Genomic DNA, 50,250 nt, shown 5'->3' on the forward strand with positions numbered 1-50,250 from the left:
AACATTAAGTGGCTTAAAAATTGTTGTCGATTGTGCTCATGGCGCAACGTACCACATTGCCCCTAGTGTATTTAAAGAGCTCGGTGCTGAAGTAGTCGCTATTGGTGACAAGCCAAATGGTTTGAACATTAATGATAACGTGGGGGCAACCTCAACGGCTAAAATTTGCGAAACTGTGTTGGCAGAAAATGCCGACCTCGGTATTGCACTCGATGGTGACGGCGACCGGATCATGATGGTTAACCGCCATGGACGAGTGATTGATGGCGATGAAATTCTCTACATCTTGGCTTGTGATGCGCAAAAGCGTGGTGTACTGCGGGGTGGCGTTGTCGGAACATTGATGTCTAACTTAGGCTTAGATCTTGCTCTTCAAGCGCTCGATATTCCGTTTGTTCGTTCAAAAGTGGGCGACCGCTACGTAATGGAACTGCTCAAAGAGCATGATTGGCGTATCGGTGGTGAAAATTCTGGCCATATTTTGAACTTGGATCATGGCACAACAGGTGATGGTATTGTCGCGGGGATTTTGGTCCTTGCAGCTATGCGTCGTCAAAATGCTAACCTAGAGGACTTAACCGTCGGTATTACCATGCTGCCTCAAGTGTTGGTCAATGTGCGCTTTGAGGGTGCTGATGACCCATTAACCTCCGCTGAAGTGTTAGCCGCTAAAGTTGAAGTTGAACAAAAGCTTGGCGCTAGAGGTCGAGTATTATTGCGTAAATCAGGCACTGAACCTTTACTTCGAGTGATGGTTGAAGGTGATGATGAAAATGATGTGACCCAATTTGCTAATGATATTGCTGATGCAGTGCGCAACTTAGTATAAATGTTCAACTGAGTTTGAGCGCATAAACGTTGATAAAGCTGTTTAAAGGAGTTGCATTGTGAATATAACTCCTTGGTCGCATAAAAAGTATGCGTTCTCGCCTAGTTTATTAAAAATTACGCCTTTAGCTATTGTAACTTAACAAGCGGTTCGATATTATTCACGCCGCTTTCAGAGGAGACCGTGATGGCACTTAGACGTCCGATGGTTGCTGGTAATTGGAAAATGAATGGCAGTGCATCACTTGCACAAGAGCTATTCAAAAAATTCGCTACCAAGCTCCAAAATGATTCAGCTGAAGTGGTATTGTGTCCGCCTTCTATTTACTTAGAAAGTGTTCGACAGCTGCTAGATGAAAACAAAGAAGCCTTAAACGGTTGTCTTGTCAGAATGGGTTCGCAGAATGTCAGTCAACATGACTTCGGAGCTTATACTGGTGAAATATCTGGGCAGATGTTAAAAGATTCAGGATGTCGATATGTTATTATCGGACATTCAGAACGTCGCCGTATGTACGGAGAGACGAGTGACATCGTAGCAGAGAAATTTGCTGCCGCTCAAAAACATGGTTTGACGCCAATATTATGTGTTGGTGAGTCAGGTCCAGCTCGTGAAGCAAGAAGAACTTTTGAAGTGATTGCCGAAGAGTTAGATATTGTCATTGAAAAAAATGGCACCATGGCTTTTGACAACGCTATTATCGCCTATGAGCCGCTTTGGGCTGTAGGAACAGGTAAGAGTGCTACACCAGAGCAGGCACAAGAAGTTCATGCGTTTATTCGCAAACGCCTGTCTGAAGTTTCTCCCTTTATCGGAGAAAATATCAGGATTTTGTACGGTGGTAGCGTAACACCGAGTAATGCTGCGGATTTATTTGCGCAGCCTGATGTAGACGGTGGCTTGATTGGTGGTGTAAGCCTCAATGCTACTGAATTTCTCAGTCTATGTACGATAGCGATGAGCGCATAAATATGTATGAAGTTCTAATGGTTATATACTTGTTGGTTGCTTTAGGTCTAATCGGACTTATCTTAATCCAGCAAGGTAAAGGTGCTGATATGGGTGCCTCTTTTGGTGCTGGAGCATCAAATACTCTGTTTGGTTCATCAGGTTCTGGTAACTTCTTGACTCGTTCAACAGCTGTTTTAGCAATTGGTTTTTTTGCGCTAAGTTTAACCATTGGTAACTTAAGTGCAAATCACACTCAAGCTGAAGACGCTTGGAACGATTTAGGTAGCGATGCAGCACAAGCTGTTGAGCAAGTTCAGCAAGAAGCTGAAAAGTCAGAAGATAAAATCCCTGACTAACCCATAGATTTTTATGGGAACTATTAATCGGTTGATTAATAGAGATTGTTTAAATGACTATTAACCTCTCAACGTAGTCATTAGTAAAAACAATCGATGTATAAATTATGCGGATGTGGTGGAATTGGTAGACACGCCAGCTTGAGGGGCTGGTGAGCGCAAGCTCGTGGGGGTTCAAGTCCCCCCATCCGCACCAAATCTTTGATTTTGTTTAATGACCAAGTCAAAGATAATAAAGTGGTATATAAAGCGCTTTATTATTGCAAGTCGAGGTAATTCTCAATATACTTGCACAAGTTGTCGCGGGGTGGAGCAGTATGGTAGCTCGTCGGGCTCATAACCCGAAGGTCGTCGGTTCAAATCCGGCCCCCGCAACCAGCTTCCCAGTAAAGGATTTAGATCCTATACTGTTACAGGTTTCTGGATATATCAACCTCGTCATTACGGGGTTTTTTGTTATCTGGGAGTTACAAAACGGTCATGAAAGTGACTTTTTACTGGGGCTAATTAGGCCCTTTTTTGTTTTTCTGAGGGGTAACCTTGGCTACATTAGAACGCAAACTGGTAGAGATGCTCAAAGCGCCAGTTGAAGCATTAGGTCACGAGCTCTGGGGCTTGGAATATATTCAAGCAGGTAAGCACTCTATCTTGCGTCTATATATAGACAATGAAAAAGGTATTTTTGTTGATGACTGTGCCGATACCAGTCGTCAAGTTAGTGCTGTTATGGATGTTGAAGATCCAATTTCAACTGAGTACACGCTAGAAGTTTCTTCACCTGGTGTGGATAGACCATTGTTCACTGCTGAACAATATCTGCTCTATACCGGTGAAACTGTAAAAGTACAATTAACGATGCCTGTCGCAGGCGGTCGTAATTTGAAAGGTACCGTTATTGGCGTCGAGGGGCAAATGCTCACTCTGTCAGTAGAGGGTAATGAACTGATAGTTGCTTTGGATAACATCCGTAAAGGCAATTTAATCGCTAAGTTTTGATGAATTCAAGGTGAACGAGGCAAGAGAATGAATAAAGAGATCCTGCTAGTCGCTGAGGCTGTTTCGAATGAAAAAGGTGTACCACGCGAAAAGATTTTTGAAGCGTTGGAAGTTGCACTAGCCACAGCAACCAAGAAAAAATATGAAGGTGACATCGAAGTTCGTGTTGCTATTGATCGCAAAACTGGTGCCTATGAAACATTCCGTCGTTGGATGGTTGTTGAAGACACTGGCGAGCCATTAGAAAACCCTTTCCGTGAAATTACTCTCGAAGCGGCAGTATATGATGAACCTGAAATTGAGCTTGGCGGCTTTATTGAAGATGAAATCGATTCAGTTGCATTCGACCGCGTTACGACGCAAACGGCAAAGCAAGTTATCGTACAAAAAGTACGTGAAGCTGAACGTGCTCAGATTGTTGACCAATTTCGCGATCGCGAAGGTGAGTTAATTGTCGGTGTGGTTAAGAAAAGTAACCGCGAAAGTGTTGTTGTTGATTTGGGCGGTAATGCCGATGGCGTATTGTTCAAAGAAGACTTGCTGACTCGTGAATCTTTCCGACCAGGTGATCGTGTACGTGCATTGCTTTACTCTGTACGTCCAGAAGCGCGTGGCGCTCAGTTATTTCTAACTCGCACTAAGTCTGAAATGCTGATTGAGCTTTTCCGTGTTGAAGTACCTGAAATTGCCGATGAGATGATCGAAATCATGGGCGCAGCTCGTGATCCAGGTTCGCGTGCAAAGATTGCAGTAAAATCTAACGACCGTCGTATCGATCCTATCGGTGCGTGTGTTGGTATGCGTGGCGCACGTGTTCAAGCCGTTTCAAACGAGCTTGGCGGTGAACGTGTTGATATCGTTCTTTGGGACGATAACCCAGCGCAGTATGTTATTAACTGTATGGCACCTGCTGACGTGGCGTCAATCATCGTAGATGAAGACAACCACTCAATGGATATCGCTGTAGAGGCTGATAGCCTAGCGCAAGCAATTGGTCGTAATGGTCAGAATATTCGTCTAGCGACTCAACTGTCTGGTTGGGAACTAAACGTCATGACGGTTAATGACATGAAAGTTAAGCACCAAGCGGAAAGCGCTAAAGTGGTTAATTTACTGATTCAGGCGCTAGACGTTGATGAACAGTTTGCTCAAGTTCTGGCTGACGAAGGCTTTACCTCTTTAGAAGAGATTGCTTACGTACCAACATCAGAACTATTAGAAATAGATGGATTTGACGAAGATACCGTCGAGTCTTTAAGAGAACGTGCAAAAGCGGCGATCTCGACTCGCGCACTTGCGACTGAGGAAGCACTTGACGGTGTTTCACCAAGTGATGACCTTCTAGCGTTAGAAGGTTTGGATAAACACTCGGCATTCGTAATGGCAAGCAAAGGCGTAATCACGCTAGAAGATTTAGCCGAACAAGGCATTGATGATTTGATCGAAATTGTAGAATTAACAGAAGCAAAAGCAGGTGAGCTCATTATGGCTGCCCGTAATATCTGTTGGTTTGGCGAAGAAGCATAAGTCGATCAACAGAGGGGAATTTATACATGGCAGATACTACAGTAGACAAACTAGCCGCAGAAGTTGGGAAAAGCGCTGATCGACTCGTCGAACAGTTTTCTCAGGCTGGCATTAAGAAATCGACAAATGATACGGTTTCTGAATCTGAAAAACAGCAGTTGCTTGATTTTCTTAAGAAGCAACACGGTGGCGAAGCTGCACCAACTAAAATGACACTTCAACGTAAGTCAGTATCGACTTTGAGCGTTGCAGGCAGTGGCGGTCAATCAAAAGACGTTAAAGTAGAAGTGCGTAAAAAGCGTACTTTTGTTAAGCGTGATGAAGCGCAAGAAGCTGAGCTTGCTGCAGCAGCAAAAGCTGAAGAAGACGCTAAAGCTGCGACAGCAAAAGCTGAAACTGAAGCGAAGAACAAAGCTGACGAAGAAGCAAAAGCTGCGAAAGCGACTGCTAAAGTAGCAAAGAAAGAAGCTGCTCCAGCGCAAACTGCAGATGAAAAAGCCGCTACAGATGAAGCTGATAAGCTTCAAGCTGTTAAAGATGAAGTTGCTATCGCTAAGGCTGATGTTGAATCAGTTGCCGCGACAGAAGAAGCGCGTCGTCTTGCTGAAGAAAACGCTAAGCGTTGGGCTGATGAAGAAAAAGCACGTAAAGAAGCTGAAAAGACAGGTGATCACCATGTGACTACCTCGACTGAAGCACGTGCCGCTGAAGATACTGCCGATGCAAAAGCAGAAAAGAGTGGACGTCGTCCACGTAAACCTTCTGCAAATGCTGGTAACAATGCAGCTCCTAACGCTAACGCTAATGCTAATGCCGGTTCTGGTCGCCCAGGTGGTAAAGGTAAGCGCGGTAAAGATAACCGTCGCGATAGCCGTAATTCACGTAATTCACGTAATACGCGTAGCGTAGCACCTGAATCAATGGATCACGCGTTCAACAAGTCAGCTGTTGTTGTAAAGGCAGAAGTTAGCATCGGTGAAACAGTTTCAGTTTCTGAACTAGCTTCAAAGATGTCAATTAAAGCGACTGAAATCATTAAGCAGATGATGAAGATGGGCTCTATGGTTACTATTAACCAAGTCCTCGATCAAGAAACTGCCCAGCTTGTTGCCGAAGAGATGGGACATAAAGTTATCCTTACTCGCGAAAACGAGCTTGAGCATCAAGTACTTGCTGACCGTAATGGCGAAGTTAAACTTGAATCACGTGCTCCAGTGGTTACTATCATGGGTCACGTCGACCATGGTAAGACATCACTACTTGATTACATTCGTCGTGCAAAAGTAGCCTCTGGCGAAGCCGGTGGTATTACTCAGCATATTGGTGCTTACCACGTTGAAACTGACAACGGTATGATCACTTTCCTAGATACACCTGGTCACGCTGCGTTTACCGCAATGCGTGCACGTGGTGCTAAAGCGACTGATATCGTTATTCTAGTTGTTGCTGCAGATGATGGCGTTATGCCACAAACAATCGAAGCTATCCAGCATGCTAAAGCAGGTGGTGTACCACTGATTGTTGCCGTTAACAAAATGGATAAGCCAGAAGCTGATCCAGAGCGCGTTAAGTCTGAACTGTCTCAACATGGCGTAATGTCAGAAGATTGGGGCGGAAACAACATGTTTGTTCACGTTTCAGCTAAGAGCGGTGAAGGTATTGATGATCTTCTTGAAGGTATCCTTCTAGAATCTGAAGTACTAGAACTTAAAGCGGTTCGTGAAGGTATGGCTGCAGGTGTTGTTGTTGAATCTAAGCTTGATAAAGGCCGTGGTCCAGTTGCAACAGTACTTGTACAAGAAGGTACCTTGAAGCAGGGCGATATCGTTCTTTGTGGCCTTGAGTACGGTAAAGTCCGTGCTATGCGCGACGAAAACGGTAAAACAATCACTGAAGCGGGTCCGTCGATTCCGGTTGAGATCTTAGGTCTTTCGGGTGTGCCATCTGCTGGTGATGAAGCGACTGTTGTACGTGATGAGCGTAAAGCGCGTGAAGTTGCATTGTACCGTCAAGGTAAGTTCCGTGATATTAAGTTGGCTCGCCAGCAGAAGTCTAAGCTTGAAAACATGTTCGCCAATATGGTTGAAGGTGAAGTTGAAGAGTTGAACCTAGTGCTAAAAGCTGATGTTCAAGGTTCTCTTGAAGCGATTGCTGATTCACTGAACAAGCTTTCTACTGATGAAGTTAAAGTTAACATCATCGCTCGTGGCGTAGGTGGACTCACTGAAACAGATGCTACTCTAGCGGCAGCATCTAACGCTATTATGATCGGCTTTAACGTTCGTGCAGATGCACAAGCGCGTAAAGTGGTTGACAGCGAAAGTGTAGATCTTCGTTACTACAGCATCATCTATCAGTTGATTGATGAAGTTAGAGACGCGATGAGCGGCATGCTAGCGCCAGAATTTAGACAAGAAATTATTGGTCTTGCTCAAGTTCGTGACGTATTTAAGTCTCCTAAGATTGGCTCAATTGCGGGTTGTATGGTGACCGAAGGTACTATCAAGCGTAGCGCTCCAATCCGCGTTCTACGTGAGAACATTGTTATCTACGAAGGTGAGCTTGAATCTCTTCGTCGCTTTAAAGACGATGTTGCTGACGTTCGTAACGGCATGGAATGTGGTATCGGTGTGAAGAACTATAATGACGTCAGAGTTGGCGATCAGATTGAAGTCTTCGAAACCGTTGAGATAGCGCGTACTCTGTAACGCATCTTGTAACTTACTTATAGGGGCGGCGTTAGCCGCCCTTACTATTTAGGGCAAATATATCATGGCAAAAGAATTTAGTCGTACACGCCGCATAGCACAACAGCTACAACAAGAGTTGGCGCAGGTGCTACAGCGTGACATGAAAGACCCTCGTATCGGTTTTGTCACCGTTAATGATGTCGATGTTTCACGTGACTTAAGCTATGCAAAAGTTTACGTGACTTTCTTTGAAGAAGACGAAAGTCTTGTGAAACAGAAGGTGCAGGCATTAGATGATGCTGCGGGTTATATCCGCTCGCTTGTCGCTGGCCGCATGAAATTGCGTGTGATGCCTGAACTGCGTTTTATCTATGACAGTTCACTGGTTGAAGGTATGCGTATGTCAAACCTTGTTAGCCGCGTGATCAGTAATGATGCAGCTAAGCAGCAAGAGCACGGCACTGAAGAAGATATTGAGCAAGACAGCAACAAGGCTGAGGACGACAAGTAATGGGTCGTCGTTCTCGTGGCCGTCACGTTGATGGCGTGTTACTGCTAGACAAAGATACTGGCATGAGCTCAAATTTTGCTTTGCAAAGAGTAAAGCGCTTTTTTGATGCAAACAAGGCTGGCCATACTGGGGCGCTTGATCCATTAGCGACTGGCATGCTGCCTATCTGTTTAGGTGAAGCGACTAAGTTTTCCCAGCACCTACTCGATGCTGATAAACGTTACTTAGTCACGGCTAAGCTTGGAGAGCGCACTGATACTAGCGATTCCGACGGTGAAGTGGTTCAGACCCGAGAAATGGATTTTACTCAAGCGCAGTTAGATACTGCTCTTGAATATTTTCGCGGCAAAACCATGCAAGTTCCTTCAATGTTCTCAGCGCTTAAATATAAAGGGCAACCTTTGTATAAGTATGCCCGTGAAGGCATTGAGGTTCCGCGTGAAGCGCGTCAGATCAATGTGTTTGAGCTTAACTTTATTAGCCTAGAAGGCAATGAGTTAACCCTGGATATACATTGTTCTAAAGGGACTTACATCCGTACGATTACCGATGATTTAGGTGAAATGCTGGGTTGTGGTGCACATGTCATTATGCTGCGTCGTACTCAAGTTGCGGGTTACCCATACGATAATATGGTGTCACTAGCACAGCTCGAAGCGCTTGTTACTCAGGTTGAAGAGGAGTCTCTAACCTTAGCAGAGGTATTGGATCCTCTTCTATTGCCGATGGATACAGCTGTGAGTGGCTTTAAAGAGATTAACGTCTCTGATGACATGGCACCATTCTTAATGAATGGTAACCCAATACAGATTGCTAATTTGCCCGTTGATGAGCTTGTGCGGATCACTTTAGGTGATGAACGTAAGTTTGTGGGTGTAGGTCAAATGAATGATGATGGCCTGCTTGCGCCTAAGCGCCTTATCGTTTTGAGAACTGAATCTGACGAATAGCCTTGTTTTATCGTGCGGTAGGGGAATCTAGTTGCTACTCCTTCGCTTAATAGGTAGAATACGCGCTCACTTTAGCTGAGTTAGTGATCGGCTAAAGATTTATTAACGCATTATTTGGAGAGACAACATGTCACTAAATGCTGAACAAACTGCTACTATTCTGGCTGAATTCGGTCGTTGTGAAAACGATACAGGTTCTTCTGAAGTTCAGGTAGCTCTGCTAACTGCACAGATTAACCACCTTCAAGGTCACTTTAAAGAGCACATCCACGATCACCATTCACGTCGTGGTCTACTACGTATGGTTAACACACGTCGTAAACTTCTTGCATATCTTAAGCGTACTGAAAACGTTCGCTACCAAGAGCTAATCAAGAAGTTAGGTCTACGTCGTTAATCTTTTATTAGATTACGTTTGACCTATTAAAAGGAGGCTTAGCCTCCTTTTTTTGTGCCTGTAATAAGCTGGATAATCTTCACTATTAGTGGCGTCATTGATATAAGTGAAGGGGATTAAATTGGGTTGCGGTTCGAGTTAACCTAGAGGTTTAGTTGCTTGATGATAGAGTTTAATGTATTTGTCTTCGAACGCTTCTAATGCCAAAGGCTTGCTAAAGAAATAGCCTTGGCCTATTGAGCAATCACGCTCTTGCAGCCATTTAAGCTGTGCTTCGTTTTCAATCCCTTCTGCAACAATCTTTAAATTTAATTGTTTTCCTAGCATTAAAATTGTTGAAGCAATGGCACTCTCTTGTGGTAAATCACTGACAAAACATCGGTCAATTTTCATGGTTGTGATTGGCAATTGACGCAGGTATGACAGCGAAGAGTAACCAGTACCGAAATCATCAATGGCAATGCCAAACCCTGCAGCGCGTAGTTGTTCAAGTTTTTTAATCGCGAGTTGCACGTCATCAATGAGTGACGTTTCAGTGATCTCAATCTCTAATAGTTCAGCTGCTATCTGATAGCGCCATACTGCTTGTTTGATGTCAGGTACGAGACTCGTATGTTCAAACTGTTGTGAGGCGACGTTGACAGCAATAGGCAGCGAGACATTGTATTGTTGTTGCCATTTCTGAATGGTGCGACAACTCTCCTCTATCACCCAGCGTCCGAGCGGAATGATTATTCCTGTCTCTTCGGCGACGGGTATAAACGACATTGGACTAATAAGCCGACCATCTTTTTTCCATCGGATCAAGGCTTCGCAACCGACGAGTTCACCAGTTTGTATATCAAGCTTAGGTTGGAAGTGCAGGACGAACTCTTCATTTATCAGTGCATCATGCAAGGATGCTTCGGTTCTTAGCCGCACGGCTGCTCGCTCTGTCATCTGCTGTTTGAAGAATGCCCATTGATTAGAACCAGCGGCTTTTGCACTGTACATTGCAATATCAGCGTGGCGAATAAGATCTTCAGCGGCTAAACCGTCGTCAGGGTAGATGGATATCCCAACGGATGCGGCAGGATGAATCGCATACTCATTGAGATGCATTGGTGTATTAAGCTGCAGCAGAAGTTTCTCGACGAACTCGGCAGCGAGGGTCGGCGAGGTTAATCCATCGGCCAAAATGACAAATTCATCTCCGCCTAAACGAGCAACAGTCCCTCGATCTCCGACAGCACTCTCGAGGATCCGTGCTATCCGCACTAGAAACTGATCACCCAATGCATGGCCGAGCGAGTCGTTAATGTTTTTAAACCTATCTAAGTCAATGAATAGCAGCACAAACTGAGCTTTATTTACTCTGGCTCGTTGAATAGTCACCGCGATGGTCTCAAGTAACAGAGCCCGATTAGGCAAGCCAGTTAATGAATCTCTGGTGGCCATTTTACGCAGTTTATTCTGTGTTTTGGCAAATTGAACCAGGATTTGATTGAACTTACTGGTGACAAGTCCAAGCTCATCATCCATGTGCGGCCGAGAATTTGGCAGTAGATTATCACCCGGCGATTCAGGATCTATTCTATCAATGGCTTCGCTTATTCTAGCGATGGGTTGAGTTAAGAAACGGTGAAAGACAATTGACAGTACTAATGTGAGTAAGAACGCGCGAGCTAGGGTGGCCCAGAGGCTATAACGTAACGTTGAGAATAGCGAACTGGTCAACTCTTGAACATCATAGTTGAGGGTGAGTTTACCAATGATCTCTTTCTTATAACGACTACTCGTGAAAAAAGGGCGGTAAAGTTCGCGAGATATTTGATTGAGATCACCAAACAGTTCATCGCTGACACTTTGGAACAACGTCGATGCTTTCGCTGACGGAGTGCTGTTGACGGCAACAAAGCGGCTGCCATCATCTAACTCAATGGTCGCTGAATCAATATTATCGACCTTCAACAAACCTTGTATCGTTTGAGCGGCTAAAGTTTCGTCCATTGCCCAGACCGCATTAGCCGCAGGTTGCTCTACTGAATCGAGTAATTCTTGCTGTGTTGCAATAAGTTGCTGGCGTGCGTTGACAAAAGCTAACGATATTTCAACAAGAAAAATAGCAACAGCAAAAAATAACGTTGAAGAAACAACAAGTATTGTTTGCTTCCAAGTCAGTGATTTAAAATTTCCCTTTGTCAACTATTTTCCTTTATTTCAATGCTTTATGCTTGCTTAGGTCGGCGAGTGGTTGTATTGCAGGAAACATACTTTTAGTAATCTGCTCACTTTAGAGAAAAGAATCGGCTTTGTCATTAATCATTCCCTTTATCTATTGAATAAACTTGAAGTATACTTACGCGCGTAATTAAGGTAATTAAATTTAAGGAATGGTTCACGTGAATCCAATCGTAAAGAGTTTTGAATATGGTCAGCACACCGTTACATTAGAAACGGGTGTTATCGCACGTCAAGCAGACGCCGCTGTTTTAGCAAGTATGGGTGATACAACAGTGTTAGTGACTGTTGTAGGAAAGAAAGCTGAAGAGCCAGGCCGTGACTTTTTCCCGCTTACAGTTAATTACCAGGAAAGAACATACGCAGCGGGTAAAATCCCAGGCGGATTTTTCAAGCGTGAAGGTCGTCCATCTGAAAGCGAAACACTGATTGCACGTCTAATTGACCGTCCAATCCGTCCACTATTCCCAAATGGCTTCAAGAATGAAGTTCAGGTAATTATCACAGTAGTTTCTGTCGATCCTGAAATCAATCCTGATGTTATTTCGATGATTGGTACTTCGGCTGCATTGGCTATCTCTGGTCTGCCGTTCAATGGTCCACTAGGTGTGGCACGTGTTGGTTATATCGGTGGCGAATATGTGCTTAACCCAAATGTAAGTCAACTTGTTGAGAGTGATCTTGATTTAGTTGTTGCGGGTACTGATGCTGCTGTTCTAATGGTTGAATCAGAAGCTGCTTCTCTACCTGAAGAAGTTATGTTGGGTGGTGTGGTTTATGGCCATGACCAGCAGCAAGTAGTGATTAACGCTATTAGCGAGCTTAAAGCTGAAGCTGGCAAGCCTGCATGGGACTGGACAGCTCCAGTTCAAGACGCAGACCTTGTTGCTAAGATTAAAGATTTGGCTGAGGCCGACATGGCCGCTGCTTACCAAATCGAAGTTAAGCAAGATCGTTACACTCAAGTTGGCGTTGTAAAATCTGCTGCTAAAGAAGCATTATTAGCTGAAAACCCAGAAGCTAACTTGCGCGAAATCGACGGCCTTCTTGGTAGCTTAGAGAAGAAAGTCGTTCGTAGCCGTATTATTGCCGGCAACCCACGTATCGATGGTCGTGAGCCAGATATGGTTCGTGCACTTAACGTTATGGCTGGCGTTCTTCCACGTACTCACGGTAGTTCACTGTTTACTCGTGGCGAAACTCAAGCACTTGTGACTTGTACACTGGGTACTGAGCGTGACGCTCAGAAAGTTGACAGCATAATGGGCGAATACACAAATCGCTTTATGCTGCATTATAACTTCCCTCCATACTCTGTTGGTGAAACAGGTTTTGTTGGTTCGCCTAAGCGTCGCGAAATCGGCCACGGCAAGCTAGCATGGCGCGGTATGCAAGCGGTTATGCCTTCGCCTGAAGATTTCCCGTACAGCATTCGTGTTGTATCAGAGATCACTGAATCTAACGGTTCAAGCTCAATGGCTTCTGTATGTGGTACGTCTCTTGCGCTTATGGATGCAGGTGTTCCAATTAAGACTTCTGTTGCAGGTATTGCAATGGGTCTAGTTAAAGAAGGCGACGATTTCGTTGTTCTTTCTGACATCCTAGGCGATGAAGATCATCTTGGTGACATGGACTTTAAAGTTGCTGGTACTCGTGACGGTATTACTGCTCTGCAGATGGATATCAAGATTGAAGGTATCACTAAAGACATCATGGAAATTGCACTGCAACAAGCTTACGGTGCACGTGTTCATATCCTAAACGTAATGGACCAAGCTATTGGTACACATCGTGACGATATCTCTGATCACGCTCCACGTATCACGACTCTTAAGATCAACCCTGAGAAAATTCGTGATGTTATCGGTAAAGGTGGTGCAACAATTCGTGCACTTACTGAAGAAACTGGTACTACAATCGAGCTTGAAGATGATGGAACAGTGAAGATTGCTTCTTCAAACGGCGAAGCAACTAAAGAAGCTATCCGTCGTATCGAAGAGATCACTGCTGAAGTTGAAGTCGGTACTGTCTACAACGGTAAAGTTGTTCGTATTGTTGACTTCGGTGCCTTCGTAACGATTCTTCCTGGTAAAGATGGTCTAGTTCATATTTCTCAAATCGCTGAAGAGCGCGTTGCGAATGTGTCTGACTACTTAGAAGTTGGCCAAGAAGTTAAAGTTAAAGTAATGGAAGTTGACCGCCAAGGTCGTGTGCGTCTTTCTATGAAAGAAGCAGCGCCTAAAGTTGAAGCTCCTGCTGCAGAATAAACCATAACGGTTTATTCAAAAGGAGGCCATACGGCCTCCTTTTTTGTGCCTGAGATTTATTTTAACCATTTTTGTGATCAGTAAAATGACCTCTGATGGGCAGAAAAGAGGCTATCCTCGGGTAATAATTAGCGTAAATGAGATTATTTTTCAATTCCTTGATAGCAGTAGTAACAGGGGATTGCTATTATTGGGGCTATTGCTGAACTCAAAAGGTTAAATGGATGAATCAAAAGATGCGTACCAGCGTGGTTGTGGTGATTGCCGGGATCAGTATGTTGCTGACCGGGTGTGTCTCAACTCAATCAGGTAGCAACCAACAAGCCTCCATCAAAGTCGCGCCAGTTTCCCCAGACTATAAATTAGAGATAACCTTAGCTAAGCTCAATGAAATATTGTCGAGTATGGAGTTAACGCAAGAGCAGCGTGCGCGTTTTCACTATGATCGTGGCGTGATCTATGATCGAGTCGGTTTACGTATTCTTAGCCGTATTGATTTTCATCAAGCCCTTAAATTACAACCTAATCTAGCTGATGCTTATAACTTCCTTGGCATTTATTACACTCAAGAAAATGAGTTCGAAAGTGCCTATGAAGCGTTTGATGCTGTGTTAGAGCTGTCTCCAGAATATGATTACGCTTATCTTAATCGCGGCATTTCATTGTATTATGGTGAGCGTTCAGAACTTGCAGTCTCAGATATGGATGCATTTTATAGCAAGGACACCTCGGACGGTTACCGCGTGCTATGGCTATATATAGCAGAAAGAGAAGTCGACGCACAAAGCGCAACCGCGAGAATGACTGCTAACCGCGCGAAATTGAATCCAGATGCTTGGTCAACGGCTTTAGTGGATTACTATCTCGGCACTAAAGATAAAGAAGCTGTTTTCGCTTTAGCAAAAGAGGGCTTAAAGCATCCAAATGAGTATGCTGAACGTTTATGTGAAGCTTATTTCTATATGGCTAAGATAGCCCAGCAACGCGGTGATAATGCCGAAGCAGCTAATTATTTTAGACTTGCGCTAGCGACCAATATTTATGATTTTGTAGAGCATAGATATGCACGTTTAGAGCTTGCTCGAGTGAATGCAGCAATGGCTACTGTCGTCAATTAAGCTTGGCTACGAATTATTTTTGAAGTAAGCCTCCTTTTTGGAGGCTTTTTTATTGGCCGATTAAGATCAACACCTTTATTTAAGCGACTGCACTGGTAGCCAAAATATAGGTGAGCAGCTATAATTGCCGCCTTTGTGCACTCCCAGAATTACAGGTAAACATGTCAGGCAATAAAGTTGAGGTCGACAAGCGTCGTACTTTTGCCATCATCTCTCACCCAGATGCGGGTAAAACCACCATTACTGAAAAAGTTCTTTTGTTCGGAAACGCTTTGCAAAAAGCGGGAACAGTAAAAGGCAAAAAATCAGGTCAGCATGCTAAATCTGACTGGATGGAGATGGAAAAAGATCGTGGAATTTCAATTACGACTTCTGTGATGCAATTTCCGTACAGTGATACCTTAATTAACTTGCTTGATACGCCTGGTCATGAAGACTTCTCTGAAGATACTTATCGTACCTTAACGGCTGTCGACTCATGTTTGATGGTTATCGATTCCGCTAAAGGTGTTGAGCAACGTACTATTAAGTTGATGGAAGTGACACGTTTACGTGATACGCCAATCGTTACCTTCATGAACAAACTCGATCGTGATATTCGCGACCCCGTCGAACTGATGGATGAAGTGGAAGAGGTGCTTAATATTAAATGTGCACCTATCACTTGGCCAATTGGTGCAGGTAAAGAGTTTAAAGGTGTATATCACCTGCTGCGTGATGAGGTTATCCTTTATCAAGGTGGTATGGGGCACACAATACAAGATTCAAAAATCATTAAGGGTTTAGATAACCCTGAACTTGACGACGCTATCGGCACCTATGCTGACGAAGTGCGTGAAGAGATGGAGCTTGTTGTTGGGGCTTCACATGAATTTGATCATGAGCTGTTCTTAAAAGGCGAACTGACACCCGTTTACTTTGGTACCGCGTTGGGTAACTTTGGTGTTGATCATATTCTTGATGGTATTGTTGAGTGGGCGCCTACTCCGCAGACCCGTGAAACCGAAACACGTGTTATCGAGCCTAGTGAATCTAAGTTCAGTGGCTTTATATTTAAGATCCAAGCAAATATGGATCCTAAACATCGTGACCGCGTTGCCTTTATGCGTGTCTGTTCTGGTCGTTATGAGCAGGGCATGAAGATGCATCATGTGCGTCTAGGTAAAGATGTCAACGTGAGCGATGCTCTGACCTTTATGGCTGGTGATCGTAACCGTGCCGAGGCTGCTTATCCTGGCGATATTATTGGTTTGCATAACCACGGTACCATTCGTATTGGCGATACCTTTACTCAAGGTGAAAAGCTGCGTTTTACTGGTATTCCTAACTTTGCACCAGAAATGTTCCGTCGTATTCGTCTAAGAGACCCGCTAAAGCAAAAGCAATTGCTTAAAGGGTTAGTACAGCTATCTGAAGAGGGTGCGGTACAGGTATTTAGACCCATCGATAGCAATGATCTCATTGTTGGTGCGGTCGGCGTGCTGCAGTTTGAAGTGGTTGTTGGTCGACTAAAGACTGAATATAAAGTTGAAGCTATTTATGAAGCAATCAGTGTTGCGACTGCACGTTGGGTTTATTGTGACGATCACAAAAAACTTGATGAGTTTAGACGTAAGTGCAGCATGAACTTAGCACTTGATGGCGGTGATAATCTGACTTACATCGCTCCAACGATGATTAACTTAAACTTGTCGATGGAACGTTATCCAGATATTGAATTTGCTAAGACGCGTGAGAACTAATTTCCGCTGATAATGTTCAATAATGAAACCCAAGCACATGCTTGGGTTTTTTATTGGGCTAAATTTACAACGAGCTTCATTTCATCAGTGTTAGTGACTAATACCAATTGCATTGAGTATTTGACCAATTCAGAGCGCCTCAGATTTTTCAATTCAAGGCGCATTGGTGAAGAAATGGTTATTCCCTTTTAAGCCAATGCAAAGCAGAAGTGGAAAGTCTGAGTTGCTCACGTAGTGCGGCCGACGTTTAAAGCAAATGGCAAAGCCCTTTAAGCTTCGTTGTGGGCTTTGGATATACGACTAAATGGTCTATTTTGTTCCATACAAAATAAGCCATTTCCACCCTCCTTGGCGGTCAGGTTTAGGAGGTACGAGACCATGGATGGTCGAAGGTAGAATAATGCAGGAGCAATTATCGAGAGCGAAGCACGACTAAATGGATTTAGGAGGTAGAGTCATGTATGGAGCAATTGCCGAGGATGCCTGAGCCGAGAATAACGATTAGCTTCAATCTCCCATCTTGCCTACAGAGCTTTGAATTCCCGCTGAATGGTCAAACTTTTAGTGCAACTGGTATAATTATATTCGAGTGACTATGCTGGGTTCTATATCTGAAGTGAGTAATGACTTACTTTAAAGATCAATAATGCAGTGTGGCCGTTAGCGAGATAAAGCTCATAAGTAACGGCGCTAATAAGCAACATAAATAGGGAACTTGAGCATAAATGGAGATAGTAGAGGCAAATTCCAGCCCCGAACAGCAGCCTAAAATGAGTCCGTTAATCGACAGCCATGCGCATTTAGACTTTGCTGAGTTTAATCATGATAGAGCAGAGCTGTTTGAAAAGATGAAGGCACAGGGGATCACTCAAGTCGTGATCCCGGGAGTTTCAGAAGACAAGTGGCTTAACCAACTTCACATTGCTAATACCTATAATTGCGCTTTTGCTTTAGGGGTACATCCGTGGTTTTGTGATTCAATGACAGAGGAAACGTTACCTAATCTTAGACAGTTACTGTTGAGCCTGCATCAGCAGAAAAAACTTGTTGCAATTGGCGAGTGTGGTTTAGATAAGTTACATAAAAGTAATTTCACTACGCAATTGTCAGTGTTCAGCGCGCACATTTTACTGGCTCAAGAATTCGATCTACCTCTCATTATTCACTGTGTTAAAAGCCATGAACAGATGCTAGGCCTACTGAAAAGCGCAAAAAATGCTAAAAAAGGGGTGATCCATGGCTTTTACGGCGGGCCAGAGCTTGCTTTGCGTTATGTTAATTTAGGTTACAAACTAGGGATAGGCGGTTTGCTATTAAATGATAGCGCCAAAAAACTCCAACAAACGGTAGCACAATTGCCCCTCAGTGCATTTGTATTAGAAACAGATTCTCCTGCAATGAGCCCTATAAGTAGCGAGAATGATCGAAATACTCCGTTGATTTTGCCTTTATTACTCACGAAAATAGCAAGTTTACAAAAGAAAACGAATGTTCTTATATCAGAACAGTTGTATTTTAATGCAACGCAACTCTTTGACCTTTAGTTTTTTTTGATTAAACAGATGTAACTCGCATCAGAATAACCAACAAAATCATTGAAATAAAACTTCAAAAATTTGATCAATACGACGCTTTTAGGCTTCCGCTCGGGTATAATCGACCGCGGAAAAAGGTTGGTTAACAACATAATTAAAAAGTATTAACATATAGGGTGATGGTTAATGGATATTTTAATGAGTTTAGTAGGGGTGGTCACCTTACTTGCGATCGCTTTCGGGCTTTCAAATAATAAAAAAGCAATTAACAAACGTACCGTTTTTGGTGCATTAGCAATTCAGGCCATTTTCGGTGGTTTCGTATTGTATGTACCAGTTGGGCAAGAAGTGCTTGGCGGTGTTTCAATGGGTGTTGCCAATGTTATTGGTTATTCTCAAGCTGGTATCGACTTCCTATTCGGTGGTCTAGGTACTGACGCTATGTTCGCAAACGGTGTTGGCTTCGTCTTCGCTATCCGCGTTCTACCCGTTATTATCTTCTTCTCTTCTTTGATTGCTGTACTTTATTACCTTGGCATCATGCAGATGGTTATTAAGTTCATCGGTGGTGGTCTACAGAAGGCATTAGGTACAAGCCGTACAGAATCTATGGCTGCTACTGCAAACATCTTCGTTGGTCAAACAGAAGCGCCGCTTGTTGTACGTCCTTTCATTGCGACTATGACGAACTCTGAGTTATTCGCAATCATGGTTGGTGGTTTAGCATCAATCGCGGGTGCAGTACTTGCTGGTTATGCAGGTATGGGCGTTAAAATTGAATACTTGGTTGCTGCCTCTTTCATGGCTGCTCCTGGTGGTCTATTGATGGCTAAGCTTATCCATCCTGAGACTGAAGAAACTAACAACGACATGGAAGATCTTCCTGAAGACACTGATAAGCCAGCTAACGTCATCGACGCTGCTGCTGCCGGTGCTGCTTCTGGTATGCATTTAGCACTAAACGTTGGTGCAATGCTTCTTGCTTTCGTTGGTCTTATCGCGATGCTTAACGGTTTGTTAGGTGGTCTTGGTGGATTAGTTGGTTTTGAGAACTTAACTCTAGAACTTATCTTAGGTTACTTGTTCATGCCTCTAGCATTCCTTATCGGTGTGCCTTGGAATGAAGCAATGGTTGCAGGTTCGTTCATTGGTCAGAAGATCATTGTTAACGAATTCGTAGCTTACTTAAACTTCGCTCCTTACCTTAAAGATATTGCTGATGGCGGTATGGTAGTTGCTGAAACAGGTCTTGCGATGACTGATAGAACTAAAGCTATCATCTCATTTGCACTCTGTGGATTTGCTAACTTATCTTCAATCGCAATCCTACTAGGTGGTCTAGGCTCTATGGCTCCAAGCCGTCGTCATGACCTTGCTAAGTTAGGTGTTCGTGCCGTTATAGCAGCGTCGCTAGCGAACCTAATGAGTGCCACAATTGCGGGTCTTTTCCTAGCAATGTAAGCACTTTGAGACTGGGTAGACAATCGTCGCCCAATCTAGGCTCTGCTCTTGTTGAGCAGAGCCACTATTAAGTCAATCGTTTTCCAATTAAGAATTTTTTACGAAATGATCAATAACTAAGGTTAGGGTTCCTTTCGGCATAAAAACGACAATAACAATGATATGGCAGCTTAATCTGTCGATAAATCATGACTTTGTTCGAATGTTAAAACTTAGTGTTCGCATTTTTACATAAATACTGTTGAAGTTTGGCATAAATTAAGTAGAATGCGACGCCATAAAAAAGAAACGCTGACTCTTCATAAAGTAGAGCGGTAAAACCATAAATAAATGGGGTTGATGATGAAAAACGTTAAAACTATAGCACTAGCTACAGCACTAGCAGCAACAGCAGCAATGTCTGCACCAACATTCGCAGCAGATCGCGGCGATGATATCCGTTCTGGCGATTACAGCTGGATGCAGTTCAACGCAATGTATGCGTTTAACGAGCTTCCACGTACTGACGCTGATGACGGCGGACACGATTATCTAGAAATGGAATTCGGCGGCCGCGCTGGCATCGTTGACCTTTATGGTTATGTCGATGTTTTCAACCTTGCAACTGGTGATTCTGGCGATAAAGCTACAGGCTCTGGCAAAAGCAAGATGTTCATGAAGTTCGCTCCTCGTTTCTCTATCGATGCGATGACTGGTTGGGATCTTTCAGCTGGTCCTATCCAAGAAGTTTACTTCTCAACTCTATTCAACTGGGGTGGCGGTGTTATCGGCGAAGACGTTAACGCATCTTTCTGGGGTATCGGTGCTGACGTAATGGTTCCATGGTTAGGTAAAACTGGCATGAACTTATACGCTCACTACGACATGAACGGTAAAGAGTGGAACGGTTACCAGTTCTCTATGAACTGGTTCAAGCCTGTTATGAACTTTGACAACGGTAGCTTTGTGTCTTTCCAGGGTTATATTGATTACCAGTTCGGTGCTGATGATGAATATGGCAATGAATATGTACCAATGTCTGCAAGTGGTGGCGCTGCATATTTCGGTCTACACTGGCATTCAGACAACTACGCATTGGGTTATGGTCTAAAAGCATACCAAGATGTTTACCTTCTTGAAGATGGTGCTGGTATCGTAGGTCTAGAAACTACTGGTTTCGCACATTACCTAACGGCTACTTACAAGTTCTAAGCAATCGCTTAAAACATAGTTAAGTATATGTCAGAGCCGCGTAGTTTCGCGGCTCTAACTAACGTCTACACACTGTAACGTTGACGATTGAATTTATAATACAACTTTTGCTGAATTGATAAGATAAACGTCTTAATGTTTACTTAAGCATGAACTATATTTAGATAGCTTGTTTAGGTAAGTATTAATTGAAAGTGATATAAAAATTTTTACGCGCTAAAACGGACTTTTCGCGGAAAGGCAGACATAAGCAGTACCAATCTCCCTTCCCGGTCTTCATGGATTCAAGTCGTGACACTAGTGTCAAGATTATTGCAGCTCCAGACGTTGCAATGTTGGATACCTGAATATTGACCTTAAGTTGAATATGGTTCACCACTATTCATCATTTAAGGTCTGGCAATGCTCGAAGGCCCGGCTCATAAAAATAATCAAAAAAAGCCACTTCTAAGCACAGCCTTACGACAAATTTCTATCAAAAATTTTACTATTTGAATATGTCTCGGAGAGCTATTATGAGCGACTTAAAAAAAGCAGCACAACAAGCCATTAGTTTAATGGATCTAACCACGCTTAATGACGATGATACCGATCAAAAGGTAATCGATTTATGTCATAAAGCTAAGACACCTGCTGGCGATACTGCTGCTATCTGTATTTTCCCTCGCTTCATTCCTATCGCGCGCAAAACTCTTAATGAGATTGGCGGCGATGATATCAAGATCGCAACAGTCACTAACTTCCCACACGGAAATGATGACATTGCTATCGCAGTGCTTGAAACTCGTGCGGCTGTTGCTTACGGTGCAGACGAAGTTGATGTTGTTTTCCCATACCGCGCATTAATGGCGGGTAATGAGACTATCGGTTTCGAACTTGTTAAAGCATGTAAAGAAGCTTGTGGCGACGATGCCATCTTGAAAGTCATCATCGAGTCTGGTGTTCTGCAAGATCCTGCACTAATCCGCAAGGCTTCTGAACTCTGTATTGATGCTGGTGCTGACTTCATTAAAACTTCTACGGGTAAAGTGGCTGTTAACGCAACACTTGAAGCCGCTGAAATCATGATGACAGTGATTAGCGAAAAGAACACTAAGGTTGGCTTTAAGCCTGCCGGTGGCGTAAAAGATGCTGCAGCTGCTGCAGAGTTTTTAGGTGTTGCTGCACGTCTTCTTGGTGATGACTGGGCCACTCCTGCGACATTCCGTTTTGGTGCTTCTAGCTTACTAACCAACCTACTGCATACGCTTGAGTTAGGTGATGAAGCAAAAGGACCACAAGGTTACTAATCTTTACTGATTAAGCTTGTTGTTAAGTGTGATCTAAATCTAATTAGGTGTATCAAAAGTTCGTTAGTATGTAACTATATTACAGCTTTTGATTTCACTTTAGCAGGTTGTTAACTAAAAACACCATTAGATGGGAATTTAGTTACACTCTTGGAGGTAGTACATGTTTTTAGCTCAAGAAATTATTCGTAAAAAACGTAATGCTGAAGTCCTTTCAACAGAAGAGATCCAATTTTTTGTTAAAGGCATTACCAATAATACCGTTTCAGAAGGTCAAATAGCGGCGCTTGGCATGGCTGTTTACTTTAACGACATGAATATGGATGAGCGTATCGCGCTGACCACTTCAATGCGTGACTCTGGTACGGTTCTCAATTGGAAATCTCTTGACCTTAACGGTCCCATTATCGATAAGCACTCAACTGGCGGTGTGGGGGATGTCATTAGTTTGATGTTAGGCCCAATGGCGGCAGCTTGTGGTGGTTATGTACCGATGATTTCAGGTCGTGGACTGGGTCATACGGGTGGCACACTCGATAAGTTTGACGCTATTCCTGGCTACAACACCGAACCTGATAGCGCGCTATTTCGTAAGGTTGTGAAAGAAGCTGGCGTTGCAATTATTGGCCAAACTGGCGATCTTGTTCCTGCCGATAAGCGCTTCTACTCTATTCGTGATAACACCGCTACCGTTGAATCTATCTCGCTTATTACCGCTTCTATTCTTTCCAAAAAGCTTGCAGCAGGTCTTGATGCTCTTGCGATGGACGTTAAAGTCGGTACTGGCGCCTTTATGCCAACTTATGAAGCTTCTGAAGAGCTAGCGCGCAGCATCACAGCGGTAGCAAACGGTGCAGGCACTAAGACGACAGCATTACTGACGGACATGAACCAAGTGTTGGCTTCTTGTGCGGGTAATGCGGTAGAAGTCAAAGAAGCCGTCGACTTTATGACAGGTGCATACCGTAATCCACGTCTTTACGAAGTGACTATGGGCCTTTGTGCCGAAATGCTGATCCTTGGTGGTATTGCAAGTAATGAAGCTGAAGCGCGCGCTAAATTAAACCAAGTACTGGATAACGGTAAAGCGGCTGAAATATTTGGCCGTATGGTATCAGGTCTTGGCGGCCCCGCAGATTTTGTAGAAAACTACGGTAAATACCTACCTGATTCAAAAATTATTCGTCCTATTTATGCTGACCAAGCGGGTTTTGCGACTGGCATGGATACGCGTGAATTAGGACTTGCGGTTGTCACTTTAGGGGGCGGACGTCGCAAACCTGGTGACACGCTTGATTACAGCGTAGGACTTACTAAAGTGTGCGCACTTGGCGATGAAATTAGCGCCGATAAGCCTATTGCATTTATACACGCTCAATCTGAAGACGCCTTTGCTGAAGCACAAGCTGCAGTGAAAAAAGCGATTCATATTGGCGATACCAAGCCAGAGACAACTCCTGAGATATATCGCTATATCCGTGAGTCAGATCTGTAACGGAGCACAGTTTATGAAACGTACTATAATCATGATGCTAGATTCATTTGGCGTCGGTGCAGCACAAGATGCTGAAGCATTTGGCGATGTCGGAGCTGATACTTTTGGGCATATTGCGCAAGCATGCGCGGAAGGTAAAGCAAATGAAGGCCGTGAAGGACCACTGAAATTACCTAACTTGGCTCGTTTGGGCTTAGGTCATGCCTCGAAAGAGAGCACGGGCGAATTTCCTGCTGGATTTGGTGATGACGTTGAGATCATAGGGGCTTATGGCCACGCAGATGAATTAAGTTCAGGCAAAGATACCCCAAGTGGACATTGGGAAATGGCGGGCGTACCTGTTTTGTATGAATGGGGATACTTTAGCGATTTAAGCAACTCTTTTCCGCAGGAGCTTACAGACAAAATTCTTGCGCGAGCTGGTTTGACTGAGTTTTTAGGTAACTGCCACTCTTCTGGAACTGTGATTCTAGAGCAGCTTGGCGAAGAGCATATGAGCACGGGTAAGCCAATTTTCTATACCTCTGCTGATTCGGTGTTCCAAATTGCTTGTCATGAAGAAAGTTTTGGTCTTGAGAAACTGTATGAGCTTTGTATTATTGCTCGTGAAGAACTCGCCGATTACAATATTGGCCGCGTTATTGCGCGTCCATTTGTAGGCACTGGCCCAAGTGATTTTGAGCGTACCGGTAATCGTCGTGACTATGCGGTTAAGCCACCGGCCCCGACAGTGCTAGATAAGCTAAAAGATGCTGGCGGCGAAGTGGTTAGTGTTGGTAAAATTGCTGACATTTATGCGCATTGTGGCATTACTAAAAAAGTGAAGGCAACAGGGCTTGAAGCACTGTTTGACGCGACTTTAGAGCAAGTTAAGCAAGCGGGTGACAATACGATTGTATTCACCAACTTTGTAGACTTTGACTCACATTTCGGCCATCGCCGTGATGTTGCGGGCTACGCACGCAGCCTAGAGTATTTTGATTCACGTTTACCTGAAATTCTAGCCTTGCTAGATGAAGATGATTTCTTACTGCTAACGGCAGATCACGGTTGTGATCCAACATGGCCTGGTAGTGATCATACTCGTGAAAGAGTACCTGTTCTTGCTTATGGCGCAGGTTTAGCACCTGGCTCGCTTGGACTGCGTAATAGTTTTGCCGATATGGGCCAATCAATTGCGAGTTACTTTAAGCTTGAACCAATGGAATATGGCGAATCTTTTATTCGTTCATAAACTAACTAGATTTTAAATTTGGCGGCTCACTTTGGGCCGCTAGCAAACATAGACTCAAGTATTAACGACAGTCTGAAAAATATAAATAGGGGTTTTCTGATGGCTACACCACACATTAATGCCGTAGACGGTGCTTTTGGCGATACAGTTCTATTTCCTGGCGATCCACTACGCGCTAAATATATTGCTGAAACGTTTCTAGAAGACGTTGTTCAAGTTACTGACGTTCGTAACATGCTAGGTTTCACTGGTACTTATAAAGGTACTCGCATTTCAGTGATGGGTTCAGGTATGGGTATCCCATCTTGTTCAATCTATGCAACTGAATTGATCAGAGATTATGGCGTTAAAAACCTAATCCGTGTTGGTACTTGTGGTGCTGTAAGCACTGAAGTTAAAGTACGTGACGTGTTAATCGGAATGGGTGCTTGTACCGATTCTCAAGTCAACCGTTTACGTTTTAAAGGTCAAGATTTCGCTGCTATTGCTGATTACAGCCTACTTAGCGCCGTGGTTAAAGCTGCTGAAGCTAAAGGGACTAAATTCCGCGTTGGTAACATTTTCTCTGCTGATCTTTTCTACACTCCAGATCCAGAAATGTTTGACGTTATGGAAAAGATGAACATCTTGGGTGTCGAAATGGAAGCTGCTGGTCTTTACGGTGTAGCTGCTGAGTTCGGTGCTAAAGCATTGTGCGTTTGTACTGTATCTGATCATATCCGTACTGGTGAAAAGACCTCTTCTGATGAGCGTCAAACTACCTTTAACGAAATGATCGAAATGACACTAGAAGCTGCTATCACTCTTTAATTAGTGATGCTGTAACGTGAATAGATTGGTTTGACTGATCTATTAGTCATAAAAAACGGACATATTGATGTCCGTTTTTTTGTATCTATAGCCCACTGACTATATCAGGGCTTTATTCTTTTTTTTGTTCAGCAGCTGCAGACGTTGGCGTTCCATTGTCTAGGTTATCTGCTTCTTGTTGTCTATGTTTCGCATTTCGTTGACTGAGTAACTGCCGCAGTTTTACTTTCGCTTTACGTCTATCAAAATCAGCACGTTTGAACGACAGTGCTCGTGATAGCAACATGCCTATGAGCCCAGCAATGATAAGCATCATCTGCTGTTGTTCCATATTGATTTGATGCGCTTCTTTAATTTCGTTAAAAAAGTACTTTGGTTCCAGTCTCACTTCCACATATCCTAAGTTTTGACCATCTTGAGAAACGGACTCTACATACGGTGGATATTGCTCAAGCAGCAGTGCCATCTCCTCTGAATCAGCTTCGTAGTCTTCTTGGCTCACGCTTTGTGCGAAGGACAGCCTTACGCCATCTTCGCTAAAAATACTGGCAGACATCACTTTAGGGTCAAGTACTAAGGCAGTTGCCAGCCACTGCAGCTGTTCATCATTCTCTAACTGAAGTGCAGGTGCCGCACCGTAGGCAGTTTGCTGCACTAATAATCTTGCCATCTTTTCGGTTTGGGACTTTAGAAGCTGTTGCCCTTGTAGTAGGCTGGTTTCCCACAGCTGATCTAGACCAATGAATAATGCGATAGCGACAAGGATCTGTAATATCCTGCTTATTCTATGGCTCTTTTTTAGGCCTTTTAAATAAAACACTGAAACCCTTAATTTATAGTGTACTCACTTAATCATAATTGATTATGGCGGTACTCGGTAGTTGGAGAATCATAACTAATGGACAATTCGAGTCAATCTACTGTTTTTGAATGGTTAAGCAGTGAAAGTAGCATGTCTTTTAACGCTGGGGAACAAAGATTTACTCGTCATGTTGAGGCTCAGTTTCCTGCTCGTCATCATCGTTATCGGATCCTATTTTCAGATAGCCAGCATCTAAGTCTCGTGCAGAGCTGGTTATTGTCAAATACAGCAGAGTTAAGCTTGGCGTTGATCTCGCGAGCAACAGGGCTGAATTGTATTGAGGTTTGCGCTCTTAAACCCTTAGCGTTTACGACCTTAGCACCCCTGCCACGGCTTGAAGTCTTTGAGATAAAAGCTGATGCGCCAGTGTTAAACCAGCCGGGTTTGTTGGTTATGGACATGGATTCTACGGCGATTGAGATTGAGTGCATTGATGAACTTGCTGAAATGGCAGGGGTTGGCGCAGCTGTTGCCGCAGTGACCGAGCAAGCGATGCAAGGTGAACTTGATTTTGAAGAGAGCCTGCGCGCCCGAGTGGCAAAACTGACGAATGCCGATGCGAGCATCATTGATAAATTATGTGCTAAGTTGCCCTTGATGCCTGGATTAACAGAAACGATAACCGAACTTAAACAGCATCAATGGCGTACTGTTGTGGCATCGGGTGGTTTTACGCCTTTTGTTAATCATCTGCAGCAGCTGTTGGATCTCGATGCCGCCTTTGCCAATGAGTTAGATATTGCTGACGGAAAACTCAACGGTACCGTCTCTGGCCAAGTTGTCGATGCCCAGTTTAAAGCCGATTGTGTGGTTAACTGTGCACAGACGTGGAGTATAGGCTCAGGCCAGAAAGTGGCGATTGGTGATGGTGCCAATGATATACCGATGATCAATATTGCAGACTTTGGCATCGCATATCACGCTAAGCCAAAACTCGCGGCAGTGGCTGATGCTACTATCAGCAAACTTAATCTTAAGGCTTTACCCTACTTATTTCAGCTTAAGTAAGCGAGTGACTTAACGATACGTTAAAGCGGTATTTCACCGATAAACGGTCATAGACAAGCCTACTAAAAATACCTTGTAGGCTTTTTATTTTTGTTTTATCCGTGTTTTAATCTATAGCTATCAACTTGATTAGCCATAAGCTTTCTATCATCACTTGTTTAAATAGTTCTGTTAGAGTTATTAATCTTGTTTTTTTTCTTTGACCTCAGTAGTTTAGTGGTTAAAAAAGCGAGTGCTAAAGCGTGAATATCAAGCAAAAATCCCTCTATGTGCCATACAATCATGGTTATCTTCACTTAAGACAATTGATCCCCGTTAATGCAGATATGAGTAAGCCGCCGTTGTTAATGTTGCATGGTGCTATGTCTAATGGTCGGGTTTTTTACAGTGATTCGGGTAAAGGTCTGGGTTGCTACTTGGCGGAGTCTGGGGTGGTTGTTTACGTGCTTGATACGTTAGGTCGCGGCCGCAGTACCCCTAAACTGGGTCCAGGATTTAGTGCCGGGCAGGGGGAGGTTATTCGGGAGCAGTTACCGCTTATTCAGCAATATATTCTCGCTTTACATCCTAAAACAGACCTTGTCCATTGGTGTGGTCATTCATGGGGCGGGGTGTTGATGGCCAGTGCTATTGCACGATACGACTCTTTACAAATTTCTGTAGCCTCGCTCGTCACTTTTGGCAGTAAGCGCCGGATCGAAGTTAAGTCTTTAAGCAAGTGGTTGCAAGTGGACTTGGTATGGAACAAACTCGCGCCCTTTATTGCTTGGCATCGTGGTTACCTGCCCGCTGATAAGTTAAAAATGGGCATGGATAATGAATCTAGAGCTTCTTTATTGCAAAGTATAGATTGGGTCCGCGGGCATTGGATTGATCATGACGATGGCTTTGATTATAGCCAAGCGGCTAAAAATGCTAAGTGGCCAAAGTCTTGGTTTATTGCAGGCCAAGGGGATACCGTTTTGGGCAACCCAAGTGACGTGAAACGCATGATCAACGAATGCCAAATGCAACAGGTCGATTATACGCTTTTATGCCGTAAACATGGTTTTAAGCATGATTACGATCATGCGGGAATGTTGACCCATAAAGATGCAGTGCAAGATCACTTTCCCAGAGTGCGAGATTGGTATAGCCACTTAAACGGTTAATATTTTCGTTTAGCTGATTAACAGCGCCTAGTCTTCTGAGCTCATCAATGGCGCCAGCTTAAGTAATTCTGCTAAGTTGGCGGCCCCGAGTTTGTTCATCAGTTTTGATCTATGCACTTCAATGGTTCTAAGCGCAACACACAGCGAGTTTGACATCTGTTTGTTGGTGTTTCCTGCAATAATCAATTCAAAAATCTGTGTTTCACGTTCAGATAATTGATTTATCATCTGCTGATTACTGAGCTGCCAATGCAGATGCACACTGTGTTGTAGCCCTTTGGCAATCGATTGCGACAGTCGTTGGCCTTGCACTGGTTTCTGGAAAAAATCGAAAGCCCCATTCTTGAACGCATCTACCGCCATCGGCACATCACCATGTCCAGTTAAAAAGATAACTGATAATGGGCTCTTAGCCTCGCTCAGCAGTTGCTGTACTTGCGGACCGCTGAGGCCTGGCATGCGCGCATCTAAAATGACACAACCGGGCTGACTAAGATCGACTTTGGCTAGAAAGTCATTGCCGGTGTTGAAACACATCATTTTGTAACCATAGCCATCCATTAGGAAAGTGATGGAATCAACGATAGCGTCGTCGTCATCGACAAGATAGACAGGTCCATTTATCGGCTGTGGCATTAGCGATCCTCTTTCAGTCAATCAGCTACCCGATGAAAACTCTGAAACGAGCACCTTCGAATATGATGGGTATATATGATAAGTATCTCAGTTCATCACTTAATGCGAACATCTTTTTTACAAAGCATGAGTCCCATCACGTTGGGTGTACATTAGCCTATCGTAAACTTGAGCTAGCGATTAATACGAGGCTAGTAAAGTGTATCGGACCTTATTCTGTTTATTACTATTGTGTAGCACATCCAGTGTTTGGGCGCAGCCTCAATCGCTTTATGTGGGGGTGTTATCCAATTGGGGTAACCAACAAGCTATCGAGCGCTGGGCACCAATGATGCAGTATCTAGATGAGCAGGTACCCGGAACCCAGTTTCATGTTTATCCCGGTAATTTTGAAGCGCTTAACCTCGCAATGGAGTTAGGGCAAATCCAGTTTATTATTACTAACCCTGGTCAATATCTTTATCTTTCCAACCAATACCCATTATCCTGGCTGGCAACCATGCGCTCTCGGCGTCACAAGGGTGCTACATCGGCCATTGGTTCTGCCATTATCGTTAAAGCTGAAAGTAATTATCGCACCTTGTATGACTTGAAAGGCAAAGTCATCGCTGCGAGTGATCCCCATGCATTGGGCGGGTATCAGGCCACCGTGGGCTTAATGCACAAGTTGGGTATGGACGCTGATGACTATTTTAAAGAGGTTAAGTTTCTAGGGTTTCCGTTAGACCCTTTATTGTATCAAGTCCGAGATGGCAACGTTGACGCCGCTATTACGCCGCTATGTACCTTTGAAGATATGGTCTCTCGCGGCCTCATTAACGCTGCTGACTTCCGTATTCTTAATCCGAGTCGGCCAGACGGGTTTGACTGCCAATGCAGCACCCATCTTTATCCTAATTGGTCCTTTGCCGCGAATGAAAGTGTCGGTATTCGTTTGAGTAAGCAGATCACCCAAGCTTTAATGGAGCTGCCAACTGAACACCCCGCAGCGATAAAAGCGCAGTTGATGGGGTGGACATCACCCATTAGTCAGCTCGCAGTGATCCAACTTTTTAGTGATTTACATATTAAAGGTACTGATAGTAGCCGTTGGGAGAGTGTGCAGAACTGGCTTAAAGATAATCGGCATTGGGGGATCTTCGCCATTTTTATTTTTGTGGTGGCAACCATCTATCATTTATGGATTGAATATCGGTTCCACCAAAAGAGTGAGTCATTAATCGAGACAGAAAGACAGCTAAAGCAACAAGCTATAACGCTTGAGAGATTACAGAGCGCCTCTATTATTGGCGAGATTGGTGCCGGTTTAGCCCATGAAATTAATCAGCCTATTGCTGCCATTACCAGTTATAGCGAAGGTGGCATTATGCGTCTGCAGGGAAATCAAACCGGCGATGTCGCAGCGAGTATCGAGCTGCTAGAAAAAATTCATCGACAGTCCACTCGAGCTGGAGAGGTGGTGCACCGGATCCGTAGTTTACTTAAGCGTCGAGAGTCAGTCATGGCCGACGTCAATATTCTGAGTCTCGTTGATGAGTGTATTTCACTGTTGAAGCTGGAATTACAGCGCAGAGATATCCAAATTAATAAGCGGATTAAAGGTGAGCCATTCTTCATTACGGCCGATCGCGTTGGCTTGCTACAGGTATTAATTAACTTAACTAAAAACAGCATCGACGCCATTGCCGAAACCCAAGCATCAGGCAAAGGTGAGGTGACTATTGAACTGATATTTAAAGAATATCAAGTCGATGTCTTAGTTATTGATAATGGTACCGGATTATCACAGAACTCTGATTCTGTAATGGCCACTTTTTTTACCACCAAAGAGGATGGATTAGGCCTAGGGCTGGCTATTTGTAATGAGGTGATCAGTGAGCACGATGGCGCATTTTCGTTAAAAACTCGGGACGATAAGCAGGCCGGCTGTATTGCCAAAATTAGCTTAAAAAAGAGGGGCTGTGAGCGAAAGGTTGAAAGTTGATTTAATGCTTTTAATTTAAGTGTTTGATTTTATATGTCTATTTGTATTTGTCGACTAGAATTCGACGATATGTGGTTTACCACAATAGACAAGTGGAGCTCCTTTGTGGCGGTTATTTTTCGAACTGTGAACCGCTTCACAAAGCTTACATCGTTAGTGTTGATATGTGGTTTACCACAATATTCAACGTTTAACACCTAGCAGACAATAGTGAAAAGTTTAGGGCGGATAGCCAATTCACCAACCCAATTTAAGGTTGATGAACGTGGCTAGCACTTCCCCCTTCAACGCACTTAGTACCATTGTCTACTGGGAGAATAATCATGAAATTAGATCGGCGAACCTTTATCAAAGGGGCTGGAGCGGGCACCGCTGGTTGCGCACTCGCAACGCTGCCTGGTTCTTTAGCTGCTCTAGGGCATTCCACATTGAAGGGCAGTGCAGAGTCTGTCGCCAGTATTTGTGAAATGTGCTCAACTCGCTGCCCAATTTCGGCTCGGGTCGTTAATGGCAAGAACGTCTCAATTCTGGGTAACAAAAATGCTAAATCTTACGGCGGCGCAGTATGTGCTCGTGGCGGAGCAGGGCATAGCCAGTTATATGATAAGCAACGCATCGTTAAGCCATTAAAACGCGTTGGCGAAAGAGGCGAGGGCAAATGGGCTGAGATTGAGTGGGAAGAAGCCTACGCTACAATTGCTGAAAACCTCAATAAAATTAAAGCTAAACACGGCGCCGAATCGGTCGCGTTCTCCTCTAAATCAGGTTCACTCTCAGGTCATCTATTTCACCTTGCTAAGGCATTTGGTAGCCCCAATACTTTTACTCACGCATCGACTTGCCCTGCGGGTTATGTGGTTGCGGCCAAAGCGATATTTGGCGGTAAAGTAAAGCGTGACTTAGGCAATTCAAAGTACATCATCAACTTTGGTCATAACCTCTATGAAGGCATAAACATGTCTGAAACGAGAGGCATGATGAATGCGCAAATGGAAAAAGGCGCTAAGCTTGTGGTGTTTGAACCACGCTTTTCGATTGTGGCTGATAAAGCTGACGAATGGTATCCGATTAAACCGGGTACCGACGTTGCGGTAGCATTAGCCATTTGTCATACGTTGATTGAAGACGACTTATACGACAAAGCATTTGTCGCTGAGTTTGTGTCAGGTTTTGCTGAGTTTGCTAAAGAAGTCAAAGCCTATACCCCTGAATGGGCTGAATCAGTCAGTGATGTTCCCGCTGAAGATATTCGCCGTATCACCCATGAGTACGCCGCGGCAGCGCCGCATGCACTCGTCGATTTTGGCCACCGTTCATCATTTACCACCGAAGAGTTTGAGATGCGCCGGGCGCTATATGCTGCCAATGTGCTGGTGGGTAATATTGAGCGTAAAGGTGGTTTGTACTTTGGTAAGAAAGCCTCTAAGTACAATAAGTTTGCTGGCGATAAAGTCGCCCCCACACTGGCAAAGCCAGGCGTTGAAGGCATGCCTAAACCTAAGGCTAAAAGAATCGACATGGTCGATGAACAATACGCGCTTATTTGGTCATCTGGTGGGGTGTATCAAACCATTCTCGATGCCACGTTAGAAGCTCAGCCTTATCAACTGCGCGCTTGGGTAATGAGCCGGACCAATCCAATGCAGACCATGACAGACAGGGCTAGGGTCGTTAAAACGATGCAGAAGCTCGACTTTGTCGTCGCTTGTGACATTTATATCAGTGAAAGTGCAGCTTATGCCGATATTTTCCTTCCAGAATCAACTTACCTAGAGCGCGACGAAGAGATTGTTGATAAGTCGGGGAAAAACCCAGCTTACTACGTGCGTCAAAAAGTGGTTGAAACCATAGGCAACACTAAGCCTAGCTGGTTGATATGGAAGGAGCTTGCTGACTCGTTGGGTCAAGGTCAATTTTTCCCTTGGGAGAACATGGAAACGCTGCAACTGTTTCAAGTCGACAAGAATGTGCCGCTACTCAATAAAATCAAAAGTGATGGCTGGGTAAGTTATGGTGAACCACTGTTGTTGCGTGAACCGGAAATGGTGAAGCAGTTTGCCAATACGTATCCAAATGCTATCGCAACTGATGCTGATGACACGTACGCAAGTCACCTCTCTTTTAAAACACCTTCAGGAAAGATTGAGCTCAGCTCTAACAAGGTCGAAAAGATGGCGCCGGGTCGCGGGGTGATCAAGTACCGTGAAGTGACCATGAAAAAGGCGGACGAGTTGTTCTTCATTCAGGGCAAGGTTGCGGTACATACCAACGCGGCGACTCAAAACGTGCCGATGTTGGCGAGTTTGATGTCTGATAATGCGGTGTGGATCCATCCTATTACGGCTGGACTACTCAATATTTCCAGTGGTGACAAAATCAGAATCTACAACGATACCGGCAGCGAAGAGGGTCATGCCTTAGTCACCCCTGGTATTCGTCCTGACACTGTCTTTGCCTATATGGGTTGCGGTTCAAAGAACAAAGAGCTTGCGCGAGCGACCGGTAAAGGTGTGCATTGCGGTAACTTACTTCCCCACGTTACGTCTCCGGTGACAGGTATGAACCTGCATACTACCGGCGTCAAAATTGCCAAGATTTAATCGGAGATCATTATGACTAAGCGTTATGTTCTTGTGCACGACGAAAATAAGTGCATTGGCTGCCAAGCTTGCAACGTGGCTTGCCGCAGTGAAAATAATGTTCCTGAGTCGGTGACCCGGCTGCAGGTTCGAATTGAAGGGCCATATGGCAACTTCCCAAATTTACATTTTAAGTACAACCGTGTTTCGTGCGAGCAGTGCGAAAATGCCCCTTGCGTTAAGGTTTGCCCTACAGGCGCAGCCTATGTCAACGACGATGGCATAGTGTCTATTAATGAGAACAAGTGTGTAGGTTGCCTATATTGTGTCGCAGCGTGTCCGTACAAAGTGCGCTTTATCAACCCTGAAACTAGGGCCCCTGATAAATGCGATTTCTGTAAAGACAGCCGTTTAGCCCGCGGTGAACAACCTGCTTGCGTCACAGTGTGTCCTACTCAAGCACTCACCTTTGGTGATGCTAATGACTTGAACTCTGAAGTGCGCAAGGTGTTAGACACTAAGCCCAGTTACCAACAGAAGGTAAACCTTGGTACAGAGCCAAGAGTTTATCGAATTCCAAGTCGTAGAGGAGGGATCAAAGCATGAACAATATATGGGGCTCAATGGAGCAATATGATCCCGTCGTTTGGAACTGGATCATCGCAGTATACCTATTCATGGCCGGGCTCTCTGCAGGCTCAATGTTGGTCGCTATCGGGCTAAAATGGTACAAGAAAAACCGAGGCTTGCCGACAGAAGGTTTGCCGGTGATAAAAGCGGCCGCAATTGTGGCACCTGTATCTATCAGTTTAGGTATGGCGCTGTTAGTTTTGGATTTGACTAAGCCGTTCGAGTTTTATCATATCCTGCTGAACTACAACTTAACCTCGGTGATGGCTTGGGGGGTACTGGCGTTATTGGTCTATATTCCGCTGGTGTTTGTGTTTGCAGCGTTAGTGTTTGAGAAGCAGGTCCTGAAATATGCACCATGGCTGGCTGGGATCTTAAAAGTCTGTCGTTTGCTTGAAAATAGTATCCATAAACTGATTTTTGTTTTGGCAATAGGAGTAGGTGCGTACACTGGCTTCTTATTATCGGCACTCATTAGCTATCCGATTTTGAACACTGCAATATTGCCAGCGCTATTTTTAACCTCGGCATTGTCAGCAGGTTCAGCAGGTAACGTGTTAGTGGCAACCTTGTTCTTTAGTAAAGAGAAGTCTGACTGTATTGACCAAGTTCATCGTATTGAATATCCAGTCGCTTTTAACGAAGCCCTCTGTTTGGTGCTGCTCTTTGTTGGATTAAACTTTTCAGGTCCTGCCGCTCAAGGTGCTTTAAGTGCGATTACTCAAGGTGTATGGGCGAGTGTATTTTGGATTGGAGTGGTAGGACTTGGTTTGCTGGTGCCCGTACTGTCGAGCATCTTTGCACCTAAGTCTTGGCGCCATACCAAGGGATTTTTGATTACCGTTTCTTGTAGCACTATTTTAGGGGTACTCGCGCTTAGACACTTTGTGGTCTACGCCGGACAAAGTTATATCAGTTAATCGGCAGTCGATGCCAGTTGACGGTGAGTTACTGTTTAAACTGGCACGGTGACTGAAACAAAAAAGCCCAAGCTATGCTTGGGCTTTTTATGATGTAAATTATGTCCCGTCCTGAGATAAGTTTTTGACTGCACTAGTGATTAATTCAGGGAAACGCAGTATCACCTCGCGGCTAATATCGAGTAGCTCACCCACACCAATAATGCGCCAGAGTTGCTCTTCTAGTTTTTTGCCTTTGTGCAGTGCATGTATCTTTATATATTCCCGTTCACGACGGATATAATCTAAGTCTGGTTTTCCGGTGGCGCCGCGATAAACTCGCAGTGCCATAAACTCACCTAACTGTCGACTCTGCTGGATAAAGTGCATTAACTGAGCGGTATCTTTAAGATCTGAATCCGTAATACACAGAACGTCTACCTTGCCTTGTGATAGCCGAGACAGTTGCACATAAACTTCATAAAACGCTAGCCCATTTTGCGGCTTCATTGTACGAATTGGCACTATGATATCGCGCTTAAGCTTTCCGTCTTGGAACAGCGGCGCTAAGTCGTATTCCAACGGTTTTTTGCTGTTGGTAGCGAATATATTGGCGATAGCATTTTGTTCAACACCAATCCCAACCGTAGATATATAGGCAGATTTCACGGTTTTTTCTAGATAGAAAGGCACTGACACCAACTTGCGCATCAGCAGGTTCTTCATACCATCGGCAAGTTCTTTTACGTCATGGTTGTTTTCCGTGAGTTTCTCAAACCTGTTTTTATTGTGTTCAATTAAACGGTTAAGAAACTCAACACCAACGTGTGGAGTATGGCCGACTTGCGCCGCAAGGTGCAAGGTGACGCCATTTTTTCGAGTGCGGATCAGTCGATAGGGTAATTGCTGCAGTACGACTTTACCGGCAATGGTTTGCAGTTTCGGAAAGCTCAGCCCGATAGGCGCAGTCTGATTAAATTCAACGGCAGTATCTGTGGTGATCTGCAGTCCTTTACTGGAGATATCTTGGGTGTAGGCGCTAGTACTGATATTTCCTTGACTCAATAGTACCGGTGTCCTAAAGGCAAAACGCGCTTCATTACGGCGTTCGCTAAACTCCATCGAGACTTGTTTAAAACCCGCGAGTGTTAACTTTTGTTGGCCAAACACTTTGAGCTCATTAACGTTGCAGTTGTTAAGGGATTTCCAGGCTTGATACTGCCCATTAGCAGCATGGTTGGTGACATCAATCAACTGAATAACATGGGTAAATGCAGCCAGTTGAGCTTCGGTCAATGCATTATAACTGGCGTCATCGCCCGGCAATAGGCTAGCTCTGTAAGCTTGGTTGTGATCGATTGTTTGGCGTGCAACATGAAATATCCGCCAACTGGCTTTAGTTGCGCCAAAGCTGAAAAAGAGTGCTTGTAGCTGTTTATCTTGCAACTCTGCGAGAGTGGCGGAATAAAAATACTTACCGCCTTGAGCTTGAAAGGTAAAACAAAATAGCTGGCTATGCGGACTGGTTTCATCGGCGTCGATGATAGCGTGCAGTCTTGATGGCGTTAACAGCGCGTTTATTTGGCTGATGCCAGATTCATCTTTAAAGTACTGTGAAACCGCCTGATTATCTCGCCCCAACAACATATGTGTTGGTTGATATAAGGGGGGGGTATCTGCGGATGACGCACGCTTTTTATCTTCGATAAATAGCGCAAGGTGGGGGATATGCGGCAAGTAGTGCCGTTCAAAACCTAAGCCTCTCGTCGTGACCAGCACATCATTAACATCGACTTTGTAGCGATATTTATGGCCTCTGATGAGTTTGCCGAGCATGTCAGCCAAGGCGTCACTGCCTGATATTCGTTTGAGCCTTAGCCAGCTATATTCTTGATTACCTTCAATATCGACAATCTCATATTCAACACCTTGTTGTAGATCTTGATGGTAATAATCATCGCTAAGCTCGAGTAGTTTGATTTTGATAGGCTGTTTTACATTGAGTGTCTGCTTGGCTGGCAGACGAATTCTTGCGCCGCCGACCGATAGATCAACGGTGATCCCCAGGTATTTCTGCATCGCTTGGGATACTTCAATTTTCATGCTGTAATTCATGCGCTCTTCGCAACGTGCAAAGTAGCTGCCCAATACAATGCCTTGCGCGACATAGGGGGCATCGACAGGGCTTACCTCAATATCTGCATTGGTGCGTGCTTTGAGTACGCGGGCTTTATGGGCGGCAATCACTTGCTCATAAACCCCTAGGGTATATTGCTCTCGATAAAGGGCTAATGCCTCTAAAAAATTGGCTTTTGTCGGTTGATCAATAAAATGGGTTTGTGTACCAAACTCGAAAGTTTCGCATTCAAGATCTGTTTTGTTGCGTAAGTCGATGACCCGAACACAGCTGGATGCAAGCCTATTAAGCTCCATCTTGAGGAGAAATCGAGTCGAATTTGACTCTTCTGCTGTGAGTTGCTCAAACAAGGCATGGAAATCGGGTTCCATTAGCAAAGGCGTCAGTTGTTCTATTAGCGCATTATGCAGATCTAAACTCATCTATTACTTCTTTTTGGATGCTTATTGGGCCAATGGCTGATAGGCTCATGGGCAAGTTTTTGTGGGAAAAAATTAATTTCCAGTACTATCTTCCTTGTACCCTTAGCTATCGGCTGAAAACGCCGATACTTTATCGACTTTATACTACCTAGAAAGAATCATGGCAAAGAATAAAACAGCTTACGTATGTAATGAATGTGGTCAAGACTTTCCTCGCTGGCAGGGCCAATGTAGCGCTTGCCAAGAATGGAATACCATTAGTGAACTTAAGATCTCTACCGCAAAACCCACCACTGCAACCCGTTTAGGTTACGCAGGCTCTGTGGGCGGCGGTTCTAAAAAGCTGAACGAGATAGAAGAGGTCGATGCGGAAAAGAGATTGACTGGCATTGGTGAGCTAGACCGGGTGTTGTGCGGTGGCCTAACAACAGGTTCAGTCAACATTATCTCTGGTGATCCAGGAGCCGGTAAAACCACACTGTTATCCGATTTAGTCTCGCGTATGTCGCAATCAATGCCGTCGCTTTATTGTACCGCTGAAGAATCATTGTCGCAGTTTAAGAATCGCGTCAACCGTTTAAAGCTCAATTGTAATGAAGACAACCTTTACCTTATGGCTGAAACGAGCGTTGAAGCGATTATTGCTGAGTTAGAAGCGAAGCAGGTGAAGTTTGCGGTGATTGACTCTATTCAAGCCGTAGTCACTGAAATGGCTAACGGTAGCCCAGGTTCCCCTTCACAAGTGAAGGGCAGCGCACAGGCATTGACGCAGTTTTGTAAACAAAACAATGTCACCATGTTTTTGGTCGCTCATGTGAACAAGAATAATGAAACGGCAGGGCCACAAACCCTGATCCACATTGTTGACTGTTTAACGCATATTGAGTGTAACGATGGTCAAATTCGTACGCTTAGAGCTAACAAAAACCGTTTTGGTGATGTCGATACCGTGGGTATTTTTCGCATGACTGAGCGCGGCATGTTGAGTGTCGATAACCCGAGTGAAATATTCCTTTCTGGCTCGAGTACCGATTCTGCCGGCGCCGCTATTACCTGTATTCGAAAGGGCAATCGCAATTTGTTGCTTGAAATCCAGTGTTTAACCACTGAAACCGAGGGTGAGTTTCCGCAGCGAGTCTGCGTCGGGCTCAATATGAATCGGATTAAGATGTTAACTGGGATTTTACGTAAGCATACCAAAACCAAGATTTTCCACGACACTTACTTTAACTTAGTCGGTGGCTTAAAAATAGATGAGTCTGAAACCTGCATCGATCTTGCGTTGGTTGCGGCTTTACTGAGTAGTTTAAACGATTTTATTGTGCCGAGAACGACTTGCATCATGGGCGAGCTGAGTCTTAATGGTGACGTTAGGCCGATAGACAGTGGCGTGCCTAGAGTGAAAGAAGCGGTGCAGCATGGCTTTACCGAAATCTATATCCCTTTTAGGAACTACCATAAGTCGATGGAAGGGCTAGGAGCGACAATTCACTCTGTTAAAACCATTCATGAGCTCATTGAACTTATCAATTAGTGATGCATTTATGAGAAATGCATCCATGGGAAGTACCACCCTGAAAAGTGGTTATTTCCCTTGGTTGTGTGTATCAATAAATAGGGCTAGTTCTCGGTCGAGTAAGCTAGGGTCACCGACATTGAGCTCTATCAATCTTCTCAGGTGGCTAATACTTTCAACATCAATATGGCTGCAAGCCAAGCCTAATAGGTTGTCTTTTTGGTGAACAAGTTGAGTTTCCATATGCAGTTGTATATCGGAATCACCAATAGTGAAGCTAAGCTGCATCGCTTGGTTGCTCGGCGTAAACTGTTTTGGTCGTTCAATGAGGGCACCATTGAGGCTGATATCCAATAGCGTTGTTTGCCATACTGTGTCGTTACATCGCAGCTGTGCTTGATTGGCCAATAAAACACGTGAAAATAGTCGTCTTTCATCCATAGTGATTCCCTTCTAATTTTCTATTTTAAACTTTAGCTTTTGAACTGTCCCTGTTATACCACTTAAACACCGCTTTGGAGTATGTCTAAAGCACCGTTATTTCTCATAAATCATTCCAAAGTAAGCGTAATAAATGACGTTTACTTTAATAAATGTTATCTAACTAACCTGAACTCGGGATAATGAGTGTTTAGATGTTCTGAAGTATCTTTTAAAATCATCAGCTTAATAATTTTGTATTTCTCATATATCTGACAGTTTTGCTCGATGCCAAAATTATTGCTTATATCAAGGCGAGGTTTTGTACGTAATAGCACGCTATTACTAGAAAGCTCAACACAGATAGGGGCGATAATAGGGGGATTGAGCTGCACTGCTTATCCCGAGTTCAGGTTAACTAGTGCGTTCTAACACGTAAGATTGCTGCTTAATGGCAGGTAACCCTTTTAAAATAATGGCGATGGTGACGAGCTGATAAGCGATACCTGACCAAGAGTGCAGGTGCACCGATAATGCGAGGTTTAACAGATTACTGAGTAACATGGCATAACGTAGTCGGGTTGAACTGCAATAAAAAAGCGCGTAGCTCATTAAGACTGCAGCAGCAACCGCCGCCCATTCAGACCAATGTTCAGCCCAAATAAGACCTTGTGTTACTGCTAGCGCTGAAAACACTAAAGGCAATAGTGTGATACGCCAACCACTCCGTGCCTTTTCACTACGGCAAGTCGAAAAACGGCCAATATTAAGTAGCTGATTCATCATGCCTAAGGTACTGCCAAGCAGGCCTAAGTGAATAGCGGTTAAGCAGGATGCTAAAAGATTACCTGATAATAATTTTCGGTCGCATAACTGGGCATTTGCCCACCAACCAATGGTCATCGACACAAAGCCTAATGCCTGAACCCAAAGTAAAGCTTGATGTGATAACTCGAACACTAAATGACCAACAATAACGACAACATTAAACCGGCAGTTATTGTCGTTTTTTTAGCCGTTCAAATTGTGACCTCATCGTCACTTTAGCATTTGCTTTATCATACTTCGTTTTGGTTTGTGATCTGGGTCACTCTTTTGGATCCATTAAAAACCGGAGCCTACGTTAACGTACCACGCAACGTCTTCTGGACCTTTGGCGACATCCATTCCCATGTGTAAGCCATAACGCCGGGCAATGGTGTATCTAAAGCCAACACCATAAGCATTTTGTTCATCGCTATTCCACATATCACTGCTATCTTCTCCGGCCAGTCCACCGCCTAAAAATGACAGTAGCATCCACCGAGGAGTGACTTTCCACATAAGTTGTACTTCAGCTGAACCTACATCTTGACCTTGATAGCGATTCTTCGGGATGCCACGAAGATCAATATAGGGATAGGCAAACACCGGTAAACGTTCATCACTCGAAACCGACTGGTAACGCATCTTAAAACCTAATGTCAGGCTTTTGGAAAGAGGCCAATAGTTAATGCCTTCAACATTTAAGGTTTGATATTCATGATCACTTCCCAAGCTTTCAGTAAACCAATCATATTCGACAATGTAGTTGTAACCGCGGGTGGGCAAAAAGAAATTATTCAGGCTATCGTATTCAAGTATGGCCCCGAGCGAGGATACTTTAGGTGATGTGTCAACGATGTCTGTTAATCGATGGATCAGCTCAGGTGGAATGGTGTTGATATCGCGTCGATTACTCATATCTACCTGCAGAAATTTCTGCGCTACACCAACAAACAGCGCAGTATCGGCGACTCGATACTGCAATTTTTGTAGTAGTGCATAGCCTTGCATATTGAGATCAATCGACAGGGCATCGGCAAAGTCAGCTTGGCTGTAATAGCTCATGTTAATATCGCCATAGCCGCCACCCACCAAGTAGCGAATACTGTCTTTGTCCCAGGTTTGCCTATGACCGGCAAACCCCATTTTAGAGCCGTTATCGGTTGCGCCGACACCGACCACTGAAATACCTGGTGTTAGCAGTTGTGCACCACCATCAATAGAGCGGGTGGCCACCTGTTTTCTTTTTTCACGTTGCTCAGGGCTCTCATGCAGAAATAGTCCCATAACAGCCAGTCCGTTGCCTACTGAAGGCTCGGTAATAATGCTGGGTACGGGGAGAAAACCATAGGCATTTTCAGCTAAGTACTCACCCGCATCAAAATAGCCATCAATGGGGTCAAAGAAATCGACTGCACTGGCCTCTACGGCAAAAGTACAACACAGAATGACTGAAGTTTTTAGCGCTATATTATTATGATTCATTACGTTAATCATTCCCTCGTTAACGAATTATCAGTATAGATGTTAGCTGCTAGATTGTTTTAAACTCCCTTGTATCGAGCTCAATATCACCGTTATTGGCGTTTGGTAGTCATTTTCTTGAGCAAACGATAGCGACATTTTCTGCTAAGATACGCGCATACCGTGCCTGACTTAGTCACCATAAAAATTTAAGGAAATGGGTCGTGTCTTTTTCATCCCTATTATTAAGCGATACTTTACTTAGCGTACTCACGCAAAAAGGCTATATCGAACCAACGCCAATTCAATTGGCTGCGATCCCAGCCATTTTAGCGGGCCAAGATCTGATGGCCAGTGCTCAGACTGGCACCGGAAAAACGGCTGCATTTACCTTACCCTTACTGCAAAAGTTAACCGAGCAAACAGAAGCTTGCCAGCCAAAGGTACTGCGGGTATTAGTGCTGGTGCCAACAAGAGAACTTGCTCTACAGGTTAATAAGAGTATTGCTGAATATGGTGCCAACACCGCGGTCAAGAGTACGGTGATCTATGGTGGTGTCAGTATTGATGCTCAGGCTCAAAAATTAGCCGATGGCGTCGATATTGTGGTGGCAACGCCTGGGCGTTTGCTTGATCACCTGCGTCGAGGTTCTTTGTCGTTATCTGCAATAGACACCTTGGTATTTGACGAAGCCGATAGAATGCTGGATATGGGGTTTATGGATGAAATTAATGCCATATTAAAACAGCTACCACCACAGCGGCAGACACTGCTTTTTTCAGCAACATTTTCGAAAGTTATTTTTGAACTGAGCAAAAGACTACTACAGCAACCGATCAGGATTGAAGCTAATCAAGCCAACAGCACTGCGGATAATGTTGAACAGATTGTTTATGCGGTCGATAGCGATAGAAAACCTGAGCTGATAAGCCACCTTATTAACAAAGGTCAATGGCAACAGGTGTTGATATTTAGCCGTAAGAAGCAGACCGTCGATACGATTACCCAAAAGCTGATTGCAGCAGGCGTTGAAGCCAAAGCACTGCATGGCGATTTGAGCCAAGGTGCGAGAGAGCACGTGCTCGACGATTTTAAGATGGGGAAAATCAAGGCGCTGGTGGCCACTGATGTTGCCGCACGTGGGCTGGATATTATAGCGCTTGATTATGTGATTAATTATGAACTGCCCTTTATTGCAGAAGACTATATTCACCGTATTGGCCGTACAGGCCGCGCAGGTAATAAGGGCAAAGCAATAACACTCTACAGTGAAGATGACGCACTGTTACTCGAAGAGCTCGAATCGTTATTGGATAAACGCCTTCCGCAGCAGTGGTTAGCGGGCTTTGAGCCTGATCTTACCAAGGTTGAACCTGTGGCGCGTAAGAACAGTAAATCGGCACAAAGGCAGCGCGCCAAAAAGCGCGCATTAGCGGGTAGCAAGCGCGGACGTTAAAGTGTCATTTTTTGCGGTGCTGATGACTGTTCAGTGGTGCTTCCCATCTAACCCACACGGATGTGGGAATGCCTGAATGATACCTGGAATGTCACAGGTCTTATAGGTCAGACCAAGGAGATGTCAGCCCCTCGAAAGCGATGTCCACGCCTGAGTGGGCATTAGGGATGTTACTTTACAAGGTGTCCTCTGGTACTTCGGCAACTTCTATGGGGATGATGGCTATCGTCACCACTGAGTGTTATTTAAAGCCTGAGCATTTTTATAGAAAAGTACATTATTCAGACCAATACCAACTGGTCACGTTATAGCGATATTCATCGGTATATTCAGCATTTAACTTTTCAACCCAGTGTTCAGAGCCTTTTGATGATGGATCAAATAAAACACAGCGGTTATATAAAGGCGCAATACTCATAGGCTGATTATTTTCACCGATAAACGTGAGTTGACCTCCGGCATTGTTGTGCCACTCTTTATTTAAATACAACAGCATACAGATTTCTCTTCCGGGGGAGTCATCTGCATGTAGCTCAACAAAGTCGGTAGCACCTAAGCGAAAATAATTGCTGTTAATGTCAGGGTCTTCGACATTCATATCGGTTATCGTCACATTAAAAATACGTGATAACAGCGACATAAACTCATCCCCGCGCAAAAATGACAACAAATTCTGCGCTATATCGGCAGAGGTGTTGTTGGAACTCGCCGTTGCACGTTGCCACACATCTCGCTGTACAAAGCGTTGCTCTGCGGTGGTATTTTCCCATTGGGCGTCATCGACATATAAAGCAGAATAAGTATGTTTTTGAGTTTGCCAGTCATGCGGCTGCTGCAGCACCTTGATTACGTCATCGAGTCTGTCTTCATCAAGTAAGTTATCAATCACGATATGATGGGGGCAAGAGTTCAATAAAGACTCTCGATATGCAACTATCCTAGAATCGATTAGCTGTTCTTCATTTAACCACATTGAAACGACCCGTTTGTATCTTTAGCGCATCGGCTCAAGATTTGATAATACAGGCTTGGATAATAACGCCTATCACCGACTCTTTAAAATCATTAACAGAAAATTAAAGAACTAATCTCCGCCGAGATAGATGTCATCTTTAATTAGCTTGCGGCAGGTGTTGAGCAACACTTGGCGTTCTTCAACAGTCAGTGGCCCAAAAAATTGTTCATTAATATCAGCAATGATGACACTGGCTTCATTTTTTACTGTCTCGCCTTTGTCGGTGATCACTAAATATTTGGCCTTTTTATTGGCTTCGTTTTTATACGCTTCAATCAAGCCGCGTTTAATACAATTATCAACTAATCGCTTTGTGGCACTGCGTTCACGAAGTAGTGCATCGGCTAGTCCCTGTTGCATTAATTTGCCATGATGAGATAACACTTTTAGCGCGCCAAGCATTTCGATACTAATGTTGAGCTTAGATGATAAAGCTTGATTAGATAAGGTTCTAAACTGCTTGTAAGCTAGCCCCATCATAAACGAAGCACTAGTTTCGAACTCTGGTATTAAATTGACTCCAGTCGACATGATTCTCTCTGATTTTCGATAGCTGAAAAACTAAAAACAATATACCTAAAGTGACAGCAAGTTCCCATGCTCTAAGCAAGATACTCTCTAATCCGAAGCCTGAAGTCCCTAAGTAGAGTTGTATTGGTAAAACCGTGGCTAACATCGCATCACTATGGGTGTCTCTATCTGTATTTGACGACCTTACCATCGCCATTGCCATCGCAAAAATAGCCACGCCTAAGATCAAAGCATAATAGCTTAAAATTGTTTGGTGTCCCGCTATCGCAATACTCATCACCATGGCTATGGCACAGCCACTGATTTGCGTGATAAATCGACGTGAAACAACTTGTTGATAACGCTTCTTATCGACTTGAATAGCCGCTGCTATCACTGGCACCATGCAAAATGTGGCTGAAATAAGATCGATGTTCATTAGTACTACGATACCGGTACCAATAAATGCCATCGTCAGCAGACGTTGCTTATAAGTGACTTTAGTCCTGTTAAAGGTGGGTGGACTCGGTTGTTTTTCTAAAGGGAAAAGTGCCACCATCATTTTAGCGATGATGATGGTGATCAACATTGACAGACCCACTTCATCAATGCGGTCCGGCATACTTTGGCTACTGAATTGTGAAAAAATGACAATCAGTACCCAGTTAAAAATAGGCATGATTGCCGCGCCCAATTTAGCGGGTGTATCAGCCTTTTTACGCATATAGTCGATAAACAACAAGCTTATCGTCCACACAATAAAGGGATGAGATTGGAATGTTTCAGCAACAATTAGTGCGATACAAGCCGCAATAAAGGTAGGGGCAAAGGTTTTCAATAAACCTAACCAGGAGTAGTCCTTCACTTTGGTCATCGCTATTGTGGGGTAAAGTGCCAAATATACGGTGGATTCAAAATCAAGCATCTGACCCAGCAGCATACAAAGCGTGATCACAAGGGTAATTCGAATGGCCTCGTTGCGTTGAGATAATGTCTTAAACATAGGCAACCTGCTTAGTAGATATAACGGAAATAGCTAACGAGTTTCATCCAACTCAATGCGAAGGAGTCGATCACGCTATTGCCATTTAACACCATGACACTCGCCCTAGAGCCTGAGATCAATTTTGTATCCAGTTCCTTAACAGAAATACGGGTGCGTATTTTTTGTTGTTCACGGATCCAGCGATCATCGTTTGTCACATCTGACAATAGACTGCCGACACTCGATGAATCATATATTGCGCGATCTTGATTAATAATATGGCCAGAAAATATTTGTCCAGGTAATGCATCAAACACAAGCACTACCTCAACACCAGTGGTAAAAAAATTGACACCTTTCTCATTAAAATCAGCGTTAATCCAGCTATTCAGCTCGTTAACTAAAAACAAACTGATTTCGCCAGTATTGAGGTAAGTCCCAGCTTCTAACTGTAAGTTACTCACCGAACCATCGACTTGAGCAATGATATCGGTATGAATAAGATCCAGCGTTTTTTGCTCTAGCTTAGCTCTTGCAAGCTCAATTGCAGCACTGTCTTGTTTTTGTGCCAGCTCCGCGGCAATTCTTAGTACTTCAGCATCGGCTGCGATGATGGAGCTTTGTGCAACAGAATAAGAAAGCTGAACATCTTCAAGCTCTTCAGTGGTGATCAGCCCGCCCTTTAGCAAGGTTTGATAGCGTGTTAACTTTCGAAGCCAATTGTCATTCTCGGCCTGACGCTGAAGTCGTTCTTGCTTGGCTTTTGACAGCTCCTGCCATTTAGCGGAGTCAGCTTCTTTTGCCTGATGTAGTTCTGCTTCAGCCTCTTTGACCGCAATTAGATAGCCCGCTTTATCTATGCTGTAGAGCAGCTGCCCTTTATGTATCTGTTGACCGTTTTTAACATGGATCTGAGTCACCACGCCAGGCACCTCAGAAGCAATTGTCGCAACACTCTTTTGCACACTTGCTTGAGTTGTAAATGGTGCAATGTTGTCAGAGACAATTAGGAAGGCAGAGAACCCCAGTGCAACAGCTAAAACTAACCAACTGATGTATTTGTAAAAACTATCATTCATATTCATTTTTAACCCGATTATTTATGTCACTCATAACGGGGTTTGCCAATATTATAAATACAATATTACCCCTTTATTCTATATTGTTGTGCATGCAACATTTAAAATGGTACGTTAAAGTTGTTGTATGCGCAACAATATTTGGTTTCGCGTTAATCATGCTTTTTGTTAGCTTTGATGGGGAAGGGGGTTTTAGTTTTTAAGTTAAAAACTTAAATGCTAGATGATGGTGGCTTTCTAAGCCTGTTTCGATACGGCAAAGGCCTTCGATTTCAGAGATGAAGTCGCAAAACGTGACTCTACTGTATCTGTAGATGGGTCGACTGTAGGTGATTGGAACTTCGCCCTCGGTTATTAATAAAGAGTCGAGTAAGAAGGACTGCTCGTTTGATGTGAATGGATTCATAAATGCCGCGATGGATAGTCATTGATGTTCCCGACATCATAATTACATTTCCTATATCCATATGGGGAAGATGCCAGCGAGCGGTTTATCTTAGTTGTATCCACAGCTGGCTAAGCGTATTGCGCAGCTATTAAAATGGGTGCCTAATTGATACTGGCCAGAACCTGTCTAGCTTTAGGAGAAAAGCCCGATATGTTAGAGTGAAGTGGTAAAGTTATTGAGCTAGCGAATAGGTAACATTAGTGGATAAAATCAAAATTAATTCAAAAATATACGATCTCGATATTTTTACATTAGCCGTCTTTAAATCCATTTATGTAAATGGTAGCGCGAATGTAACCGCTAGGCTATTAAGTGTTTCAGCATCAAAAATAGCTAGGTCTCTAAAGGCATTGCGAGCAACATTTGATGATGAACTTTTCATCAGGCGTCATCAAGGTCTAAAACCGACTCCGCTATCTGATATTTTGTTTCTACCGATTAGCCAATTTGTGGATTTAGCATCGCATATAGAAGATGTTTCTCTATCTGAGCCGCTAGAAAGTCCTACTGAAGTGCTAAGAGTTGCTGTTAGCCCTGGGTTAATTTGTTTCGTAGCCCGCTCTCTCTATAATTTACCTTCGTTAAAATTCGAATTGTTAAATTGGGATGAAAACTCCCCTGAACGTTTGCATAATGGTGAGATCGATTTAGGGTTATGTTTAGGTAAACAACAAACAAAAAATCTTGAGACAGAGGTGATTGGTACGATTAAAAATTTGTGTGTAGTTGGTAATGATAAACATCCTATATGGGATATGAATGATCCTATTATATTAGAAGATTTGTCTAAGCATCCTTTCGTATATCAAGAGATAAAAGGATTCAATGATAAAGTAGATCCATTTGAAGTTTTTTGCCAAAAAGAAGGTGTTAAATTAACCAGCACCCATAAAGTTATTGGTCTAGAAACTTTATATGCACATTTACTCACCATGAAGAGCTTGGCTATTGAATCTTCTTCTGAGTGTGACGTGCTTAATTCATTACCAGGTATTCGTTCTGAAAGAATGGCTTTAGACCAAGCTAAACGATTACTGCAAAGCATGGTATCTCCAGATTTTTATATCATAGAAAGAGAAAGTAAATACCGTAAGTATTCCCAATCCGTGCGAAGTGAACTTTGCAATATCATTTCAAAATCGATAGATTTATAAACATAAATCTATTGCTTTTGAAATTCATGAGCGCTGATTTTATTTCATTCGCTTAATCGCAATTCATTTTAAATAAAAAATGAAGGCTCGATAAATCAAGCCTTCATTACACTTAGTGAGACTAAAAAAGATGGTATCGAGTGATATTAGAAATTATGTACTTTATTAATATTATCCGATGTATGGCAAACTGAACATGCTTCTCGAGGAAGAACGACATCGAGGATCATTGAGCCATTAATCGTTGCATTTACACCATCAATAATTTTAGTTTCAAATGTTGCACCGTTTGACGTCATATGACTACGCAATGCTTCATTTTTCTCGCCAGGTTTTCCTGCATGACATGACCAACACGTAGCCGCCGCAGGACTCGTAGCGTAACGAGGCGCATCTTTCTCGTATACTTTACGAGTGATGACCGCCGTGCCTTTCTCTATTGCATCTAAGTTAGCAGTACCTTCAACATGACACTGGCTACAATCACTAAGACGTGCAGGATATTCGAATGCTCTGCGCTGTTCGATCTCTACCGTTTTACCGTTAGGATCAGTAGCTATAATGCCACCAGTTTGTTGCTCTTCACGACCTTGAGCATGCATTGCATGAACAAAGACATTCCAAGCCAGGTGGTCTGTAAGAGGATCTTTCGGAGCAATACCATTTAACAGGTGAGCTTCATCCCATTCAGAACTTCCTGGTGCATGACACGCTGCACATTGCTGCTCCATATCATTACGAGAATCACCGTGTTCAGCATAACCTTGATCACCATGACAAGCTGCACAAGTCTCGTTAGTGACTATAGTACGACGGCCTTTCTCAACTAATCCATTCTTGTTGAAAAAAGCGACTGAAGAACGTACAGTTCCTGTTGCTTCACTGCCTTTTAGAGGTTTCCCTGTATCAGGGTCAATGAAAATAACAGTTTCGATTGCGATGATGCCTGTTTTGTTCTCTGTGCCAACAGGAATAATTAATCCGTTGCTAGCTCTAGTGCTAATCGTTGGATCCGGTACACCAGATACCTTGTAGGTATATTCACCTTTCTCGGGAACTGAACGTATTATCATCTCGTTTGGTGCGTTATTGAAGCTGACGTTATTAGCATGGCTCGCTCTAGCCGATAACTCACCGTCAGAATTAGGCACTAAGCCAGGATTCCCTTCAGCTTCCAAAGCAAGAAAGTGATATGCATTTTCTGCATCCCAAGCGAAACTGACATCTAGATATTTAAACCAACCCGCTTCGATTGGACTCACCGTGATTGGCGCGCCTTCGCTATCGGTTACTCGAATGGTAACTTCCAATTCCGCCGTTTGATATTGACCACCGTCATACCTAGATGAAAGCGTTGGTAAAATTGTTGGTTGTACATCCAAAATGTCAATTTTAACAGTGTCTAGTGTTTAATGCCGTTCACTTAAGGTGAGCGGCATTTTTGTTTCTAGCATATCGTTGAGGCCGTGGCTTTACTGTTCTGGGGAATGTTCTTTCCCGCCGGGGTTCAAGTACCAAGCT

The 50,250-nt window shown here is 43.8% G+C and carries 40 protein-coding genes and 2 tRNA genes (1 of these 42 running past the window's edge); 30 read left to right on the forward strand and 12 right to left on the reverse strand.

Annotation, left to right across the window (positions count from 1 at the left end; translation table 11 throughout):
• From glmM to rpsO, 11 genes are all read left to right on the forward strand, one after another.
• On the forward strand, positions 1 to 829 hold the 3' portion of the coding sequence (gene glmM, locus L2729_RS10005) for a phosphoglucosamine mutase (protein ID WP_248988130.1). 509 nt of this gene lie to the left of the window's left edge; only the last 829 of its 1,338 coding nucleotides appear in the window; the start codon falls outside the window, past its left edge; the stop codon is at positions 827 to 829.
• 186 nt (positions 830 to 1,015) lie between these two features.
• The gene (tpiA, locus tag L2729_RS10010) at positions 1,016 to 1,798 is read left to right on the forward strand and encodes a triose-phosphate isomerase (RefSeq protein WP_248988131.1); all 783 of its coding nucleotides are present in this window, start codon (positions 1,016 to 1,018) and stop codon (positions 1,796 to 1,798) included.
• Positions 1,799 to 1,800: 2 nt separating this feature from the next.
• Entirely contained in the window at positions 1,801 to 2,136 is a 336-nt protein-coding gene (gene secG, locus L2729_RS10015; RefSeq protein ID WP_248988132.1) for a preprotein translocase subunit SecG, read from the forward strand.
• A gap of 109 nt (positions 2,137 to 2,245) precedes the next feature.
• A tRNA-Leu gene (locus L2729_RS10020) sits at positions 2,246 to 2,332 on the forward strand.
• Between the two features lie 105 nt (positions 2,333 to 2,437).
• Positions 2,438 to 2,514 (forward strand) — tRNA-Met (locus tag L2729_RS10025).
• Between the two features lie 162 nt (positions 2,515 to 2,676).
• The gene (gene rimP, locus L2729_RS10030) at positions 2,677 to 3,132 is read left to right on the forward strand and encodes a ribosome maturation factor RimP (RefSeq protein ID WP_101089997.1); all 456 of its coding nucleotides are present in this window, start codon (positions 2,677 to 2,679) and stop codon (positions 3,130 to 3,132) included.
• A gap of 27 nt (positions 3,133 to 3,159) precedes the next feature.
• Positions 3,160 to 4,659: a transcription termination factor NusA gene (nusA, locus tag L2729_RS10035; RefSeq protein WP_101089998.1), complete on the forward strand. Its 1,500-nt coding sequence runs from the start codon at positions 3,160 to 3,162 to the stop codon at positions 4,657 to 4,659.
• 26 nt (positions 4,660 to 4,685) lie between these two features.
• Positions 4,686 to 7,367, forward strand: coding sequence for a translation initiation factor IF-2 (gene infB, locus L2729_RS10040; protein ID WP_248988133.1), 2,682 nt, complete (start codon positions 4,686 to 4,688; stop codon positions 7,365 to 7,367).
• Between the two features lie 64 nt (positions 7,368 to 7,431).
• Positions 7,432 to 7,860 (forward strand): 30S ribosome-binding factor RbfA, encoded by a 429-nt coding sequence (gene rbfA, locus L2729_RS10045; RefSeq protein ID WP_248988134.1) that lies wholly within the window; start codon positions 7,432 to 7,434, stop codon positions 7,858 to 7,860.
• Positions 7,860 to 8,810, forward strand: a complete 951-nt coding sequence (gene truB / locus L2729_RS10050) for a tRNA pseudouridine(55) synthase TruB (protein WP_101090001.1) — start codon at positions 7,860 to 7,862, stop codon at positions 8,808 to 8,810. Before rbfA ends, truB begins: the two co-directional genes overlap by 1 nt.
• Before the next feature lie 127 nt (positions 8,811 to 8,937).
• A complete protein-coding gene (rpsO, locus tag L2729_RS10055; protein ID WP_101090002.1) occupies positions 8,938 to 9,207 on the forward strand; it encodes a 30S ribosomal protein S15 in 270 nt (89 codons plus the stop codon).
• A 138-nt stretch (positions 9,208 to 9,345) separates the two neighbouring features.
• Here rpsO and L2729_RS10060 read toward each other — a convergent pair whose 3' ends face one another.
• Entirely contained in the window at positions 9,346 to 11,391 is a 2,046-nt protein-coding gene (locus L2729_RS10060; protein WP_248988135.1) for a putative bifunctional diguanylate cyclase/phosphodiesterase, read from the reverse strand.
• Positions 11,392 to 11,588: 197 nt separating this feature from the next.
• On the opposite strand from L2729_RS10060, the gene pnp reads away from it, so the two are divergent.
• From pnp to deoD, 10 genes are all read left to right on the forward strand, one after another.
• The gene (pnp, locus tag L2729_RS10065) at positions 11,589 to 13,694 is read left to right on the forward strand and encodes a polyribonucleotide nucleotidyltransferase (RefSeq protein WP_248988136.1); all 2,106 of its coding nucleotides are present in this window, start codon (positions 11,589 to 11,591) and stop codon (positions 13,692 to 13,694) included.
• Between the two features lie 224 nt (positions 13,695 to 13,918).
• Positions 13,919 to 14,812 carry a lipoprotein NlpI gene (nlpI, locus tag L2729_RS10070; RefSeq protein WP_248988137.1) on the forward strand — a complete coding sequence of 298 codons (894 nt, stop codon included), beginning with the start codon at positions 13,919 to 13,921 and terminating at the stop codon, positions 14,810 to 14,812.
• Between the two features lie 161 nt (positions 14,813 to 14,973).
• A complete protein-coding gene (prfC, locus tag L2729_RS10075; protein WP_248988138.1) occupies positions 14,974 to 16,554 on the forward strand; it encodes a peptide chain release factor 3 in 1,581 nt (526 codons plus the stop codon).
• Positions 16,555 to 17,279: 725 nt separating this feature from the next.
• The gene (locus L2729_RS10080; protein ID WP_248988139.1) at positions 17,280 to 18,098 is read left to right on the forward strand and encodes a TatD family hydrolase; all 819 of its coding nucleotides are present in this window, start codon (positions 17,280 to 17,282) and stop codon (positions 18,096 to 18,098) included.
• A gap of 177 nt (positions 18,099 to 18,275) precedes the next feature.
• Positions 18,276 to 19,550 (forward strand): NupC/NupG family nucleoside CNT transporter, encoded by a 1,275-nt coding sequence (locus L2729_RS10085; protein ID WP_248988140.1) that lies wholly within the window; start codon positions 18,276 to 18,278, stop codon positions 19,548 to 19,550.
• Between the two features lie 342 nt (positions 19,551 to 19,892).
• Positions 19,893 to 20,741, forward strand: a complete 849-nt coding sequence (locus L2729_RS10090) for a nucleoside-specific channel-forming Tsx family protein (protein WP_248988141.1) — start codon at positions 19,893 to 19,895, stop codon at positions 20,739 to 20,741.
• Between the two features lie 515 nt (positions 20,742 to 21,256).
• Complete coding sequence (gene deoC, locus L2729_RS10095) at positions 21,257 to 22,030, forward strand: deoxyribose-phosphate aldolase (protein ID WP_248988142.1); 774 nt, start codon at positions 21,257 to 21,259, stop codon at positions 22,028 to 22,030.
• Between the two features lie 163 nt (positions 22,031 to 22,193).
• Positions 22,194 to 23,525, forward strand: coding sequence for a thymidine phosphorylase (gene deoA / locus L2729_RS10100; protein ID WP_248988143.1), 1,332 nt, complete (start codon positions 22,194 to 22,196; stop codon positions 23,523 to 23,525).
• Between the two features lie 13 nt (positions 23,526 to 23,538).
• On the forward strand, positions 23,539 to 24,759 hold the full coding sequence (locus L2729_RS10105; protein WP_248988144.1) for a phosphopentomutase: 1,221 nt from the start codon (positions 23,539 to 23,541) through the stop codon (positions 24,757 to 24,759).
• A 99-nt stretch (positions 24,760 to 24,858) separates the two neighbouring features.
• A complete protein-coding gene (deoD, locus tag L2729_RS10110) occupies positions 24,859 to 25,569 on the forward strand; it encodes a purine-nucleoside phosphorylase (RefSeq protein ID WP_248988145.1) in 711 nt (236 codons plus the stop codon).
• Between the two features lie 112 nt (positions 25,570 to 25,681).
• Here the strand turns inward: deoD and L2729_RS10115 are convergent, their stop codons facing one another.
• Positions 25,682 to 26,389, reverse strand: a complete 708-nt coding sequence (locus tag L2729_RS10115; RefSeq protein WP_248988146.1) for a YtjB family periplasmic protein — start codon at positions 26,387 to 26,389, stop codon at positions 25,682 to 25,684.
• Positions 26,390 to 26,467: 78 nt separating this feature from the next.
• On the opposite strand from L2729_RS10115, the gene serB reads away from it, so the two are divergent.
• Both serB and L2729_RS10125 read left to right on the forward strand, forming a co-directional pair.
• Complete coding sequence (gene serB, locus L2729_RS10120) at positions 26,468 to 27,439, forward strand: phosphoserine phosphatase SerB (RefSeq protein ID WP_248988147.1); 972 nt, start codon at positions 26,468 to 26,470, stop codon at positions 27,437 to 27,439.
• 242 nt (positions 27,440 to 27,681) lie between these two features.
• Complete coding sequence (locus tag L2729_RS10125) at positions 27,682 to 28,590, forward strand: alpha/beta fold hydrolase (protein ID WP_248988148.1); 909 nt, start codon at positions 27,682 to 27,684, stop codon at positions 28,588 to 28,590.
• A 27-nt stretch (positions 28,591 to 28,617) separates the two neighbouring features.
• Here L2729_RS10125 and L2729_RS10130 read toward each other — a convergent pair whose 3' ends face one another.
• Positions 28,618 to 29,226, reverse strand: a complete 609-nt coding sequence (locus L2729_RS10130; RefSeq protein ID WP_248988149.1) for a response regulator transcription factor — start codon at positions 29,224 to 29,226, stop codon at positions 28,618 to 28,620.
• 199 nt (positions 29,227 to 29,425) lie between these two features.
• Between L2729_RS10130 and L2729_RS10135 the strand changes: the two genes are divergently transcribed.
• The 4 genes from L2729_RS10135 to nrfD all read left to right on the forward strand — a co-directional run bounded on the left by L2729_RS10135 (position 29,426) and on the right by nrfD (position 35,339).
• Positions 29,426 to 31,210, forward strand: coding sequence for a sensor histidine kinase (locus L2729_RS10135; protein WP_248988150.1), 1,785 nt, complete (start codon positions 29,426 to 29,428; stop codon positions 31,208 to 31,210).
• Between the two features lie 323 nt (positions 31,211 to 31,533).
• Entirely contained in the window at positions 31,534 to 33,810 is a 2,277-nt protein-coding gene (gene phsA / locus L2729_RS10140; RefSeq protein WP_248988151.1) for a thiosulfate reductase PhsA, read from the forward strand.
• A 12-nt stretch (positions 33,811 to 33,822) separates the two neighbouring features.
• Entirely contained in the window at positions 33,823 to 34,395 is a 573-nt protein-coding gene (locus L2729_RS10145) for a 4Fe-4S dicluster domain-containing protein (protein ID WP_248988152.1), read from the forward strand.
• Positions 34,392 to 35,339 carry an NrfD/PsrC family molybdoenzyme membrane anchor subunit gene (nrfD, locus tag L2729_RS10150; protein WP_248988153.1) on the forward strand — a complete coding sequence of 316 codons (948 nt, stop codon included), beginning with the start codon at positions 34,392 to 34,394 and terminating at the stop codon, positions 35,337 to 35,339. The genes L2729_RS10145 and nrfD overlap by 4 nt, the downstream gene beginning before the upstream one ends.
• 99 nt (positions 35,340 to 35,438) lie before the next feature.
• On the opposite strand, the gene L2729_RS10155 is transcribed toward nrfD, so the two are convergent.
• Positions 35,439 to 37,877 (reverse strand): PilZ domain-containing protein, encoded by a 2,439-nt coding sequence (locus L2729_RS10155; protein WP_248988154.1) that lies wholly within the window; start codon positions 37,875 to 37,877, stop codon positions 35,439 to 35,441.
• 160 nt (positions 37,878 to 38,037) lie between these two features.
• Between L2729_RS10155 and radA the strand changes: the two genes are divergently transcribed.
• Entirely contained in the window at positions 38,038 to 39,411 is a 1,374-nt protein-coding gene (radA, locus tag L2729_RS10160) for a DNA repair protein RadA (RefSeq protein WP_248988155.1), read from the forward strand.
• A gap of 51 nt (positions 39,412 to 39,462) precedes the next feature.
• On the opposite strand, the gene L2729_RS10165 is transcribed toward radA, so the two are convergent.
• The 3 genes from L2729_RS10165 to L2729_RS10175 all read right to left on the reverse strand — a co-directional run bounded on the left by L2729_RS10165 (position 39,463) and on the right by L2729_RS10175 (position 42,102).
• Entirely contained in the window at positions 39,463 to 39,834 is a 372-nt protein-coding gene (locus tag L2729_RS10165) for a PilZ domain-containing protein (protein ID WP_248988156.1), read from the reverse strand.
• Positions 39,835 to 40,227: 393 nt separating this feature from the next.
• Positions 40,228 to 40,773 carry a YgjV family protein gene (locus tag L2729_RS10170; RefSeq protein ID WP_248988157.1) on the reverse strand — a complete coding sequence of 182 codons (546 nt, stop codon included), beginning with the start codon at positions 40,771 to 40,773 and terminating at the stop codon, positions 40,228 to 40,230.
• 144 nt (positions 40,774 to 40,917) lie between these two features.
• Complete coding sequence (locus L2729_RS10175) at positions 40,918 to 42,102, reverse strand: BamA/TamA family outer membrane protein (protein ID WP_248988158.1); 1,185 nt, start codon at positions 42,100 to 42,102, stop codon at positions 40,918 to 40,920.
• A 203-nt stretch (positions 42,103 to 42,305) separates the two neighbouring features.
• Here L2729_RS10175 and L2729_RS10180 point away from each other — a divergent pair, with 203 nt between their 5' ends.
• Positions 42,306 to 43,538, forward strand: coding sequence for a DEAD/DEAH box helicase (locus L2729_RS10180; RefSeq protein ID WP_248988159.1), 1,233 nt, complete (start codon positions 42,306 to 42,308; stop codon positions 43,536 to 43,538).
• Between the two features lie 277 nt (positions 43,539 to 43,815).
• On the opposite strand, the gene L2729_RS10185 is transcribed toward L2729_RS10180, so the two are convergent.
• The 4 genes from L2729_RS10185 to L2729_RS10200 form a co-directional block, all read right to left on the reverse strand.
• The gene (locus tag L2729_RS10185) at positions 43,816 to 44,511 is read right to left on the reverse strand and encodes a 2OG-Fe(II) oxygenase family protein (RefSeq protein ID WP_248988160.1); all 696 of its coding nucleotides are present in this window, start codon (positions 44,509 to 44,511) and stop codon (positions 43,816 to 43,818) included.
• Positions 44,512 to 44,622: 111 nt separating this feature from the next.
• A complete protein-coding gene (locus tag L2729_RS10190; protein WP_248988161.1) occupies positions 44,623 to 45,084 on the reverse strand; it encodes a MarR family winged helix-turn-helix transcriptional regulator in 462 nt (153 codons plus the stop codon).
• Positions 45,044 to 46,066, reverse strand: coding sequence for a DUF2955 domain-containing protein (locus tag L2729_RS10195; RefSeq protein ID WP_248988162.1), 1,023 nt, complete (start codon positions 46,064 to 46,066; stop codon positions 45,044 to 45,046). Before L2729_RS10195 ends, L2729_RS10190 begins: the two co-directional genes overlap by 41 nt.
• 11 nt (positions 46,067 to 46,077) lie before the next feature.
• Positions 46,078 to 47,133 carry an HlyD family secretion protein gene (locus L2729_RS10200; protein WP_248988163.1) on the reverse strand — a complete coding sequence of 352 codons (1,056 nt, stop codon included), beginning with the start codon at positions 47,131 to 47,133 and terminating at the stop codon, positions 46,078 to 46,080.
• Positions 47,134 to 47,775: 642 nt separating this feature from the next.
• Here L2729_RS10200 and L2729_RS10205 point away from each other — a divergent pair.
• The gene (locus L2729_RS10205; RefSeq protein ID WP_248988164.1) at positions 47,776 to 48,729 is read left to right on the forward strand and encodes a LysR substrate-binding domain-containing protein; all 954 of its coding nucleotides are present in this window, start codon (positions 47,776 to 47,778) and stop codon (positions 48,727 to 48,729) included.
• 146 nt (positions 48,730 to 48,875) lie between these two features.
• On the opposite strand, the gene L2729_RS10210 is transcribed toward L2729_RS10205, so the two are convergent.
• Positions 48,876 to 50,111, reverse strand: a complete 1,236-nt coding sequence (locus L2729_RS10210) for a multiheme c-type cytochrome (protein ID WP_248988165.1) — start codon at positions 50,109 to 50,111, stop codon at positions 48,876 to 48,878.
• Between the last annotated feature and the right edge of the window lie 139 nt (positions 50,112 to 50,250).

The organism is Shewanella gelidimarina, from assembly GCF_023283945.1.
Classification (GTDB): Bacteria; Pseudomonadota; Gammaproteobacteria; order Enterobacterales; family Shewanellaceae; genus Shewanella; species Shewanella gelidimarina.

Bases quoted from the DNA above. Each gene is read 5' to 3' on its own strand.
- L2729_RS10105 (WP_248988144.1), top strand. From the start codon at position 23,539: ATGAAACGTACTATAATCATGATGCTAGATTCATTTGGCGTCGGTGCA.
- L2729_RS10155 (WP_248988154.1), bottom strand. From the start codon at position 37,877: ATGAGTTTAGATCTGCATAATGCGCTAATAGAACAACTGACGCCTTTG.
- serB (WP_248988147.1), top strand. From the start codon at position 26,468: ATGGACAATTCGAGTCAATCTACTGTTTTTGAATGGTTAAGCAGTGAA.
- deoC (WP_248988142.1), top strand. From the start codon at position 21,257: ATGAGCGACTTAAAAAAAGCAGCACAACAAGCCATTAGTTTAATGGAT.
- rbfA (WP_248988134.1), top strand. From the start codon at position 7,432: ATGGCAAAAGAATTTAGTCGTACACGCCGCATAGCACAACAGCTACAA.
- radA (WP_248988155.1), top strand. From the start codon at position 38,038: ATGGCAAAGAATAAAACAGCTTACGTATGTAATGAATGTGGTCAAGAC.
- nlpI (WP_248988137.1), top strand. From the start codon at position 13,919: ATGAATCAAAAGATGCGTACCAGCGTGGTTGTGGTGATTGCCGGGATC.
- L2729_RS10175 (WP_248988158.1), bottom strand. From the start codon at position 42,102: ATGAATCATAATAATATAGCGCTAAAAACTTCAGTCATTCTGTGTTGT.
- L2729_RS10080 (WP_248988139.1), top strand. From the start codon at position 17,280: ATGGAGATAGTAGAGGCAAATTCCAGCCCCGAACAGCAGCCTAAAATG.
- infB (WP_248988133.1), top strand. From the start codon at position 4,686: ATGGCAGATACTACAGTAGACAAACTAGCCGCAGAAGTTGGGAAAAGC.
- L2729_RS10165 (WP_248988156.1), bottom strand. From the start codon at position 39,834: ATGGATGAAAGACGACTATTTTCACGTGTTTTATTGGCCAATCAAGCA.
- secG (WP_248988132.1), top strand. From the start codon at position 1,801: ATGTATGAAGTTCTAATGGTTATATACTTGTTGGTTGCTTTAGGTCTA.
- L2729_RS10130 (WP_248988149.1), bottom strand. From the start codon at position 29,226: ATGCCACAGCCGATAAATGGACCTGTCTATCTTGTCGATGACGACGAC.
- L2729_RS10190 (WP_248988161.1), bottom strand. From the start codon at position 45,084: ATGTCGACTGGAGTCAATTTAATACCAGAGTTCGAAACTAGTGCTTCG.
- prfC (WP_248988138.1), top strand. From the start codon at position 14,974: ATGTCAGGCAATAAAGTTGAGGTCGACAAGCGTCGTACTTTTGCCATC.
- nusA (WP_101089998.1), top strand. From the start codon at position 3,160: ATGAATAAAGAGATCCTGCTAGTCGCTGAGGCTGTTTCGAATGAAAAA.
- deoA (WP_248988143.1), top strand. From the start codon at position 22,194: ATGTTTTTAGCTCAAGAAATTATTCGTAAAAAACGTAATGCTGAAGTC.
- L2729_RS10195 (WP_248988162.1), bottom strand. From the start codon at position 46,066: ATGTTTAAGACATTATCTCAACGCAACGAGGCCATTCGAATTACCCTT.
- phsA (WP_248988151.1), top strand. From the start codon at position 31,534: ATGAAATTAGATCGGCGAACCTTTATCAAAGGGGCTGGAGCGGGCACC.
- L2729_RS10090 (WP_248988141.1), top strand. From the start codon at position 19,893: ATGAAAAACGTTAAAACTATAGCACTAGCTACAGCACTAGCAGCAACA.
- truB (WP_101090001.1), top strand. From the start codon at position 7,860: ATGGGTCGTCGTTCTCGTGGCCGTCACGTTGATGGCGTGTTACTGCTA.
- tpiA (WP_248988131.1), top strand. From the start codon at position 1,016: ATGGCACTTAGACGTCCGATGGTTGCTGGTAATTGGAAAATGAATGGC.
- L2729_RS10085 (WP_248988140.1), top strand. From the start codon at position 18,276: ATGGATATTTTAATGAGTTTAGTAGGGGTGGTCACCTTACTTGCGATC.
- L2729_RS10185 (WP_248988160.1), bottom strand. From the start codon at position 44,511: ATGTGGTTAAATGAAGAACAGCTAATCGATTCTAGGATAGTTGCATAT.
- nrfD (WP_248988153.1), top strand. From the start codon at position 34,392: ATGAACAATATATGGGGCTCAATGGAGCAATATGATCCCGTCGTTTGG.
- deoD (WP_248988145.1), top strand. From the start codon at position 24,859: ATGGCTACACCACACATTAATGCCGTAGACGGTGCTTTTGGCGATACA.
- L2729_RS10145 (WP_248988152.1), top strand. From the start codon at position 33,823: ATGACTAAGCGTTATGTTCTTGTGCACGACGAAAATAAGTGCATTGGC.
- rpsO (WP_101090002.1), top strand. From the start codon at position 8,938: ATGTCACTAAATGCTGAACAAACTGCTACTATTCTGGCTGAATTCGGT.
- L2729_RS10200 (WP_248988163.1), bottom strand. From the start codon at position 47,133: ATGAATATGAATGATAGTTTTTACAAATACATCAGTTGGTTAGTTTTA.